We start from the raw sequence: 56663 nt of genomic DNA, 5'->3' as shown, positions 1-56663 counted from the left end.
GACCAGTAGTTCTCCTTGGGACCCAGACGGGCGATCCGGTCGTCGGGCAGGCCGGTGACCTTCTTCCACAGCGCCAGCGCCTCGTCGTCGCCGTCGAGGATCGAGGGGTAGAGCAGGCCCTCGTCGAAGCCCCACCCGCCGTCGGCGACCGGCTTGGTGACCAGCTCCCAGGCCAGCTCGATGGCCCGCTCCTTGAAGTAGTCGCCGAAGGAGAAGTTGCCGCACATCTCGAAGAACGTGCCGTGGCGCGAGGTCTTGCCGACGTCCTCGATGTCGGGGGTGCGCACGCACTTCTGCACGCTGGTGGCCCGGGTGTAGGGCGGGGTCTCCTGGCCCAGGAAGTAGGGCTTGAAGGGCACCATCCCGGCGGGCACGAAGAGCAGGTTGGGGTCGTCGGCGAGCAGCGAGGCCGACGGCACCACGGTGTGTCCGGCCGCCTCGAAGTGCGCGAGGAAGTTGCGGCGGATCGCGGCGGTGTCCATCAGGGGGTGCCTCTCTGCTGTCGGGGGGCGAGCTCGGGTGTGTCCGGGGGGCTGCTGATCTGCGGGGGCGAGGGTGCTCGGAGCCGGGCGCGCACCGCGTCCTCGGCCTCGGCGCGTCCCTGGGCGACCTCGTCGCGGAAGAGCCGCGCGCCCACGGCCAGGGCGCCGAGCCGGTCGTGGAGGCCGTCGTAGGTCAGCACCTCGGCCGCGCGCCGGCCACGCACCATCGCGTAGATCCCGGCGCCGGCCCCGGCTGCGAACCAGAGCCCGCGGCTCATGCGGCTGCTCGCTCGCGGTCGTGCAGGTCGCGGCGCGCCGCGCGCAGGTCGGCGCGGCGCTGCTTGCGCGCCCGCTTGACCTCGCGCCGCATCTCGAAGCGGATCCGGTGCCTGGTCTCCGGGCTCAGCGCCCGGCGCAGGCCGGCCGCGAGGGTGGCGGCCTGCACGACGCTCTCCCGCAGCACCAGGTCGGCGAAGACCGGAGCGGGCACGACGGGCGCCGCCGCTGCAGCCTCGGGCTCCTCGCCCAGGTGCGTGATGACGTACTCGCGGTCCGCGGCCACGGTCGCGGCGGGGACCCCCGGAGCGGCCGTCTCCTGCGCGGCGAGGCGCTCCTCGAGCTCGGCGACACGACCCACCAGCGCATCGGCCTCGTGCCGGACGCGCACCAGCGCGCGTCGGGTCGCGGCCACCAGGAGCACCAGGACCAGCACCGCGAGCAGGACGCCGGCGACCAGCGCGACGACGGCCCAGGCGGGGGCGGTCCACTGCTGGTTCATGGGGCCTGACCCTACCTGCCGCGGATCCGGCGGCGGACCCGCTCCCAGCGCTCCCGGATGGCGCTCTCGGCGCCGATGTCCTTGGGCTGGTAGTAGGTCGCGTCGGCGACGACGTCGGGGGCGTACTGCTGGGCGGCGATGCCGAAGGGCTCGTCGTGGCTGTAGGTGTAGCTCGCCCCGTGCCCGAGCTTCTTGGCCCCGCCGTAGTGGGCGTCGCGCAGGTGCGCGGGCACCGGTCCGATCTTGCCTGCGCGCACGTCGGCGGTCGCGGCCGCCAGCGCGGTGGTGACGGCGTTGGACTTCGGGGCCATGGCCAGGGCGATCGTCGCGTGCGCGAGGTTGAGGCCGGCCTCGGGCATCCCGATGAGCTGCACGGCCTGGGCGGCGGCCACCGCGAGCGGCAGCGCCGCGGGGTCGGCCAGCCCGACGTCCTCGCTGGCCAGGATGACCAGCCGTCGGGCGATGAAGCGCGGGTCCTCGCCGGCCTCGACCATCCGCGCCAGGTAGTGCAGCGCAGCATCGGCGTCCGAGCCGCGCACGGACTTGATGAAGGCGCTCGTGACGTCGTAGTGCTGGTCGCCCTGGCGGTCGTAGCGCACGGCGGCCTGGTCGACCGCCGTCTCCGCGGTCGCCAGGTCGATCACCTCGCTCCCCCGGCCCGTGGCCGCGCCCGCCGCGGCCTCGAGGTAGGTCAGGGAGCGACGCGCGTCGCCCCCGGACAGCCGCACCAGGTGGTCGGCCGCGTCCTCGGTCAGGGTGAAGCGACCGGCCAGGCCGCGCTCGTCGACCAGCGCCTGGTCCAGCACCCGGCGTACGTCGTCGTCGGTGAGCGACTCTAGGCGCAGCAGCAGGCTGCGCGAGAGCAGCGGGGAGATCACGGAGAAGAAGGGGTTCTCCGTGGTCGCGGCCACGAGCGTCACCCACCGGTTCTCGACCCCGGGCAGCAGGGCGTCCTGCTGGGCCTTGGAGAAGCGGTGCACCTCGTCGACGAAGAGCACCGTCTCGCGGCCGCCGCGCACCAGCTCGCTGCGGGCCGACTCGATGGCCGCCCGCACCTCCTTGACCCCGGCGGAGACCGCGGAGACCTCCACGAAGCGCCGGTCGGTCCGGCCGCTCACGATCGAGGCGATGGTGGTCTTGCCGGTGCCGGGCGGGCCCCACAGCAGCAGCGACAGCGAGCGCTGGTCCTCGATCAGCTGGCGCAGCGGGGAGCCCGGTTCACGCAGCTGCGGCTGCCCGACCAGCTCGTCCAGCGTCCGCGGTCGCATCCGCACGGCGAGCGGTGCCGAGGCGGTCGTGTTGGCCGCCAGGCTCCCGGACGCAGCGGAGCCGCCCCCGGCCGGGTGACCGGGGGCGGCGAAGAGCGCGTCGTCGTCGCTCAGGCCGAGACCATCTGCTGCGAGTCGAGGTCGAACCACTCCTTGTCGTAGCCGGGGTTGGTCCCGACCGGCTGCGGGGTGGTGCCCGGGTCGGGGCTGCCCTGCTTGTCCACGCCCAGCAGCCCGGCGGTCACCGGAGTGGCGGGGTGCCGACCGATCTCACCGGCGAAGTGGCAGGCGACCTTGTGCCGGGGGCCGATCTGCAGCAGCGGCGGCTCGACCTTGGCGCAGATCTCCTGGGCCAGCGGGCACCGGGTGCGGAACCGGCAGCCCGAGGGCGGGTTGATCGGGCTCGGGACGTCGCCCTCGAGCCGGATCCGCTCCCGGCGACCGTGACCTGCGGACTTGATGTCCGGCACGGCCGAGAGCAGCGCCTGGGTGTACGGGTGGTGCGCGTGGCCGTAGATGCTGTCGCGGTCGGCGATCTCCACGATCTTGCCGAGGTACATCACCGCCACCTCGGGGCAGAAGTGCCGCACGACGGCCAGGTCGTGGGCGATGAAGAGGAAGGCGATGTCGAACTCGGCCTGCAGCTCCTGGAGCAGGTTGATGACCTGCGCCTGGATCGACACGTCGAGGGCCGAGACCGGCTCGTCCGCGACCAGCAGCTTGGGGTTCAGGGTCAGGGCCCGGGCGATGCCGATGCGCTGGCGCTGCCCGCCCGAGAACTCGTTGGGGTAGCGGTTGTAGTGCTCGGGGTTGAGACCCACGATCTCCAGGAGCTCCTGGACACGCGGCAGCACCTTGTTCTTCGGGACGACCTTGTGCACCTCCAGCGGGGCGCCGATGATCGCGCCGACGGTGTGCCGCGGGTTCAGCGAGGTGTAGGGGTCCTGGAAGATCATCTGCACGTCGCGCCGGATCGGCTTGAGCTCGCGGTTGGACATCGTCGCGAGGTCGACCTGCTTCTCACCGAAGCGCATCGAGCCGGCCGTGGGGGTGTAGAGGCGGGTGATGAGGCGACCGGTGGTGGACTTGCCGCAGCCGGACTCCCCCACCAGGCCCAGCGAGCCGCCGCGCGGCACCTGGAAGGAGATGCCGTCGACGGCCTGGACGTGGCCGATCGTGCGGCGCACCAGGCCTGAGGACTTGACCGGGAACCACATCTTGAGGTCCTCGACCGTGAGCACCGGCTCGACGTCGGTGCGCAGCTGCGCGGCCGCGTGGCCGGAGTCGGCCAGGTCGGCGAAGGAGCGCCGCTGCTCCCGGTTGTCAGCCGAGAGCTCCTCGCCCTCGGCGACCGCCGGGTTCTCGGGGTGCTGGGGAGGGTGGTTGACGTCGGTCATCTTCTCAGCTCTCCTCGAGCAGGTCGGGCGCGATGACCGGCAGCACCTCGGTCTCGAAGACCGTCGCCGGGTCGCTCAGGTGGCAGCGCGTGAGGTGTCCGGGCCCGCCGGGGCCAGGCTCCAGCCGGGGCAGCGCCGTCGAGCACAGGTTGCCCTGCACCTTGTCGCTGTGGGCACACCGGGGGTGGAACGCGCAGCCCGAGGGCGGGTCCAGCAGGCTCGGCGGGTTCCCCGGGATCGGCACCAGCTTCGCGGCGGTGTCGCCCGCGACGTCGGGCACGCTGGAGAGCAGTCCCCACGTGTAGGGCATGAGCGGCCGCGTGAGCACCTCCTTGGCGGGGCCGTGCTCGACGCCGCGACCGCCGTACATCACGAGGATGTCGTCGGCCATCTCGGCGATCACCCCGAGGTCGTGGGTGATGATGATGACCGCGGAGTCGAACTCGCGCTGCAGGTCCTGGAGCAGGTCGAGGATCTGCGCCTGCACGGTCACGTCGAGGGCCGTGGTCGGCTCGTCGGCGATCAACAGCTTGGGGTCGTTGATCAGACCCATCGCGATCATGGCCCGCTGACGCATGCCGCCGGAGAACTGGTGCGGGAAGTCGTCCACGCGGCGGTCCGGCTGCGGGATCCCCACCCGGTCCAGCATCTCGACGGCCTTGCGCCGGGCGTCGCGCTTGCTGGCGGAGGGGTGGTGCACGAGGTAGGCCTCGGCGAGCTGGGAACCGACCTTGTAGAAGGGGTGCAGCGCAGCCAGGGCGTCCTGGAAGATCATCGCGACCTCGCGGCCGCGCAGCTTGCGCAGCTTGGACTCCCCGAGCCCGACGACCTCCTGGCCACCGACCTTGATCGATCCGGTGATCCGCGCCGTGCGGGTGTCGTGCAGTCCCAGGACCGCCATGGACGACACCGACTTGCCCGAGCCGGACTCCCCCACGATGCCCAGGGTGCGACCCTGCTCGACGGAGTAGCTGAGCTCGGTGACGGCGTTGACGAGGCCGTCCTCGGTGGGGAACTTGACCGTCAGGTCCTCGACGACGAGGAACGGCTCGGTCACGACAGCCTCACTCTCGGGTCGAGGACGCTGTACAGCAGGTCCACGACCAGGTTGGACACGATCAGGGCGATGGCAGCGAAGAGCGCGGTGGCCTGGACGATCGGCAGGTCCTTCTGACCCACCGCGTTGAGGGCCCACAGCCCGATGCCGTTGATGTCGAAGATCTTCTCGGTGAAGATCGTGCCGGCCAGCAGGGTGCCGAAGTCGATGCCGAAGATCGTCACGACCGGCACGAGGGCCGCGCGGAGCGCGTGCTTGTAGACCACGGTGCGCTGCGGCAGGCCCTTGGCCTTCGCGGTGCGGACGTAGTCCTCGCTCAGCGCCTCGACCATGGCGCCGCGGGAGTAGCGGGTGTAGGCGGTGCAGCCGAAGACACCCAGGCAGATCCAGGCGAGCGCGAGCCCACCGAACCACTCGGCTGGGTTCTCCGACAGTGGTGTGTAGCCGGGTTGGCCCACGAACGGCAGCTCGTAGAGCACCGCGAAGTAGAGGAAGACCAGCAGCGCGAACAGGTAGTACGGGATCGAGCTGATGACGAGGAACCCGGAGACCAGGGTCTTGTCGGCCACCGTGCCTCTGCGTTTGGAGGCGGCCACGCCGATCGGCACCCCCAGGAGGAGGTAGAGGCTGGCGCCGCCGACGGCGATCGAGACGGTGGCCGGGATGCGGCTCTGCATGTCCTCCCAGACCGGCTTGCCGGTGCTGTAGGACAGACCGAGGCAGGGGGCCTCGCAGCGGGTGGTCTGCCCGGCCACGGTGATGTCGCGACCGGTGACGATGCCGCCGACGTAGTTGCCGAACTCCGAGGCCCAGGGGTTGTTGTAGCCCAGCTCCTCGGTGAAGACCTCGAGCTTCGCCGGGCTGCAGCGGTTGCTGGTCTTGCTGTCGCACATCGCGCGGGCGGGCTCGGAGGGGCCGTACCAGAACAGCAGGAAGATCGACAGGGACACCAGGGTCAGGACGACGAGGCCGGCCAGCAGCCTCTTGACGATGTAGGCGAACATCTCTCTTCCCTCGGGTACGGGACGGGTGGGGCCCCGCGGGGAAGGACCCCCGGGGAACGAGTCCCCGGGGGTCCCCCCGCGTGGGGTGGACACTCACCGACCGGTCGGTCAGTCAGCATCCGGAACCTGCGTGGTGCGAGCGCTGGGCGCTCAGGGCATCACGAAGAGGTTCTTGTAGTTCGGCGCACCCAGGGCCTCGTCGCCCGAGGGGTTGCCGATCTTGGAGCCGAACGCGAACAGCTGGTTGTAGTACGCGGTCGGGACGGCCGGGAAGAACTCCGTCTGGATCTGCTCGTCGATCGCGCCCCACTCGGCGGCCTGGTCCTCGATCGGCAGCTCCGCGACACCGGCGATGCGCTCGTCGATGGTGTCCTCGGCGAACTCACCCACGTTGTAGGTGGCGCCACCGCGGAACAGCGCGGGGATGAAGGTCGAGCCCGAGGGCCAGTCGGAGCACCAGGCGACCGCACGGACGTTCAGGCTCTTGTTGAGCTTGTCGTCGGGGTTGAGGTAGGTCGAGTACGGCGACTCCTGGACCGGGGTCGACTTGACCGTGAAGCCGGCCTCCTCGTAGGCCTTGACGACGACCTCGTTGGCCGCGACCGCGAGCGGGTCGGGCTCGTAGTAGATCATGTCGATCGTCGGCGGGGTCTCCGACTCCGCGAGCAGCTCCTTGGCCTTCTCGATGTCGAAGGTGAACTGCTCACCGTCGACGAAGTAGTCCGGCTTGCCGGCCATGCCCGGGGGCATGATCGAGTTCGCCGGGACACGGGTCACGCCGGGCACCTGGCCGCCGGCCTGCCACGCGTCCTCGTAGGGGTAGGCGTAGGCGAGGGCCTTGCGGAAGGCGAGGTCGGTCTTGCCGTACACCGGGTAGATGAACGAGGTGCACTGCGTCGACTGCTGGACCAGGCGGTCACCCAGGGTCTCCAGGGCGTCCTGGTAGCTGGCGGCCGACAGGTCGGTCGACAGCGCGGTCTGCGACTCGGTGTTGTCCGACAGCATGATCTGGTCGGTCTGGTCCGGGTCGGCGTTGAACTTGAAGATGAACTTGTCGGCGTACTGGTGGCGCGCCGGGTCCGACTCGGGGTCCCACTGGTCGTTCTTCACCAGGACGAGCTCGTCCTGCGGGGTGAAGGACTCCACCTTGTAGGGGCCGTTGGACATGATGTTCTGGCCGTAGGCCGGCGGCTGGGAGGTCTTGCCCAGCGGGGCCGGGCCCATCGCCATGAAGGCGCCCCAGTAGTCCATGTCCGGGAAGGGCTTGGACATGTTGATGGTGACGGTGTTGGCGTCGTTGTCGAACTCCACACCCTCCCACTCGGTCCAGTCGGTGTCCTTGTCGGTGTAGGGACCCTCGAACTCGTCCGCACCGGCGAAGAACTGCGTGGAGTACTCGGTGCCCGGACCACCCGGGAACGCGGTGGAGTCCATGGAGCGCGCGATGCCGAAGGCGACCTCCTCGGCCGTGATCGGCGAGCCGTCCTCCCACGTGGCGTTATCGCGCAGCTGGAAGGTCCACTGCGTGAAGTCCTCGTTGGGGGTGCCCAGGTCGACCGCGAGGTCCGGCACGAGGGTGGCGTTGCCGTCCTCGTCGACGCGGTACTGGGTCAGCGAGCGGCTGGTCAGCGCCTGCTGGATCGAGTTGCCGGTGACGGACCACCCGTTGGTCGGGTCGAGGTCGTCCGGGCCGTAGTCACCGGGGAGGAACACCGTGATGGTGCCTCCGGCCTCGGCGCCCTCGAGCTCCGGGGCGGGGCCCTCGGCGTCGGGGTCCTTGTCGGCGCCCGCGTCGGTCTCCCGGAAGTCACCGGTCTCGGTGTCCGAGGGGCCGTCACCGGAACCACAGGCCGCGAGAGCCATGAGCGAGGCAACGGCGAGCGCTGCCAGCGGCTTGGTCCGTCTCATTGACGTTTCCTTTCTGGTGCGTACCCGGGAAGGGGCCCGGGTGACGTGTGGTGGCCGCTCAGCGGCGGGTCTTGGGGTCGAGCGCGTCACGCAGCGCGTCCCCCAGGAGGTTGAGCGCCAGCACGATCGCCACGATGGCGATCAGCGGCTGGTAGAGGTAGAGCGGGTAGTTGTCGAAGAACCCGATCCCCTGGTTGAGCGTCTGGCCCCAGGAGGGGCGCGTGGTCACGCCGATACCGAGGAACGCCAGCCCGGCCTCGGCTGCCACGAACGCGGGCAGCATCAGCGAGGAGGCGACCACGATCGGGGCGACCAGGTTGGGCAGCAGCTCCTTGAGCAGCAGGCGGCGCGTGGGCATGCCCATCACCCGGGCCGCCTGCACGAACTCGCGCTCGCGCAGCGAGAGCACCTCGCCGCGGATCAGTCGGGCCACCGACATCCAGCCGAACCCGGCCAGGACACCGATCAGCGCGATGACCTGGATCGTCGGGTAGTTGTCGCTGTCGCGGAAGCGCTCGTTGATGATCGGGGCGATCGTCAACGCGGCCAGGATGAAGGGGAGCGTGAGGAAGAAGTCGGTGACGAAGCCGATGACCCGGTCCACGACGCCTCCGAGGAAGCCGCCCAGCAGACCCAGGGTCACGCCCAGGAGCATGGCGACGATCGTGGCGGTCGTCGCGATCTGCAGCGAGTTCTGCGCCCCCTGCAGCCAGAAGGCGAGGTTGTCGGTCGCCGTGCGCGGCGCGATCCCGAAGGGGTGGTCCATCGTGAAGCCGCCGTAGGGCGGGCCGAACTCGGCACGCGGGGTGCCGTCGAGGTTGAGGAACTGCGAGGGGTAGGCGGTGTCGGTGGTGACCCCGAACGCCTTCTGCAGCGGGCCCGCGAAGATCGCGATCAGCACGAAGAAGAGGACGACCGCCAGGCAGACGATGGCGATCTTGTCGCGGAGCAGACGCCCCAGCGCGATCCGCATCGGGGACTTGCCCGTGATGGTCCTGGCCTTGCTGCTGCCAGGGTCCTCGCCCTTCGGCTCCTCGCTCAGGTGCCCCAGGGTCTCGGGGCCGGCGGTCTGTGCCGACATGCTCTCCCCATCGTTCCGAGCAGCCGAGGGTCTCCCGGCCGTGCGCTGTGCGCCGTCGTGGACTCTATGTGCTCCCCCACGGCAGGACGATCACTCAGCGGTAACGATCCGGACACGGGGACGGCGGCGCCGCAACCGGTTTCCACCGGTCGGGACGCCGCCGTCGATCAGCGCGTGCATCAGGCCTGCGGCGCGAGTTCCTCCGTCGGACGGGCGTCCACACCGGCTTCCTTGCGCTGCTCGGGGCTGATCGGCGCCGGCGCGGCCGTCAGCGGGTCGTACCCGCCACCGGACTTCGGGAAGGCGATGACGTCGCGGATCGACTCGGCCCGCCCGAGGATCGCGCAGATGCGGTCCATGCCCACCGCGATGCCGCCGTGCGGGGGCGCGCCGTGCTTGAAGGCGTCGAGCAGGAAGCCGAACTTCTCCTGCGCCTCCTCGGGTCCGATGCCCATGACCTCGAAGACCCGCTTCTGCACGTCCTCGCGGTGGATCCGGATCGAGCCGCCGCCGAGCTCGCTGCCGTTGCAGACGATGTCGTAGGCGTAGGCCAGCGCCGGACCGGGGTCGGTGTCGAAGGTGTCGAGGAACTCCTCCTTCGGGCTGGTGAACGCGTGGTGCACGGCCGTCCAGGCTCCTCCACCCACGGCGACGTCACCGCTGGCGACGGCCTCGGAGGCGGGCTCGAACAGCGGGGCGTCGACCACCCACGTGAAGGCGTACGCCGACTCGTCGATGAGCCCGCACCGGCGACCGATCTCCAGGCGGGCGGCACCGAGCAGCGCGCGGCTCGACCGGGTCGGACCGGCGGCGAAGAAGACGCAGTCGCCCGGTGCGGCCCCGACGTGGGCGGCCAGGCCGGCCTTCTCCTCCTCGGAGAGGTTCTTGGCGACCGGTCCCCCGAGCTCACCGTCCTCCTGCACCAGCACGTAGGCCAGGCCCTTGGCGCCACGCTGCTTGGCCCACTCCTGCCAGGCGTCCAGCTGCTTGCGCGGCTGCGAGGCGCCACCGGGCATGACCACGGCACCGACGTACTCGGCCTGGAAGACCCGGAACGGGGTGTCCTCGAAGTAGTCGGTGCACTCGACCAGCTCCTGGCCCATGCGCAGGTCGGGCTTGTCGGAACCGAAGCGGCGCATGGCCTCGGCGTAGGTGATGCGCGGGATCGGGCGCGGGACCTCGTGGCCCTCCAGGGCCCACATCTCCGCGATGACCTCCTCCATCAGGGCGATGACGTCGTCCTGGTCCACGAAGCTCATCTCGATGTCGAGCTGGGTGAACTCCGGCTGCCGGTCGGCGCGGAAGTCCTCGTCGCGGTAGCAGCGGGCGATCTGGTAGTACCGCTCCAGGCCTCCGACCATCAGCAGCTGCTTGAACAGCTGCGGGCTCTGGGGCAGGGCGTACCAGCTGCCGGGGTGCAGGCGCGCGGGCACGAGGAAGTCGCGGGCGCCCTCGGGGGTGGAACGGGTCAGGGTCGGGGTCTCGACCTCGACGAAGGCGTGCCGGTCGAGCACGTCGCGCGCGGCCTTGTTGATCCGGCTGCGCAGCCGGATGAGCCGGGCCGGCTCGCTGCGGCGCAGGTCGAGGTACCGGTGCTTGAGCCGCACCTCCTCGCCCACGTCGACGTGGTCGCTGATCGGGAACGGCAGCGGCGCGGAGGCGCTCAGCACCTCGACCTCGGTGGCCACGACCTCGACGGCACCGGTGGCCAGGTTGGGGTTCTCGTTGCCCTCCTTGCGGGCCACGACCTCGCCGACGACCTTGAGGCAGTACTCCGAGCGCAGCTGGTGGGCGACCTCCTCGTCGCGGACGACGACCTGGACGACCCCGGAGGCCTCGCGCAGGTCCAGGAACGCCACCCCGCCGTGATCGCGCCGGTTGGCCACCCACCCGGCGAGGGTCACGGTCTGGCCGACGTGCTCGGGGCGGAGGGCCCCGGCGTCATGGGTGCGGATCACTGCTTCTCCTTGACATGGTTGGTCGAGCCGACCGCGTCGGTCGGGCTCGTCGAGACCACCTGCGGTCGCAGGTCCTCGGTCGGGGGTGCCCAGGCGGCGGGGTCGGCCTCCACCTGCTCACCGGTGCGGATGTCCTTGACCTGGCCCGGGCCCTCGGCCTGTGGGAACCAGACGTACGGGATGCCCCGGCGCTCGGCGTAGCGGATCTGCTTGCCGAACTTGGCGGCGCTCGGCGCCACCTCGCAGGGGATGCCGCGGGCGCGCAGGGCCGCGGCCACGGCCTCGCTGTCCGGGCGCGACTCCTCGTCGGTGAGGGCGACCAGCACGGCGCTGGGCACCTTGCGATCGGCGGCCAGGCCCGTGCGGGCGACGAGGGGGACGAGCACGCGGCTCACGCCGAGGGAGATCCCGACCCCGGGGTAGGTCGTGCGCCCGTCGCTCGCGAGGGAGTCGTAGCGCCCCCCCGAGCAGATCGAGCCGAGCGACTCGTAGCCGTCGAGCCGGGTCTCGAAGACGGTGCCGGTGTAGTAGTCGAGCCCGCGGGCGATGGAGAGGTCGGCGAGGACGCGCACCTGCTCGGAGGTGAGGTCGGCGACCGAGCGGACCAGCGTGGCGAGCTCGTCGAGGCCCTCGTCGAGCAGCGGGTGCTCGACACCGAGCTCGCGGACCCGGGCGACGAAGCCGTCCTCACCGTCGGCGTGCTCGGCGCGGATCGTGGCCAGGGCGAGCACCCGGTCGGCGGTCGGCGCGTCGATCGCGGCCTCGGTGAGCAGCAGCGCGTGCACCTTCTCCACCGGGAGCTTGTCGAGCTTGTCGACCAGGCGCATGACCTCGTCGGTCTGGTGGCCCTCGGCGACGCCGAGCCCGGCGTAGAAGCCCTGGATCAGCTTGCGGTTGTTGACCTGGAGCCGGAAGCCGGGGAGACCGAGGGTGGCCGGGTCGCTGAGCCGGCGCAACGCGTCCACCATGACCCGCGTGACCTCCACGTCGTGGTGGAAGGGCAGGTCGTCACGGCCGACGACGTCGATGTCGGCCTGGGTGAACTCGCGGTAGCGGCCGTCCTGGGGGCGCTCGCCGCGCCAGACCTTCTGCACCTGGTAGCGCCGGAACGGGAACTCCAGCTTGCCGGCGTTCTCGAGGACGTAGCGGGCGAAGGGCACCGTGAGGTCGAAGTGCAGACCGATGCCGGAGTGGCCCTCGGCGGACTCCTCGTGCAGGCGACGCAGGAGGTAGACCTCCTTGGACGTGTCGCCCTTGCGCAGCAGCTGGTCGATGGGCTCGACGGCACGGGTCTCGATGCCGACGAAGCCGTGCAGCTCGAAGGTGGTGCGCAGCACGTCGATGACCTGCTGCTCGACCAGGCGCTGCTCGGGCAGCAGCTCGGGGAACCCGCTGAGCGGGGTGGGCCTGGCCATCACAGCCCTCGCGTCACGGGGCTGGTGCCACCGGCACCGTCGCCGTCGAGCAGGTCGAGCAGGTAGGGGTTCGTGGCGCGCTCGCGGCCGATCGACGTCTGCTCGCCGTGGCCGGGCAGCACGACGACGTCGTCGGCCAGAGGCAGCACCTTGGTCGCCAGGCTCCGCAGCATCGTCGGGTGGTCACCGCCGGGCAGGTCGGTGCGTCCGATCGAGCCCGCGAAGAGCAGGTCGCCGGAGAACATCACCTCCGACACCTCGCTCGAGGGCTGCCCACCCGGGAGGTAGGGGGTGCGGAAGGTGACCGACCCCTCCGTGTGGCCCGGGGCGTGATCGACGGTGAACCGCACGCCGGCCAGCTCGAGCTCCTGGAGGTCGGCCAGCTCGCGGACGTCGTCGGGCTCGGCCCACTCGTAGGAGCCGCCGAGCAGCATCTGGGTGGTCTCGCGCGACATGCCGGCCATCGGGTCGCTGAGCAGGTGCCGGTCCGCGGGGTGGATCCAGGCGGTGGCGTCGTACGAGCCGGCCACGGGGGCCACACACCACATGTGGTCCACGTGGCCGTGGGTCACCAGCACCGAGACCGGCTTGAGCCGGTGCTCGCGCACCACCTCGGCGACGCCGGAGGCGGCGTCCTTGCCCGGGTCGACGACGACGCACTCCTGGCCCGGTCCGGTGGCCACGACGTAGCAGTTGGTGCCCCAGGGGCCTGCGGGGAAGCCTGCGATCAGCACCGGCCCACCCTAGCGACGAGGGTGGGCCGGGCCGAACCGAGATCGATGGGTCGTCCCGGCCCGGCCAGGTGGGGACGGCTCGGTAGCATGACCGCGCTGCCGCACCCGACACCGAAGAGGAACTCCCAGTGACGAGCCATGAGTGGGGCCGAGTCGCCGATGACGGCACGGTCTTCGTGAGGACCGCCGACGGCGAGCGGTCCGTGGGGCAGTACCCCGAGGGCACCCCCGAGGAGGCCCTCGCCTTCTACACCGAGCGCTTCGCCGCCCTCGCCTTCGAGGTCGAGCTGCTCGACAAGCGCATCCGCTCCGGGGTGATGTCCCCGGAGGAAGCGGCCGAGTCCGTCAAGACCGTCTCCGCGCAGGTGGACGGCGCCAACGCGGTGGGCGACCTGGCCGGTCTGCTGGCCCGGCTGGAGGCACTGGCCCCCGTCATCGAGACCCAGCGCGAGGCCAAGCGCGCCGAGAAGGCCCAGAAGCAGGCCGAGGCCCGCGAGGCCAAGGAGAAGGTCGTCGCCGAGGCCGAGAAGATCGCCGAGGGCTCGGACTGGCGCGGTGGTGCCAACCGGCTGCGCGACCTGCTGGAGCAGTGGAAGAAGATCCCGCGCATCGACCGCGCCGGGGACGACGCGCTGTGGCGCCGCTTCTCCTCCGCCCGCACCACCTACACCCGCCGACGCAAGGCGCACTTCGCCGAGGTCAACGAGAAGCGCGAGGGAGCGCGGGCGGTCAAGGAGCGCCTGGTCAAGGAGGCCGAGGAGCTCGCCGGCTCGACCGAGTGGGGCCCGACCGCGGGTCGCTACCGCGACCTGATGCAGCAGTGGAAGGCCGCAGGCCCGGCGCCCAAGGACGTCGACGACGCCCTGTGGAAGCGCTTCCGGGGCGCGCAGGACGCCTTCTTCGGCGCCCGCGACGCCGAGAACGCCAAGCTCGACGAGGAGTTCGCGGCGAACGCCGAGGTCAAGGAGGCACTGCTGGTCGAGGCCGAGGCGCTGCTGCCCGCCCTGCAGTCCGGCGAGGCGGACCTGGACGCGGTGAAGAAGGCCTTCCGCGACATCTCCGAGCGCTGGGACGCCGCCGGCAAGGTCCCGCGGGCCCGGATCAAGGAGCTCGACGGTCGGATCCGGGTGGTCGAGAACGCCATCCGCGACCTGGAGCAGGAGCAGTGGCGGCGCTCGGACCCCGAGAAGTCCGCCCGCGCCGACGGCATGGTCGCCCAGCTGCGCTCGGCCATCGAGAAGGTCGAGGCCGACCTGGAGAAGGCCCGCGCCGCCGGCAACGACCGCAAGGTCGCCGAGCTGGAGGAGAACCTCGCCTCCCGCCGGGCCTTCCTCGAGACCGCCCAGCGGGCCAGCGCCGAGTACTCCTGACCTGCTCCTCGATCAGCCCGTCACCCGGTAGGCGTCGAAGACGCCCGGGACGTTGCGCACCGCACGCAGGACGTTGTCGAGGTGCTTGGTCTCGGCCATCTCGAAGGTGAAGCGGGTCTTCGCCACGCGGTCGCGCGTGGTCGAGAGGTTCGCCGACAGGATGTTCACGTGGGCGTCCGAGAGCGCCATCGTGATGTCGGAGAGCAGCCGGGCCCGGTCCAGCGCCTCGACCTGGATGTTGACCAGGAACGTGGAGGACTCGGTCGGCGCCCACTCGACCTCGAGCAGCTTCTCGGGTCGCGCCTCGAGGTCCGAGGCGTTGGTGCAGTCGCGTCGGTGCACCGAGACACCCCCGCCCTTGGTCACGAAGCCCAGGATCGGGTCGGGCGGCACCGGGGTGCAGCACTTGGCCAGCTTCACCCACAGGTCGGAGGCGCCCTTGACCACAACACCCGCGTCGCCGTGCGCCGTGCTGCGCCGCGAGCGGCGCCCGGTGATCGTGACGGCCTCGGCGAGGTCCTCCTCGGCTCCGCCGGTGCCGCCGTGCAGGTCGATGACGTGCTTGACGACCGCCTGCGCCGACAGGTTGCTCTCCCCCACCGCGGCGTAGAGCGCCGAGACGTCGCCGAGCTTGAAGTGCTCGGCGACCAGCGTGAGCGAGTCGTGGGTGAGCAGCCGCTTGAGCGGCAGTCCCTCCTTGCGCATGAGCTTGGCGATCTGCTCCTTGCCCTGCTCGATCGACTCCTCGCGCCGCTCCTTGGTGAACCACTGGCGGATCTTGGAGCGGGCGCGGTTGGACTTCACGAAACCGAGCCAGTCCCGCGAGGGGGCGGCGGTCGGGGACTTGGAGGTGAACACCTCCACCACGTCGCCGTTGTCGAGGGTCGACTCCAGCGGCACCAGGCGCCCGTTGACCCGGGCACCGATGGTGCGGTGGCCGACCTCGGTGTGCACGGCGTACGCGAAGTCGACCGGGGTGGAGCCCGAGGGCAGGGCGATGACGTCTCCACGCGGGGTGAAGACGTAGGTCTCGGCCCGGTTGATCTCGAAGCGCAGGGACTCCAGGAACTCCCCCGGGTCCTCGACCTCGTTCTGCCAGTCCAGCAGCTGCCGGACCCACGTCATGTCCTGGGTGTCCTCGGCGCGCTTCTCGGTGTCGACGCCGTTGCGGCCGTCCTCCTTGTACTTCCAGTGGGCCGCGACGCCGTACTCCGCGCGACGGTGCATCGCAAAGGTGCGGATCTGCATCTCCACGGCTTTGCCCTGAGGGCCGATCACCGTGGTGTGCAGCGACTGGTACATGTTGAACTTCGGCATCGCGACGTAGTCCTTGAACCGGCCGAGGACCGGGTTCCACCGCGAGTGCAGCACGCCGAGCACGGCGTAGCAGTCGCGGTCGTCGTCGACGAGGACCCGGATGCCGACCAGGTCGTAGATGTCGGAGAACTCGCGACCGCCCAGGATCATCTTCTGGTAGATCGAGTAGTAGTGCTTCGGTCGCCCGGTGACCTTGGCCTTGATCCGGGCCTCGCGCAGGTCGTTCTCGACCTGGCTGATCACCTCGGCCATGAACTGGTCGCGCGAGGGGGCGCGCTCGGCGACCATCCGCACGATCTCGTCGTAGATCTTGGGGTGCAGCGTGGCGAACGCGAGGTCCTCCAGCTCCCACTTGATGGTGTTCATGCCCAGCCGGTGCGCCAGCGGGGCGTAGATGTCGAGGGTCTCGCGGGCCGTGCGCTCCTGACTCTTCTGCGGCACGAACCGCAGCGTGCGCATGTTGTGCAGCCGGTCGGCCAGCTTGATGACGAGCACCCGGATGTCGCGCGACATCGCGACGATCATCTTGCGGATCGTCTCGGCCTGCGCGGAGTCGCCGTAGACGACCTTGTCGAGCTTGGTCACCCCGTCGACCAGGCGCGCGACCTCGTCACCGAAGTCCTCGGTGAGCTGCTCGAGGGTGTACGGCGTGTCCTCGACCGTGTCGTGCAGCAGCGCCGCGACCAGGACCGGCTCGGTCATGCCGATGCCCGCCAGGATCGTCGTGACCGCCAGCGGGTGCGTGATGTAGGGGTCGCCGCTCTTGCGCATCTGCGTGGCGTGCAGCTCCTCCGCCGTGGAGTAGGCGCGCTCGAGGAGGGCCAGGTCGGCCTTGGGGTGGTTGGCCCGGACGGCGCGGAAGAGCGGCTCGAGCACCGGGTTGTGGGTCTGGGTACGCGTGCCCATGCGGGCCAGCCGGGCCCGCACGCTGCGGGCGGAGGTGGTCGTCGACTCCCCGCTGCGCTCGGCCGAGGCAGCCCGGTCGGGGCGTCGGGGCGGGACCCTGGGACCCGACGTGGACGTGCGCTCCTCCGACATGGGAGCAGTCTAGGAGCAGGGGCGTCCGAGCCGTCGTCGCCCGGCCAGGAGAGGTCTCAGCCGACGGTGAGCAGGCTGGTGACCTCGACGTCCCCGAGCGCCTCGCGCCACGGGAGGAACGCGAGGTCCATCAGGACCGCGACCCCGACGACAGTCGCTCCGCACGCCTCGACCAGGTCGGCCGTGGCCCGGGCGGTGCCGCCGGTGGCGAGCACGTCGTCGACCAGCAGCACCCGGTCCCCCGGCGCCACGGCGTCGCGGTGCAGCTCGAGGGTGGCGGAGCCGTACTCCAGGTCGTAGGAGACCGCGTGCACCTCGCGCGGCAGCTTGCCGGCCTTGCGCACCGGGACGAAACCGGCACCGAGGGCCAGGGCGACGGGGGCGGCGAGGATGAAGCCCCGCGCCTCCATGCCGACCACGACGTCGACCCGGGGAGCGCCGTCGGGGTGCACGCCTGCCGAGGCCAGCCCGGCCACGACGGCCGACAGGCCGGCGGGGTCGGCCAGCACCGGGGTGATGTCCTTGAAGACCACACCCGGCTCGGGGTGGTCGGGCACGTCCACGACCAGGCGCGCGAGCGCCTCGCGCGCCCGGTCGAGGGCGTCGGTCACCGGGTGGTCCCTACTTCTTGCCGCGCTGCGAGCGGGGCTTGCGGCTGGGCTGCTGGCGCCCGGCGGCACCGCTCTGCCCCACCTCGCCCCGGGTCTTGGGCACGTTGCGTCCACGACCCATCGGCTCGTGGGTGGTCACGGGCGGCGGGGCCTGGCGGGCGGGCGCCGGGGCGGTGCCGTCCTCCGAGGGCGGGGCGCTGCCGGGGTCGTTGGCGATCGGCATGTCCTCGGCGAAGCTCGGCACCGTCGCGTAGCGGTCGGCCCGACGAAGCCGGGCGGCCGCGCGGTTCTCGTGCTCGGCGATGTCCTTCTCCCCCGACTTCAGGTGCACCAGGATGCGCGGCGCCAGCACCACGGAGGAGTAGACGCCCGCGGCCATGCCGACGAACTGCGAGAGCGCGAGGTCCTGCAGCGAGGAGGCACCCAGCTGGACGGCGCTGACGTAGAGGATCGCGCCGATCGGGATGAGGGCCACGATGCCGGTGTTGATCGAGCGCACCAGCGTCTGGTTGACCGCGAGGTTCGCCGCGTCGGAGTAGGTCTGGCCGGGACGGCGGAACTCACGGGTGTTCTCGCGGACCTTGTCGAAGACAACGACGGTGTCGTAGAGCGAGAAGCCGAGGATCGCCAGCAGACCGGTGACCGCCGAGGGCGTCACGGGGAAGCCGGAGAGGGCGTAGACCCCGACGGTGATGGCGATGTCGTGGGCCAGTGCGGCGAGCGCGGCCACCGACATCTTCCACTCACGGAAGTAGAGGGCGATGAAGATCATCACCAGGACGAGGAACACGCCCACGCCGAGCGCGGCCCGCTGGGCGACCTGGGTGCCCCAGCTGGCGCCGATCTCGTCCTGGGAGATCTGGTCGCTCACCGGGACGGTGCTGGTGATGACCTCGACGACGGAGTCGCTGGCCTCGGGGGTCAGGTCCTCGACCTGGATGAGGATCGACTGGCCGGAGGTGGTGACCACCGGGGTGTCGGCACCCTCGATGCCGGCGTCGGCGATCGCGGCGCGCAGCTCGTCGGCGTTGTCCTGGGTGACGTCGGAGGCGGCCAGCGGGACGCGGTACTGCGTGCCGCCGGTGAACTCGATGCCGAAGTTGAGGCCCTTGATGAGGACGACGGCGAGTGCCGCGCCGACCAGGACCAGCGAGATGGCGTACCAGAGCGGACGACGGTTGACGAAGTCGATCGACTTCCGCCCGTTGTAGAGCTCGTTGCCGAGCCGGGAGAACTTGCCCATCAGGCCTTACCTCCAGCCGGCACGCGGTCCATGCCGAGGGTCTCGGGACTCAGGCCGGACAGGCGCCCGCCCCCGTTGAAGAAGCGGTAGCGCGCGAGGTACGAGACGGCCGGCCGCGTGAAGAAGAAGAGCACCAGCAGGTCGATGATCGTCGAGAGGCCCAGGGCGAAGCCGAAGCCCTTCACCGCACCGGTCGCGAAGATGTAGAGCACCAGCGCGGAGAGCAGGGAGACCGTGTTGGCCGCGAGCCGGGTGACCCGGGCACGACGCCAGCCGCTCTCCACCGCGACCCGCATCGACTTCCCGTCACGCATCTCGTCACGGATGCGCTCGAAGAAGAGGATGAAGGAGTCGGCGGTGACACCCACGGCGATGATGAAGCCCGCGATGCCCGGCAGCGTCAGCGTGAAGCCGGCCGTCTCGCTGAGCAGCAGCACCGCGGCGTACGTCGCGGCGGCAGCCACGGCCAGGGAGCCCAGCACCACGAGGCCGAGCCCGCGGTAGTAGATCAGGCAGTAGATCATCACCAGCGCCAGGCCCAGCCCGCCGGCCCACAGACCCGCGGAGAGCTGGTCGCCGGCGAGCGAGGGGCCGATGGTCTCGACCGAGACGTCGTCCTCGAACTCGATGGGCAGCGAGCCGTAGCGCAGGCTGGTGGCCAGGCTGTTGGCGGTGGTCTCGGTGAAGTCGCCGCTGATCTGCGCGTTGCCGTCGAGGATCCGGCCCTCCATCGTGGGGGCGGAGAGCACCTGCCCGTCGAGCACGATCGCGAACTGCTTCTCGGTGCCGACCAGGGCGGTGGAGATCTCGCCGAAGGTGTCGGTGCCCGCGCCGTTGAAGGAGAGGGTGACGACGTAGTTGACCTGGTTCTGCGGGATGGCAGCGCCGGCGTCGTCGAGGTCGGTGCCCTCGATCATGGAGGCCGACAGGAGGTAGGCGATGCCGTCCTCGTCGCAGGTGATGAGCGGCGCGGCCGGGGTGTCCTCCATGACGGAGACCGCTCCCGGGTCCTGGCAGCCGCCGGAAGCGACGAAGGCGTTGAAGGCGTCCACGCAGGCGGTGGTCGGGTTGTCGATCCACTCCAGCGGGCGCTCGGTCAGCTCGTCCTCGGCCGCCGCGGCGACGCAGGCCTCGTAGGGGTCGCCCTGGTCGCCAGCCTGGCCGCCACCCTGGCCGTTGCCCTGGTCGCCACCCTGGCCGTTGCCCTGGTCGCCACCCTGGCCGTTGCCCTGGTCGCCCTCTTGGGGGGACGCGCTGGGGCTGGGGCTGGTCGACTCACCGGACATCCGCGCCCACGCACCGAGCGCCGCGCGGTTGTTGCCCTGGGTGCCGTCCTGCTGGCCGTCCTGCTGGCCGTCCTGCTGGCCGTCCTGCTGGCCGCCCTGCTCGCCTCCGGCGCCCGGGGTGAGGGACTCCACGTCCAGACCCTCCGGCAGCCCCTCGGGCAGGCCGGTGGTGGTGCTGCACCGCCCGTCGACGGTGGAGCAGGCGACCAGGCGGAAGCGCAGCTGGGCCGTGCGCTGCACGGTCTCGACGAGGTCGCGGCTGTTCTCACCGGGGATCTCGACGACGATGATGTCGCCACCCTCGGTGACGACGTCGGCCTCGGCCACACCGGAGCCGTTGACCCGGTCGTCGATGATCTGGCGGGCCTCCTCGAGGCTGTCGGACTCGACGTCCTCGTTGGCGGCGACCAGCGTGATGCGGGTGCCGCCCTGGAGGTCGAGCCCCAGCTGCGGCTTCCAGGACCCGGCGAGTGCCACCAGGCCGAAGGCGACCGCCAGGGCCAGGAAGAACACCACGAGGGTGCGACCCGGCCGGACCATGTTGCGTGCCATGTACGTCAGTTCTCCTCCGGGGTCGGCGTCGGCCGCTCCCCTGGCTCGTCGGTCCCGAGCTCGTCGGTCCGGGGCTCGTCGATCCGGCGACCGACCGCACCGCGCGCGACCCTGATGGTCACGCCGGGGGCGATCTCGAGCCCGATCGTCTCGTCGTCCACCGAGGTGAGCGTGCCCAGGACACCCGAGGTCAGCATCACCTCGTCGCCCACGTCCAGTGCCTGCTGCATCGACTGGAGCTGCTTGGCCCGCCGCTGCTGCGGCCGGATCAGGAGGAGCCAGAAGATGAGGGCGATGGCCAGGAACGGCAGGAGTGCCGCGAGGTCCTGCACGACGACGTACCTCTCAGGCGAGGGTGTGGGTGGACAACGGCCGCCCCGGGGGACGGCCGTCGGGAAGTGTAACCGCGGGCTACTCCGCGTCGAACAACGCGGGGTCGCCACCCTGCGCGGCGGACGGCGGCACCGCGAGACCGAGGTGCGTCCAGGCGGCAGGCGTCGCGACCCGTCCGCGCGGGGTGCGGGCGAGGAAGCCCAGGCGGACCAGGAACGGCTCGGCGACCTCCTCGACGGTCTCGCGCTCCTCCCCGACCGCCACGGCCAAGGTGGAGATGCCCACTGGTCCCCCGCCGAAACGACGGCACAGGGCGTCGAGGACCCCTCGGTCCAGGCGGTCCAGCCCGAGCGGGTCGACCTCGTAGAGGTCCAGCGCACGCTCTGCCACGTCGCGGGTGACCAGACCGTCGGCGCGCACCTGGGCGTAGTCGCGCACCCGGCGCAGCAACCGGTTGGCGATGCGCGGGGTCCCGCGCGAGCGGGAGGCGATCTCGGCGGCGCCGTCGGCGGTGAGCGCGACGTCCAGCAGCCGGGCCGAGCGGTGGACGATTAGGTCGAGGTCGGCAGGGTCGTAGAACTCCAGCTGGGCGGTGAAGCCGAAGCGGTCGCGCAGCGGGCCCGGGAGCAGCCCCGCCCGGGTGGTGGCCCCGACGAGGGTGAAGGGCGGGATGTCGAGCGGGATCGCGGTCGCGCCGGGCCCCTTGCCGATGACGACGTCGACCCGGAAGTCCTCCATCGCCATATAGAGCATCTCCTCGGCGGGGCGCGACATGCGGTGGATCTCGTCGATGAAGAGCACGTCGCCCTCGTTCATCCCCGACAAGATGGCCGCGAGGTCCCCGGCGTGGGTGATCGCGGGGCCGCTGGTGAGCCGCAGCGGGGCGCCCATCTCGTGGGCGATGATCATCGCCAGGGTGGTCTTGCCGAGGCCGGGCGGGCCCGAGAGCAGGACGTGGTCGGGGGCGCGGCCGCGCAGCCGCGCCGCCTCGAGCACCAGCCCGAGCTGGTCGCGCACGCGGTGCTGGCCCACGACCTCCTCCAGGCTGCGCGGGCGCAGCGCGGCCTCCACGGCACGCTCGTCACCGTCCGCCTCCGCGGCCACGAGCGAGCGGAGGTGGTCGTGCTCGCCCCGCACGAGCGGGTCGAGGGGGTCGAGGTCGTGCCGGCCGTCGTGACGGGTGTCCTCGTGCACGCGGCTCACGCCCTCGACAGCGTGCGCAGGGCGGCACGGAGCAGCGAGGCGACGTCGGGCGCCTCGCCCGCGGTGGGCGCGACCTCGTCGACCGCGCGGTCGGCGTCCTTGACCGACCAGCCCAGGCCCTGCAGGCCCTGGCGCACCTGGTCACGCCACGCCTCGGCGGGGACGGCGGCCGCCACCGGGCGCTGGCCGACCGGGGCGCCGATCCGGTCCTTGAGCTCGAGGATGATGCGCTGGGCGCCCTTCTGGCCGATGCCCGGCACCCGGGTGAGGGTCTTGACGTCCTCGGAGCCGACGGCCCGGCGCAGGTCGTCGGGGCCGAGCACGGCCAGCATCGCCTGGGCCAGCTTGGGCCCGACGCCGCTGGCGGTCTGCAGCAGCTCGAAGCAGGTGCGCTCGTCCTCGTCGAGGAACCCGAAGAGGGTCAGGGAGTCCTCGCGGACGACCAGGGAGGCGGGCAGCGTCGCGGTCTGGCCGGTGCCGACCTTCGGCGAGAGCGTCGCCAGCGTGCCCGGTGTGCACAGCAGCTCGAGCCCGAGGCCGCCGACCTCGACGACGGCGGTGGACAGGGTGACGGCGGCGACCGGGCCGCGGACGTAGGCGATCATCGGCGGGCTGCTCCTCTGCTCGTGGTGGCGGTGCGCGCACGGGCCAGCTGCTCGAGCCGGGCCTGCTCCAGGCGGGCCTGGGCGCCTCCGCGCCAGATGTGGGTGATGGCCAGCGCCAGCGCGTCGGCCGCGTCGGCCGGCTTCGGCGGGCTGTCCAGGCGCAGGATCCGGGTGACCATGAGGCCGACCTGGTCCTTGGTCGCCCGACCGCTGCCGGAGACCGCGGCCTTGACCTCGCTGGGGGTGTGGAGCGCGACGGGGAGCCCTCGGCGGGCCGCGCACACCAGGGCGATCCCGCTGGCCTGGGCGGTGCCCATGACCGTGCTGACGTCGGAGCGGGCGAAGACCCGCTCCACCGCCACGGCGTCGGGGCGGTGCTCCTCGATCCAGGCGTCGATGCCCTTCTCGATGCTCACCAGGCGCTGCGCGACCGGCAGGTCGGAGCTGGTGCGGATGACGTTGACGTCGACCAGGTCCAGCGGGCGCCCCACGGAGCCGGAGACGACGCCCATGCCGCAACGGGTCAGGCCCGGGTCGATCCCCAGCACGCGCACCCGGGGCACCTCCCTCGTCAGCGGTCGAACGTGTGTTCGCAACGCTAGACCGTGTCCGGGACACGACCGGGTCTCGACACGCGGGTCGCGGGTCCGTTCCTCACCCACGCCGCTCGCTCGACCACCGATGGTCTCCGACCCGGCTCCGCCGGGTCAGAGATCCGCTGCCTCCATGACCTCGTCGGGGATGTCGGCGTTGGTGAAGACGTTCTGCACGTCGTCGAGGTCGTCAACGGCGTCGACCAGCTTGAAGACCTTCGCCGCCACGTCGGGCTCGCCCACGGGGATGTCGAGCTGGGCGACGAACTGGACCTCGGCGGAGTCGTAATCGATGCCGGCGTCCTGCAGCGAGGTGCGGACCGCGACCACGTCGGAGGGACCGGACTGGACCTCGAAGCTGTCGCCGTGGTCCTTGACCTCCTCGGCGCCGGCGTCCAGCGTCGCCTCGAGCACGTCGTCCTCGGAGACCTCCTTGGCCTCCTGGGACTTCGGCACCACGACGACGCCCTTGCGCTCGAACAGGCGCGAGACCGAGCCCGGGTCGGCCATCGTGCCGCCGTTGCGGGTCACCGCGGTGCGGACCTCCATCGCGGCGCGGTTGCGGTTGTCGGTGAGGCACTCCACGAGCAGGGCGACGCCCTGGGGGCCGTAGACCTCGTACATGATCGTCTCGTAGTCGACCCCGCCGCCCTCGAGGCCGCCGCCGCGCTTGACCGCGGAGTCGATGTTCTTGTTGGGGACCGACTGCTTCTTGGCCTTCTGGATGGCGTCGTAGAGCGTCGGGTTGCCGGCCGGGTCGGGGCCGCCCATCTTCGCGGCGATCTCGATGTTCTTGATCAGCTTGGCGAACAGCTTGCCGCGCTTGGCGTCGATCGCGGCCTTCTTGTGCTTCGTGGTCGCCCACTTGGAGTGCCCGGACATGCCTCTTCCTTCTCCGCTCTCGGGAGGCCCTCAGGAGCCTCGGACCAGGTCCACGAACAGGCCGTGCACCCGGGAGTCCTCCCCCACCTCGGGGTGGAACGACGTCGCCACCAGGTTCCCCTGGCGGACCGCGACGATCCTACCGGCGGCCGCTCCCGCGGTGCTGTCGTGGTCGATGCGGGCCAGCACCTGCACGTGGGGGCCGACCTCCTCGACCCAGGGCGCCCGGATGAAGACGCCGTGGACGGGCTCGGCCAGCCCCTCGACCCGGACCGGCCCCTCGAAGGAGTCGACCTGACGACCGAAGGCGTTGCGCCGCACGGTCATGTCGATGCCGCCGAAGGTCTCCTGGCCCGGCGCCCCGTCGAGGACCCGGTCGGCGAGGAGGATCATCCCGGCACAGGTGCCCAGGACCGGCAGGCCGGCGCGGATGCGCGCCCGGAGCGGCTCGAGCAGCTCGAACGTGCGGGCCAGCCGCGCGATGGTCGTGGACTCCCCGCCGGGCAGCACCAGCGCGTCGACGGCGGCCAGCTCCTCGGGGCGGCGCACCCGGGTCGTGGCCACGCCGAGGCGCTCGAGCGCGGCGGCGTGCTCCCGGACGTCACCCTGCAGGGACAGCACGCCGACGAACGGGGACGAGGAGGACACCGGATGAGCCTAGGCTGGGCGGGTGCTCCCCCGACGGGTGGTCCCGGTGACCGCGCTGCTGCTCTCACTGGCGCCGCTCGGGGCCTGCAGCGACGACGGGACGGCCACGACCCCGAGACCGTTGGCGTCGGTGGCTCCGGGGACCGCGACGGCCGCGCCGACGGCGACCGAGGACCCGGCCGGGGCAGGGACGGTCCAGCCGGAGGACGAGGCGCAGGCGGCGTACCTCGCCTGGCTGGGCGCGCTCGCGGCCCGGGACGCGGAGCTCGCGTGCGCGATCCAGCACCCGGAGCTCACCATCGCGCTGCGGCAGGAGGCGATCTTGGTCGGCAGGGCCCGGCTCGGCGACCCGTGCACGGGCTTCGAGGCGCTGCTGTGGGAGGACCCGCAGCGCGAGACCGGCCCGGTCTCGGTGGAGACGACGACGCTGACCGGGGAGAAGGCGGTGCTGGCGGTCGGGTTCGGGGCGAGCGCGGTCACGGTGGAGCTGGAGTACCAGCGCGCGGCCTGGCGGGTGCTCTCGGAGGAGCCGCGCACCCTCAGCAGCCCGGCGACCCGGCGCTGGGTCGAGCGCTGGTGCGACCTTCGGACCGGGATGGACCGTGGGGAGCTGGAGGAGCTGATGGGTCCGGCGAGCGGGACCTACTCGCTCCTCGACGGGGGCGAGCCGCAGGTCTACTGGACCGACCGGCAGTACGACTTCCGCGCGTACCTCACCGAGGTCACGCCTGCCGGCACGGCATTGGACCTCGTGGGCGACTACGACGCCCTGTCGAGCACCGACCGGGAGCAGCTGGACTGCCCCGAGCTGCGCTGACTCCGGGGCCGGGCGCGCTGCTCGGGGCCGGTGCTCACCAGCCGCGCTCGGCCAGGCGGTGCGGCTGCGGGATGTCCTCGACGTTGATGCCGACCATGGCCTCGCCGAGGCCACGCGAGACCTTGGCGACCATCGCCGGGTCGTCGTGGAAGGTCGTGGCCTTGACGATGGCCTCGGCGCGCTGGGCCGGGTTGCCGGACTTGAAGATGCCCGAGCCCACGAAGACGCCGTCGGCGCCGAGCTGCATCATCATCGCGGCGTCGGCCGGGGTGGCGATACCGCCGGCCGTGAACAGGACGACGGGGAGCTTGCCGGTGGTGGCGACCTCGCGGACCAGCTCGTAGGGCGCCTGCAGCTCCTTGGCCGCGACGTAGAGCTCGTCCTCGGTCAGGGCGCCGAGGCGGCGGATCTCGCCGAGGATGGTGCGCATGTGGGTGACGGCGTTGGAGACGTCGCCGGTGCCGGCCTCGCCCTTGGAGCGGATCATCGCCGCGCCCTCGGTGATGCGGCGCAGAGCCTCGCCCAGGTTGGTGGCGCCGCAGACGAAGGGCACGGTGAACTGCCACTTGTCGATGTGGTTGGCGTAGTCGGCCGGGGTCAGCACCTCGGACTCGTCGATGTAGTCCACGCCGAGGCTCTGGATGACCCGGGCCTCCATGAAGTGCCCGATGCGCGCCTTGGCCATGACCGGGATCGAGACGGCCTCGATGATGCCGTCGATCATGTCGGGGTCGCTCATGCGCGAGACGCCGCCCTGGGCGCGGATGTCGGCCGGGACCCGCTCGAGCGCCATGACGGCCACGGCGCCGGCGTCCTCGGCGATCTTCGCCTGCTCGGCGTTGACCACGTCCATGATCACGCCGCCCTTGAGCATCTCGGCCATGCCCCGCTTGACGCGGGTGGTGCCGGTGCCGGCGCTCTGCTCGGGGGTGCTCGCGGCGGGGGTCTCGTGCGTGTCGGCCATGCCTCAGATCGTACGGCGCCGGGCCGCACGACCCCACGTCGGGAGCGTCACGCGGACGGGGGCGCCGCGGCGTCGAGGGCCAGCGCCTGGCGGCGGACCTTGAGGATCCGGAAGACGACGGTGTAGGTGTTCGCGAAGGCAAGGATCCACAGGGCGGCGTACATCAGGACCGGCAGGTCGAAGATCGCCCCGAGCCCGGTCGCGACGAGGATGAGCACGAGCCGGTCGGCACGCTCGGCCAGCCCGCCCTTGGCGTCCATCCCGAGGGACTCCGCGCGGGCGCGGGCGTAGGAGGTCACCGAGCCCATGACCAGGCAGTAGAGCGACAGCGACAGGTAGAGCCGGGAGTCGCCGTCGCCGGCGAAGTAGAGCACCAGGCCGCCGAAGACCGCGCCGTCGCCGATCCGGTCGAGCGTGGAGTCCCAGAAGGCGCCGAACTTGGAGGAGCGGCCCAGCTGGCGGGCCATCGCCCCGTCGACGAGGTCGCTGAAGACGAAGGCGGTGATGACCAGCACGCCGGTCAGCAGCATCCCCTGGGGGAAGAAGACCAGCGCGCCGGCGGCCACACCCAGGGTGCCGACGAGCGTCACGGCGTCCGGGCTGACGCCCAGCCGGATGAAGAGCCGCACGAACGGCATCAGCACGACGCCCTGCCAGAACCCCTTGAACCTGTCCAACACGGCGCTGACCCTACGGCCCCTGGAGGCCGAGCAGCGCGTCGGCGGCCTCGGCCACCGCCGTGGGCACCCCGGCGAGGTACCACGTGCGGCCGGCGGCCTCGACGTGGCGCACCGACCCGCCGAGGGTGGTGAGGATCGCCGCGCCCGGCTGCCAGTCCCACGCCGGCACGCTGTGCTGGCAGACCAGGTGCAGCCGGCCCTCGGCCACGGCCATGGCGTCGAGGGTGCCCGAGCCGAGCATCCGCAGCGTCGCCGCCCGCCCCACGACGCGGGCGAACGCCTCGCCGACGAGGGTGCCGAGGTACGGCGGGTGGAGGTACGTCGCCACGCAGGAGCCGGCCAGGGCCCGGTCCTCCAGCGGCGCCATCGCCACGCCGTTGCGGGTCGGCGGGACGTCGCGGCCCCCGACGTACGTCGTGGCGGTGGCCTCGTGGCGCACCGCCCCGAGCACCGGGACGTCCCCGTCGGACCCGTTCTCGCAGAGGGCCAGCGCGGTGCACCACCAGTCCAGGCCCTGGGCGAAGTTGTAGGTGCCGTCGACCGGGTCGACCACCCAGGTGCGGCCCGACGACGAGGGGCGCGCGGTCCCCTCCTCCCCCACGAGCCCGTCCTGGGGCCGCTGCGCCAGCAGCAGGGCGGCGACGAGCTCCTCGGCGGCGTGGTCGGCGTTGGTCACGACGTCCGACAGCGAGGTCTTGCTGCGGGTCTGCAGGCCGCGCGTGCGCTGCTCGGCGGCCACGGCCGCCGCGCGCTCCACGATCTCGACGGCCAGGGCACGGTCATCGGCTGCTGCGGACCTGCGATCGCTCACCCGGGAAGGCTAGCCATCCTCCCCGTCCGGCACGTGACACGCAGGTGACGGCGGCATGTGCGCGTAGGGTCGTGGGACGGGGCCATCCAGGCCCCCCAGCAGAGGGTCCGCACATGAGCGACAAGTCGCCCGGGCACGGCAAGTCCCCCAAGGGGAAGTCCATCAAGGAGAAGCGCGCCGACAAGCGCGCCAAGGCGGCGGGGTCCGACGCGGTCGACCCCGTGGCACAGCTGGGCAAGAAGCGCTGAGCGAGCAGCACTGAGCAGCCGTCGCCTCGCGGGTCACCGCCAGGCGTCGGCCAGCAGCGCCCGGGTGTCGCCGAGCAGCTCGGGCAGGGTCTTGGTGCGCCCGATGATCGGCATGAAGTTCTGGTCGCCGGGCCAGCGTGGCACGACGTGCTGGTGCAGGTGGGCGGCGATACCGGCGCCGGCGACCTCGCCCTGGTTCATGCCGAGGTTGAACCCGCCCGCCCTGGAGACGTGCCGCACCGTGCGCATGGCCGCGCGCGTGAGGTCGGCGATCTCGGCGGCCTCCTCGTCGGTGGTCTCGGTGTAGTCGGCGACGTGCCGGTAGGGGCAGACCATGAGGTGCCCCGGCGAGTAGGGGTAGAGGTTGAGGAGCACGAAGGCCAGCCGGCCCCGGCGCACGACCAGCCCCTCGTCGTCGGAGAGGCTCGGGACGCGGCAGAAGGGGCACTGGTCCGAGGTGGCGTCGGCGGGCTTGTTCTCGCCGCGGATGTAGGCCATGCGGTGCGGGGTCCAGAGCCGGTCGAGGTGGTCGGACTCCCCCACGCCGTCCTGGTGCAGGCTCACACGCGGTCCTGGGCCGACTGGTCCTGGGCCGACTGGTCCTGGGCCGCCGAGGCGAGCAGCTCGTCGACCGGCTGGTCGCGGTGCAGCTCGAGGCCGAGCGAGCGGGCGTGGCCGTCGAGGATGTACCAGACCGAGTCGGTCACGAGCGAGACCAGCACCGGCGCCGAGGGTGCCCGCTCGGGGCGCGCCATCCAGCGGCGTACAGCGCTGAAGACCGCGCCGACGAGCCCGAAGACCAGGGGGTCGACCGCGTCGGCCTCGTCCTGGGACATCTCGACGCCCAGCAGCTCGACGGCGGTCGAGATCAGCTCGACGACCTGGTGCGCGATCTTCTCGATGCCCTGCTGGAGCGGGCCGGTGCCGTCGACGGAGGAGTCCTGCTCGGCCAGCCGGTGCAGCGCGGGGTGGGCCACGGCCCAGGAGACGTAGGTGGAGACGATCCGCTCGATGATCTGCGGGATCGTGCCCTCGAGGGTGACCGCCGGCAGCAGCTCGCCCGACAGGTCGTCGACGATCGCCGTCTGCACGGCCCGGTCGAGGTCGGAGCGGTCGGCGAAGTGCCGGTAGACCACCGTGCGGCTCAGGCCGGCCTGCTCGGCGATCTGCTGGACGTGCACCTCGGCGCCCGGCTCACCGCTCTCGACGACGGCGATGGCGGCGTCGAGGATGCGCTGGCGACGCTCCTGGTTGTGCCGGTCCCAGCGGGCCTGACGTCCGTCCGGCCGTGGCGGGCTGGTCGGCATCGGGCTCCCCTCGGGACGGTGGCGCGTGGCGGGCGCCTCAGCGTGGGCTGCGCACCCTCGGTCCCGAAGAGTACCGGGCGCGCCCCCGCTCGGGCTTCGCCGGGCCGCGCCGGGCGGCCACCGCGACCCGGAGCATCTCCTCGCGGTCGACGATCTTGGCCCGGACCCGTCCGCTGGCCGCGCCGCGACGGCGCTCCTCGGCGTCGATGGCGCGCCAGTCGGCGAGGTCGAGGACCGTGACGCCGCGGCTGGCGAGCAGCGCGGGCAGGTCGTCGGCATCGCGCGTCGGCGGGCTGGTGGTGCCGGCGTCGAGGTCGTCGAGCAGACGGTCCACCGTCTCCTGCGCGCAGGACTTGTTGGTGCCGATGAAGCCCGACGGACCGCGCTTGACCCAGCCGGCGACGTAGGTGCCGGGCTCGACCCGACCGTGGTCGCTCGGGACGGTGCCGGTGGCCGGGTCGTATGGCAGGTCGGTGACCTCGCGTCCGTGGTAGCCGACCGCGCGCAGCACCAGTCCGCACTCCAGCAGCTCGGTCTCCCCTGTCCCCTCGGCGCGCACCGCACCGTCGGCACCCGCGACCAGCCGGGTGCGCTCGACCTCGACCGCCTCGACCCGGGTCTCGCCCAGGACGGCGACCGGCTGGGCGAGGAAGCGCAGCACGATCCGGCGCCGCGCGGGGTCGACCGGCACGCCGGCGTCGTACGACGGCAGCAGGGCGAGCACCCGACCGACCGGCGTGTCCGCGGGCAGCGGCTCGCCGCCGAGGTCGACGACGACGTCGAGCAGGCCCTGGTCGACCAGGCCGACCAGGCCCACGAGCTCGGGCAGGGTGAAGGCGGCCTGGGCCGGCCCGCGACGGCCGAGCACGACCACCTCGCGCACGGCGCTCTGCGCGAGGACGGTCCAGGGCAGGCCGGCGACGTCGGTGCCGCGCAGCAGCTCGGGGTCCAGCGTCATCACGCGGGCCACGTCCAGGGCGACGTTGCCGTTGCCGACGACCACGACCCGGCCCGTGGGCGAGGACAGGTCGACGGCGAGGTCCTGGTGGTCGGGGTGACCGTTGTACCAACCGACGACCTCGGTGGCCGAGAGCGAGCCCGGGAGGTCCTCGCCGGGCACGCGCAGCGGCTTGTCGGCCGAGGCGCCGACGGTCCACACGACCGCGTCGTAGCGCTCGTCGAGCTCGGCGCGGGTCACGTCCCGGCCCACCTCGACACCGAGCAGGTAGCGGAAGCCGGGCAGCTCCTCGACCTGGGCGAAGAGCCGCTGGGTCTGCTTCGTGTGCTGGTGGTCGGGTGCGACCCCGGCCCGGACCAGCCCGTGCGGCGTGGGCAGCCGGTCGAGCACGTCCACGGAGAGCTCGGGGTGCTTGAGCAGCTCGTCGGCGGCGTACAGACCGGCGGGCCCGGCGCCCACGACCGCCACCCGGACGGGCCGGTCCGAGCGCAGGCGACGCTGCGGCGGGACGACCGCGACCGGGGTGCGGTCGGCGTGCGGGAAGACCTGGTAGTACTCCGCGTTCAGCCCGAGGAACGGCTGCTCGGCGGCGGTCAGCAGCGTGTGCGGCTTGATCGCGTCGACCGGGCAGGCCGTGGCGCAGGCGCCGCAGTCCACGCAGCCGGCCGGGTCGATGTAGAGCATCTCTGCGGTCGCGAAGTCCGGCTCACCGGGCGCGGGGTGGATGCAGTTGACCGGGCAGGCCACGACGCACGAGGCGTCGGAGCAGCAGGACTGGGTGACGACGTACGGCACGGCGCTCCCCCGGAGGCTCTCGGGCGGGGCCTGGTCAGGCGGCCGCGGACGCGGGCTCGCTGCGGAACCGCGAGGGCCGGCCGTCGATGCCCATCGCGCGCCACACGCGCTTGGAGGCGGGGTTCATCATCCCGGTGCTCTCGGCCAGCATCCGCACGTCGCCGAACAGGTCGCGCAGGAACTTCTGCGACTCCGGGGAGTCCCAGTAGACCTCCTTCATCACGTGCTTCGGGATGCCCATGTCCTTGCGCGCCTTCTTGCTCGGCACGAGGATCTCGTTGCACAGCCACTTCATGATGACCGGCACGAGCAGGCTCAGCACGATCCGCTCGCCGCGCTTGAGCCGCGGGGCCTTGTGCTCGAGGTACTGGTGCGCGAAGCCGATGTGGCGGGCCTCCTCGGCGACGTGGATCTGCATGATCCGCTGCAGCAGCGGGTGCATGTCGTTGCCCGCGCGCAGGATCGACTTCTGCACGTGGTCGATCGGCTCCTCGCCCGCGAGCACGCCGTAGAAGAAGCCGAACGGCACCCACTTGGCGGCCAGGGGGAGGAACGGCGCGACGGCGCGGAAGAGCAGCGAGCCACCCTGGACCGGCTGGCCCGAGCGGTTCACGAACTCCTGGAACATCTGGGTGTGGTGGCACTCCTCGGTCGCCTCGTGCGTGGAGTAGCGGAACTCCGCGGAGCCGTTGGGCAGCGAGAAGGCGTAGTTCATCAGCCCGGCGATGAGGATCTGCTCGAACTGCAGGCCGACCTTGGTCACGTTGGCCTGGCGGTAGAGCCCGATCCGGACCTGCTCGGCCTGCGGCAGCGACTGGTACCACTCGGTGCGGCCCAGCACGTCGGCCTTCGGCAGGATCCAGCGCGGGTCCGTCGGGTCGATGGCGTAGGCCGGGTCGTCCCAGGCGATGTCCTTGAAGGCGTCGAAGTGTTGGTGCACGGAGGCCTCGGACAGGGTCTGCAGGCGCTGCTCGTAGGTCGGCGCGGCGGTGGGCAGCTGGATGGGGATCTGCATCGCGGTCATCGTCGGGTCACCTCGTGGCTCGGGACGTCGTCGTCTGGGCTGGGGTGGAGCGTTGACAGCACGTTACTGCGACACGACGTCCGGAAACAAGGGTATGCGCGACATCGTGTCGCATTTAGTGTTACCCGTCAGTAACCCCGAACCACCGCCCGAGGTCCCGCGAGATGCCCGGACAGGTCAGGTTGAGGTCGCGGTCGTCCTCCAGCCACTGGCCCATCACGGGCTCGCCGCCCTGGATCGACCACTCGGGGCCGCAGCGGGAGAGCGCCTCCTCGCGTCCGCTCTCCCCCGCCGCCCGCCACTCGGGCACGCCGAGCGAGAGGTCGCCCACGATCTGCTCCCAGAGGTACGGCGTGGAGTAGACGCCCACGCGGTAGCCGGCGTCCTCGTAGCCGCGCCGGCTCCCCTCGACCACCGCCGCGTTCGCCACCGGGTCGTCGGACCACTCGAAGAGCGCCACGGGCTCGACGTCCAGCCACACGAAGGGGGTCTCGAGGCCGGCCGCCCGCATCGAGCGGATGTTGTAGAGCGCCTGCTGGTAGCCGATGTTGCGCAGGGCTCCCAGCGGGGTGGCCCCGTCGAAGGGGCCGTCGTCGCCGAAGCGCTCCAGTGCCGCGCGGTCGGGGTAGCTCAGGACGGCGTACGCCGAGATCAGCAGGCCCCGCTCGCGCACCCACGCGACCTGGTCGGCCAGGCAGGGGTTGGGGTAGAAGCCGGGACCGTTGGTGAGCCCGACGACGACGTACTCCGCCGAGGGCAGGGGCATGGGCAGGCCCAGCGTGCGCCGCTGCGGGATGCCGAGGCCGGGCGGGCACTGCGGCCACGACACGTCCCCGCCGAGCACGGGGCTGCCGTCGCGTGCGGGCACGGCGGGCTGCTCGCCCGCCAGCCCCTCGGCCAGCGCGGCGAGGTCGCGCATCGCCTCGACGTCGGCCAGCGCGAGCCCGTCGGCGCCGACCCGGCCCTCGTCGGAGTCCTCCCCGATGGCGGGGAACGGCGCGGGCGCGCCCGAGGGGCGCTCGGTCGCGACCACCTCGGGGAGGGCCGCGTCCTCACTCCCGCCCCCGCACGCCGAGAGCGCCAGGACGAGCACCACCAGCAGGCTCGCTCGCCCGCCGGTCGAGGTGCGAGCAGAGCGAGCCACGAGACCCGCCGCGTCAGACCTGCTCGCGCGAGGCCACCGCCGCGGCGACCCGGGCGATCGCCTCCTCGACCGGGACGCCGTTGTCCTGGCGGCCGTCGCGGTAGCGGAAGGACACCGCGCCCGCCTCGACGTCGTCGTCGCCGGCGATCATCATGAACGGCACCTTCTGCAGCTGCGCGTTGCGGATCTTCTTCTGCATCCGGTCGTCGGAGTCGTCGACCTCGACCCGCAGGCCCTGCACCTTCATGCGGCGCGCGATGTCGTGGAGGTAGTCGTGGTGCCGCTCGGCGATCGGGATCGCCTCCACCTGCACCGGGGCCAGCCACGGGGGGAAGGCCCCGGCGTAGTGCTCGACGAGCACGCCGAAGAACCGCTCCAGGGAGCCGAACTTGGCCGAGTGGATCATCACCGGCTGGTGCTTGGCGCCATCGGCCCCGTTGTACTCCAGCTCGAAGCGGGCCGGCTGGTTGAAGTCGTACTGGATGGTCGACATCTGCCAGGTGCGCCCGATGGCGTCGCGTGCCTGGACGGAGATCTTGGGTCCGTAGAAGGCCGCGCCTCCGGGGTCGGGCACGAGCTCCAGGCCCGAGGCGACCGCCACGTCCTCGAGCACCTTCGTGGCGACCGCCCAGTCCTCCTCGGAGCCGACGAACTTGTCGGGCTTGGAGTCGTCGCGGGTCGAGAGCTCGAGGTAGAAGTCGTCGATCCCGAAGTCGCGCAGCAGGCCGAGCACGAAGTCGAGCAGGTGCTTGATCTCGCCCGGCGCCTGCTCGGCGGTGACGTAGGAGTGCGAGTCGTCCTGGGTCAGGCCACGCACGCGGGTCAGGCCGTGCACGACGCCGGACTTCTCGTAGCGGTAGACCGAGCCGAACTCGAAGAGCCGCAGCGGCAGCTCGCGGTAGGACCGGCCGCGCGAGCGGTAGATGAGGTTGTGCATGGGGCAGTTCATCGGCTTGACCATGTAGTTGCTGCCCTCGAACTCCATGGGCGGGAACATGGTGTCCGCGTAGTACGGCAGGTGGCCCGAGGTGTAGAAGAGCTGGTCCTTGGTCAGGTGCGGGGTGCCGACGTACTCGAAGCCCTCCTCGATGTGGCGCTGGCGGACGTAGTCCTCCATGACCCGCTTGATCACCCCGCCCTTGGGGTGGAAGACCGCGAGGCCGGAGCCGATCTCGTCGGGGAAGGAGAAGAGGTCCAGGTCGCGCCCGAGCTTGCGGTGGTCGCGCCGCTCGGCCTCCTCGATCCGGTGCAGGTGCGCCTCGAGCGCCTCCTTGGACTCCCACGCGGTGCCGTAGATGCGCTGGAGCTGCTTGTTCTTCTCGTTGCCGCGCCAGTACGCCGCCGCGGACCGCATCAGCTTGAAGGCGGGGATCCGCTTGGTGGTCGGCAGGTGCGGACCGCGGCACAGGTCGGACCAGGCCACCTCGCCGTTGCGGCGCACGTTGTCGTAGATCGTCAGCTCTCCGGCGCCCACCTCGGCGCTCGCCCCCTCGGCGGCGTCCTCGGCGTTGCCGGAGCCCTTGAGCCCGATCAGCTCGATCTTGTACGGCTCGTCCTGCAGCTCGTCGATCGCGTCGGCATCGGTGGTGACCCGGCGCTCGAAGCGCTGGCCCTCCTTGATGATCTTGCGCATCGCGGTCTCGATCTTGGCGAGGTCCTCCGGCACGAAGGGGGTCTCGACGTCGAAGTCGTAGTAGAAGCCGTCGGTGATCGGCGGGCCGATGCCGAGCTTGGCCTCGGGGTAGAGCTGCTGGACGGCCTGGGCCATCACGTGCGCGCAGGAGTGGCGCAGGATGTCGTGGCCGTCCTTGCTGTCGATCGGGACCGACTCGACCTCGTCGCCGTCCACGAGCACGTAGGAGAGGTCCTTCAGGCTCTTCTCCTGACCGGGGGCGCCCACCCGCGCGGCGACGACCTCGGTGTCGTCGGCGAACAGCTCCCACGCCTTCGTGCCCGTGGTGACCGTCCGGTCCTGACGCTCCCCGGCGTGGACGCGGACGATGCTCATCTCGGACACGGTGGTGCTCCTCTGCTGCGGGGGTCCCCGTGGTCGGGGCGTCCGAGCAGGGTATCGAGCGGCCGCAGCGCCACCCCACCCGATATCGGGTCGCTCTCGCCGCGCCTCGGGAGCGGTGCGGGTCAGCCGCGCTCGACAGCCTCGGTGACGGCGTACGCCGACTGCTCCGTCGCGTAGCGGTCCTTCGGACCCAGCCCGGTCGCCGACACCTCGGCCCGGTCGCCGTTGAGTCGCTCGCGCAGGGTGATCGTCACGGTGCCGCCCGCGAGGTCCCAGTCGGCCTCGACGTCCTGGACCTTGCCGCTCATCTCGGCGCTGCCGTCGCTCCACACCCCGCGCACGACCGGCTCGTCCCCGACGAGGGTGGTCTCGACCGCCACCCGCACGTCGCGGGTCTGCCAGCGGTAGAGCACCAGCAGCCGGTCGCTGGCGACCAGCTCCGGCACCTCCAGCGTCATCGTGAGCGCATCGGCGTCGAAGGCCAGGTCCAGCCCCTCGACCACCGCGGGGTCCGGGTCCACGGACGGCTCGGCGCTGGGCTCGCTGCTGGGCTCGGGCTGCTCCGAGGGCTCCTCTGACGCCGTGGGCGAGGCGCCGGCGGAGTCGGTCGCGACCTCGGTGCCGGGGTCCGCACTCTCGGAGCCGCACGCGGTCAGGGTCACGGCGAGGGCGAACGGGAGGACGGCGGACGCGAGGAGTCGGCGGCGCATGTCCTCACCATGGCAGCAAAGGAACAGAGCCGCACGCGTCTGCGTACGGCTCCGTGTCGGTGGGGGATACCGGATTCGAACCAGTGACCTCTTCGATGCGATCGGCAGAGCCGCGCTACCACTCAGGTGCCAAGCAAGGGTGGGCGATACTGGGTTCGAACCAGTGACCTCTTCGGTGTGAACGAAGCGCGCTACCACTGCGCCAATCGCCCGTGCGGTGGCCGACTGTAGCGCATGGCGCACCCCTGCTCCGCATCGGCGTCGAGCACCTGGAGAAACTCCGCAGGATTCCGCGTCATGGGCCGATCGGAAGCACGTCTCCCCGCCAGAGACGACAGCCAGGAGGACCGATGCACAACCACCCCGACCCCACCCACGGCCACGTGACCGGCCCGGTGACGGTGCTGGTCAGCGAGGTGCGCATGGTGTCCCTGGAGGTCCCCGGCGAGCGCGGCGGCGAGGTGCCGGTCTCGCTGACCTACGACCCCCAGGACCCGTACGCCGTCGCGCTGGTCTTCCACACCGCCGAGGGCGACGTGACCTGGATGGTCGCCCGCGAGCTGCTGGTCGTGGGGGCCGGCAGCCCGACCGGCGACGGCGACGTCATGGTCTGGCCGGCCCTGACCCCTGACCTGGACGACGCGGTGGTCATCCGACTCCAGGCGCCGGGCGGGCGGCTGGTGCTGCGGCTGGACATGGCCGAGCTCGACGACTTCCTGGCCCGCACGCTCGCGCTGGTGCCGCTCGGCACCGAGTCCGACCACCTGGACCTCGACGCGCTGGTGGCCGACCTGCTCCAGGGCGCCTGAGCCCCGGCAGCCCTCACCCTCAGAAGTCCTCAGAAGCCCTCGGGCTTCCTCAGCGCCCACGTGCGCGCGACCTCGAGGGTGAGCGGCCCCGGGTGGTCCCACGTCCGACCGTCCCAGCGCAGCACGGGCTGCACGTCACGGGTGGTCGAGACCAGGAAGACCTCCGAAGCACCCGCCGCCACCTCGGCCAGGGGCGCGTCGACCTCGACTCCCCCGCACCACTCGAGCACGAGCGCACGGGTCACCCCGGCCAGGCAGCCGCTGGCCAGCGTGGGGGTCCGCAGCTCGCCGTCGGTCACGTAGAAGACGTTGGAGCCGGTGCCCTCGCACAGGTCGCCGACGGTGTTGGCCAGCAACGCCTCGTCGGCTCCCTGTCGCTGGGCGTGGGCGAGGGCGATGACGTTCTCGGCGTACGACGTCGTCTTGAGCCCGGCGGTCGCGCCGCGCTCGTTGCGGGGCCAGGGCACGGTGACGACTGCCGCCGAGGCGGCGGCGGGCGCCATGGGGACGGCCACCACCACCACGGTCTGGCCCTCGTCCCCCCGGCCGGAGCCCAGGGGCGCGGGCCCTCCGGTGACGGTGATGCGCAACCGCCCGAGCGGCAGGTGCTCGGCGTCCAGCACGGCCCGCACGCCCTCCTCCACCAGCGGGCGGTCCGGTGCCTCGAGACCGAGGCCGAGGGCGCTGCGCTCGAGCCGGTCCAGGTGCGGGCCGAGGGCGAACGGCCGGCCGTCGACGACCTTGACCGACTCGAAGACCCCGTCGCCGACGGTGAGGCCGTGGTCGGTGACGCGGACCGCTGCGGCGGTCGGGTCGAGGAGCAGGGAACCGTCCACCCAGGCGTGCATGGCGGTCACTGTAAGCCGCTGGTCAGCGGGCTGTTCACGGTCCTGTCAGGGGGCCGAAACGCCGTGGTGACCCGGATTTGGCGCGGTCTGGGCCATGGGCTACTGTTTCCGTCGTTCGCCAGGGGCAACCCTGGGGAAGCAAGCGGACGTAGCTCAGTTGGTAGAGCGCAACCTTGCCAAGGTTGAGGTCGCGAGTTCGAGCCTCGTCGTCCGCTCGGAGAGGTCTCTCCATTGTTTGGCCTCCGCGGTGGGTTGGCCGAGAGGCGAGGCAACGGACTGCAAATCCGTGTACACGGGTTCAAATCCCGTACCCACCTCCAGCCCCACCACAACTCAAGACCCGGGCGATTGGCGCAGCGGTAGCGCGCTTCCTTGACACGGAAGAGGTCACTGGTTCAAACCCAGTATCGCCCACCAGCACGAGAGCCCCCGACCTCCTGGTCGGGGGCTCTCGCCGTGCACGGCCCTCGTGGGCCGCTGCTCAGAACGTGTCGTTGATGGTGATCCTGTCGTAGCTGGCCGGCAGGTCGTCGAAGGACGAGCAGTCCACGGTGACCTTGGTGCCGACGGCGACCTCGTCGGTGTAGCAGTCGACGGTGGCCAGCATCTCGTTGCCGGACCAGAGCTTGATCTCGACGAAGGCGCTGTCGGGGGGTGTCCCGGTTGTTGGTGAGCTTGAGCCCCTCGATGTCGGCGTCGTCGACGAAGTCACCGACCACCGACCACCCGGGGTCGTAGTCGAAGCCGGAGACCTCGAAGGCCTCTCCCTCGGTGATCTCCAGCGGGTTGTCGGGGCCCCCGGGCTGGTCGTCCTCGCGCTCGATCGTCTCCACGGCCTCGTTGACGGCACCACCGACGAGGGCGACCACGGCCAGGCAGCCGCCACCGAGGACCAGGATCAGCACGCCGATGACGATGAGCACGATCTTCGTGGTGTTGGAGGACCCCGACGAGGGCGTGCCCTGGTAGCCGGGCGCGTAGCCCTGCTGGGGGTACGCCGGGCCGTAGCCCTGCTGCGGGTAGCCCTGCTGGTAGCCGGCGTACCCCTGCGGGTAGCCCTGCTGGGCCGGGTCGGCCTGGGCGGCCTGCGCGGCTTGGGCGGTGGGGTCGGGGTAGTACGTCGGCTGGCCCTCGGGGGCCTGCTGGGCGGGGCCGGGGCGGAAGTGGGCGGTCCACTGCGTGCCGTCCCAGTAGCGCTCGCGACCGTCCGGCTGCAGGTGCCACCCTGCGGGTGCTTGACTCATGGGGCCAACCTAGGGCCGACGCGGCACCGTCGTCCGCACTTCCCGTTCCGCAGCCGCGGGCAGCCGCGGTGCCGCACGGTGCCGCGGTGCGCCGCGGTGTCGGCGGGACGTGGGAGGCTCCGCCCGTGCCCTGCTCCCCCGCCCTCCGCCGCGCGGCTGCCCGGGCGTCCCTGGGGGCGGCGGTCGCCGTGCTGGCGTCGGGCTGCACCCTCCCGGCGACCGACCGTACGCCGTCGGCGGACCCGGCCCCCGTGCGCGAGCTGTCCCCTGCCGACGCGCTCGACGCCCTGGGCCGGCTGCCGCGGACCGACCGGGACCCGGGCGGACCGGCGTACGACCGCGACGCCTTCGGGCCGCCGTGGTCCGACGTGGACGGCAACGGCTGCAACCAGCGCGACGACGTGCTCGTGCGCGACGCCGAGCCCGGCAGCACCACGACGACCCGCCAGGACGGCTGCGACCACGACGTGCTAGCCGGCACGTGGGTCGACCCCTACACCGGGGCGCGGCTGGTCATGACCGACATGAAGGACCCCGCCCAGGCGCAGGCCGTGCAGATCGACCACGTCGTCCCGCTCGCCGAGGCCTGGCGCTCGGGCGCGAGCGGCTGGAGCGCAGCGCGGCGCGAGGCCTTCGCCAACGACCTCGGCGTGCTGGTGGCCTCCGACGGGCCGACCAACGCCGCCAAGGGTGACGACGACCCGGCCGCCTGGCTCCCCCGGGCCCGCTTCCAGTGCGCCTACGTGCTGCGCTGGGTGGCGGTCAAGGACGCCTGGGACCTCGCCGTCGACGACTCCGAGGACGCCGCGCTCAGGCGGGTGCTGGCGCAGTGCCCCTGACCGCGGGCGACGCGTCCGGAGCAGCAGCGGGCGCCGCCGTCGGCTGACCCACCCGCAGGAACGACCCGGTGCGCTGCCGGCCGACGATGTCGGTCGGCTCGCCGTCGCGGACCACCACCTGACCACCGACCATCACCAGCGGCACCGCGGCGTCGTTGCGGTTGACCATCCGGCGCAGCCCGCCGTAGATCTCCACCGGCGCCTCGTGGTACTCCTCCAGCGAGGCGTCCAGGTGGGCCGGGTCGACCACGAGCACGTCGGCACGGTCGCCGACGCGCAGGTGCCCGGCGTCGATGCCGTAGAAGTCCGCGAGCTCGCCGGTGAGCCGGTGCACGGCCTGGGCGACCGTGAGGAACGGCCGACCGGCGACCTCGGCGTCGCGCACGTGCTTGAGCAGCCGCAGCCCGAAGTTGTAGAAGGCCATGTTGCGCAGGTGCGCACCGGCGTCGGAGAAGCCCATCTGCACGTGCGGGCTCTGCGCCATCCGCTGCAGGACCTTCGGGCGGTGGTTGGAGATGGTGGTGCGCCAGCGCACGGCGGTGCCGTGCTCGAGGACGAGGTCGAGGAAGGCGTCGACCGGGTGGAGTCCGCCGCGCTCGAGGCCGACCTGGCCGAAGGACTTGCCGATGACCGAGGCGTCGGGACAGGCCACGATCTCGGCGTCGAAGAAGTCGCGGTGCCACACCCGCGGGCCGTACTTCGACTCGTAGTCCTTGCGGAAGGCCCGGCGGTACTCCTCGGAGCGGAAGAGCTCCTCGCGCGCGGCCTGCTCCTGCAGGTGCAGCGCGGTCGCCCCCGAGCCGAACTCCTCGAAGATCACCAGGTCGATGCCGTCGGCGTACACCTCGAACGGCACGGGCAGGTGCTGCCAGCGGAAGTCGGCGCCGAGGCGGTTGACCACGCCGCCGAGCAGGTTCATCAGGTGGATGACGAAGGGGATGGCCTTGATGTCGGCGGCCGAGAGCAGGCTGGTGCGCAGCGCCGGCTGCTTGCCCCAGCCGATCGAGCCGAGCGCCTGGGTGACGATCGTGTGCGGGTGGCTGGCGTCGGGGCCGGCCTGCAGCACCCGGCCGCGGCGACGCAGCAGCGAGCGCAGGGGGCGCATCTCGCGGCGCTTGGCGTAGGTCGAGGGCAGCGTGCGCGAGCGGCACAGGTCGCCGTCGAGCTTGTCGAAGAGCAGCTGCTGGGCCGACATGCCCACGAAGCCGGCGTCGAGGGCGTCGCCGAGCATCCGCTCCATGCGCGCGACCTCCGAGCGGCTGGGTCGCACCTCCTTGCGGGTCGCGCGGTCCAGGCCCATGACCGCGGCGCGCAGGTCGGAGTGGCCGACGAAGGCCGCGAGGTTGGGGCCGAGCGCACGGCGCTCGAGCGCCTCGACGTACTCCGCCGGGCCGTCCCAGCCCTCGCCGGCGTCGCGCAGCCGCTGCAGCGCCCCGATGACGTGCTCGCGCGGGATCGCCTCGACCCGGCCGAAGAGGTCACCGGCGTCGACCGGGTCGACGTGGACGGTGGAGAGCGAGCAGGAGCCGAGCAGCAGCGTCGTGATGCCGTGCCGCAGGGACTCCGAGAGCCCCGGGCCCTCGAGCACCTCCACGTCGTAGTGCGTGTGGATGTCGACCATCCCCGGCATCACCCAGCGGCCCGTCGCGTCGACGACCTCGGTGCCGGGGCCTGCCTCGAGCGGGTCCACGGACACCTCGACGACGCGGCCGTCGCGGATGCCGAGGTCGCGGATCGAGGGTGCGGCGCCGGTCCCGTCGAACCAGAGGCCGCGGCGGATGACGGTGTCGTAGCTCACAGGAGGATTCAAGAGGGGTCCTAGGGGTCGGTCAAGAGCTCTGGCACAGATTCTGACAGGAGGGCCTGCCCGACTGGACCGGTCAGTTCCCGGCCTGGTCCCGGGCGCGCTCGGCCTTGCCGATGGCGTCCTCGACGACGGCGTTGAGCTTCGCGCCATCGGGCCAGCCGGCGTAGTGGCAGACCATGATCACGACCTCCCGGAGGGCCGCGTCGTCGAGCTCGCCGTTGGCGAGGGCGGCCGGCACCTGGATGCCGAGCACGTCGGCGTACCCCTTGCCGGCGAGCAGGCCGATGAGCAGCAGTCGGCGGTCCCGGTCGGAGAGCCCGGGGCGCTGCCAGACGTCACCGAAGAGGTGGTCGGCGGTGTAGCGGAAGAAGTCGCCCTCGCCGTCGGACATCTCGAAGCCGTAGACCTGCTCCATCTTCTCCAGACCGCGGCGGCGGGTCTCGGGCAGGTGATCGAACTTGCCGGGACGGTCGGTCACGGGTGCTCCTCGGTCGCGGTGTCGTCGGCGGCGGGGTCGGCCAGGAGGGGAGAGTGCGGCATGCCCAGCCCGGGGGCGAGGCGCTCGAGCGCGAGGCGGGCCAGCGGCACGTCGACACCGAGCTCGTCGGCCAGCGCCGTGGCGAAGGTGAGGTCCTTCTCCCCCAGCGCGACGACGTGCTCGAAGACCCCGAACCAGAAGTCGTCCTCGGCGATGGGGGCGGTCGTCTCGCGGTGCATGATCGCGCCCGGGCCGCCGGTGACGGCGTCGGTGTGGCGCACCACGTCGCCGAGCGCGCGCAGGTCCAGGCCGGCGGCCTCCGCCAGCCGCTGGGCTTCGGTCGCGGCGGTGAACGCCACGAAGTGCATGAGGTTGCGGGCGAGCTTGAAGCGCGTGCCGGCCCCGATCGGCCCGGCGTGCACGACCTTGCTGCTCATCGCCGCGAGCACCGGGTGGGCGGCGGCGAAGGCGTCGTCGCTGCCCCCGACCAGGATCGCCAGGGTGCCGGCCGCCGCGCCCATGCCGCCGCCGGAGACGGGGGCGTCGAGCACGCGCACCCCGTGCCGGGCGGCGGTCACCTCGAGGGCGCGCGGGGTGTCCGGCGCGACCGTGGAGTGCACCACGACGGTCAGCCGGTCCCCCGCGACACCGAGGACCTGGCCCATGACGTCGCGCACCTGCTCGTCGTCGCGCACCATCACGCACAGCACGTCGCAGTCGGCAGCCAGCTCGGGCACCGACGAGGCGACGGTGGCGCCGGCGGCGGCCAGCTCCTCGAGGGGGCCGGGCGCGACGTCGTGCACCCCGAGGGAGATCCCGTCGGCCGCCGCGAGCCGCAGCGCCATCGGCTTGCCGATGTTGCCGAGGCCGACGAAGCCGACCTGGAGACCCGCGCTCACAGGCGGAAGGTCTGGCCGCCGTCGACGGCCAGGATCTGCCCGGTCACCCACGAGGCCTCGTCGGAGAGCAGGTAGAGGCAGGCGCCGACCATGTCCTCGACCCGGCCCATCCGCTTGAGCGCGAGGCTGGTGCGGACGATGTCCTTGGCGGCGTCGCCGGCCTGGACCCGCGTGGCCTCGGTGTCGGTGGGCCCGGGAGCGATGGCGTTGACCCGGATGCGCATGCCGCCGAGCTCGTGGGCCAGCTGCTGGGTCAGGCCGTTCACGCCGACCTTGGCCAGGCCGTAGAACCCGGAGTAGAGGTAGGCCGCGGTCGAGGACTGGTTGACGATCGCGCCCCCGCCCCGCTTCTGCATCTCCGGGTAGACCGCCCGTGTCATCACCAGCGCGCCGTCCATGTTCACCGACATGAACTTCTTGTAGTAGTCCCAGTCGACGCTGATGAGCAGGTCGAAGGCCATCTCGCCGTAGATCGCGGCGTTGTTGACCAGCAGGTCGATCCCGCCGTACGCCGCGGTGACGGCCTCGACCATGGCCGCGGCGGACTCGTGGCTGCTGACGTCGGTGCGCACGAACATCGCCGTGCCGCCGTCGGCCTCGACCTGCTTGGCCACCTGCTCGCCGGCCTCGGCGTTGAGGTCGGCGACGACCACCTTCGCGCCCTCGGCGGCGAGCGCCCTGGCGTAGGCCTCGCCGATGCCCTGGGCCGCGCCGGTGACGACGGCGACCTTGTCGTGGAATCTCATGCTCGTCTTCTCTCTCATCTGCCTGTTGTCGCCGTTCCTAGGTACGTCACGCGGTCTCGACACGCCGTCGCGACCTCGTGCCTCGGTCGCGGGCTTGCTCGACCCGCTCGCCTGTTTCCCGCTTGAGCAAGCTCAAGCGGGAAACGCGAGCGTCTTCGTCTCGAGGTACTCCTCGAAGCCGGCCACGCCCATCTCGCGGCCCAGGCCGGACTGCTTGTAGCCGCCGAACGGGGCATCCGGGCTGAACCAGACCCCGCCGTTGACGGAGACGGTGCCGGTGCGGATGCGGCGGGCCACGGCGGCGGCCCGCTCGGGGTCGCCGGCGGTGACCGAGCCGGAGAGGCCGAAGTCGGACTCGTTGGCGATCCGCACCGCGTCGTCGTCGCCGTCGTGCGGGATCACGACCAGGACCGGCCCGAAGATCTCCTCCTGGGCCAGCCGGCTGCTGTTGTCCAGGCCCGCGACCACGGTCGGCTCGACCCACCAGCCGCCGGCGAGCTCGCCGTCCTTCTCCTGCACGTGGCCACCGGTGGCGAACCTGCCGCCCTCCTCCTCGGCGAGACGCAGGTAGGCCTCGACCCGGTCGCGCTGCACGCGGGAGATCACCGGGCCGCAGATCGCTCCCTCGTCGGCCGGGTCGGCGGTGCCGATCGCCGCCATCGTGTCCGCGGCCGCCTGCACGGCGACGTCGTACTGCTCGCGGGGCACCACGAGCCGGGTCGTGAGCGCGCAGCCCTGGCCGGCGTGGATGCAGACGGTGAAGGCGGTGCCGGCTGCGGCGGAGGCCACGTCGGCGTCGTCCAGGACGACCGCGGCCGACTTGCCGCCGAGCTCGAGGAAGACCTTCTTCAGCGTGGGTGCGGCCGCGGCCATGATCGCGCGCCCGGTCGCGGTGGACCCGGTGAAGGAGACCATGTCGACGCGGGGGTCGGAGGTCAGACGGGCGGCCACCTCGTTGGACCGCGGCGTGACGACGTTGAGCACCCCGGCGGGCATGTCGGTGCGCTCGGCCACCAGGCGCCCGAGCTCCGCGGCCACCCACGGGGTGTCCGGCGCGGGCTTGAGGACGACGGTGCAGCCCGCAGCCAGGGCCGGGCCGATCTTGGCCAGGTTGATCTGGGTCGGCACGTTCCACGGCGAGATCGCCGCGACCACCCCGACCGGCTCGCGCCGCACGGTGCGCCGCGTGGGGATCCCCATCGGGGCGGCCTCGCCCAGGTCGGTCTCGAACGCGTAGCCCTCGAGCAGGTCGGTGACCCACCTCAGCCCCTCGACCGGCACGTCGAAGCCGGCCGCCATCATCATGAAGCCGGGCATGCCGACCTCGGCGGTGGTGAGGGTCTTGAGCTCCTCCGCCTCCTCCAGCAGCGCCGCGTGCAGCTGGCGCAGGCAGCGCACGCGCAGGTCGCGGTCGGTGGCCCAGTCGGACTCGTCGAAGGCCCGCCGTGCGGCCGCGATCGCCGCGTCGACGTCGTCGGCGGTGCTGTCGGGGGCGACGCCGATCTGCTGGCCGGTGGCCGGGTCGAGGATCGGGTACGTCGCGCCGTCGGACGCGCCGGTCAGCTTGCCGTCCACGAGCTGCTGGGCAGGCGGCAGCGTGATGGTCAAGCGGCTCATGCCCCGGCCCCCTCGTCGAGCACACCCACGGGGGCGGGTGCCTGCGTGACGTACTTCCCCGCCTCGACCGGCGGCGGCCAGACCGTCGAGGGCAGGTCGGCCAGGTGGTAGTGGCCGGGCACGTCGTGGCCGAAGACCTTGACCCGCTCCTGGAGAGTCGCCGGCGCCTTGCCCGAGGAGAGGATCTCCATCATGGTGTGCGCCATCGACCCGAAGTCGAACCAGTCGCGCTGCCAGTCGATCTTCACCTGGCCGGCGTCCGCGCCCTCGGCGACCCGCTTCAGGCCGAACCACGAGCCGCCGAGACCGGTGACCTCGAACTCCTTGCCGGTGCGGTCGTCGATGATCCCCGACATCTGCTTCCACAAGCCGATGACCATGGCCTTCTGCTCGTCCACGACGGTGCACATGTAGTCGTAGTGCCAGCCGTCGAAGCCGTCCATCTCGATGCCGATGGCCCAGTCGCGGACCTGGTCGCGGCCCACCGCCATGAAGTGCTCGTCGGGGGTGAGCATCCAGCCGTAGGTGCAGTCCTCGGCGTACCACTCGGCCATCGGCCGCCAGTCGCCGGAGCGCTCGCAGTCGCGGTTGACCTGCAGCCAGGTCTCCCAGAACTCGTCGATCTCGGCGCGGGTCAGGTCACTCATGGGTCTCCTCCTGGTCAGCGATGCCCAGCGCGAAGGCGGGGCAGTACCTCACGGCCGCCTCGACCTGCGGTCGCAGCGACTCGTCGGGGTGGGCGTCGAGGACCTCGACGACGTCGGCGGCCTCGTCGAAGCCGAAGACGGTCGGCGCCTCGGCCTGGCACATCTGGTGGCCCTGGCAGATGTCCAGGTCGGCCAGGACGTGGAGGCTCATCGCTGCTGCCCCTTCTGCCGCCTCCGGTAGCGGGCGCGGCAGGGGCGCTGGAGCTGGATGACCATCTTGGAGTAGTCGTCGCGGTAGGTCTCGCTCGGCTGCACCAGCTCGAACTCGAAGTCGCGCAGCAGCACCGAGAAGATCGCCTTGATCTGCATCATCGCGAACGCGTTGCCCACGCAGCGGTGCTTGCCGGCTCCGAAGGGGATCCAGGTCCAGCGGTTCTGGAGGTCCTCCTGGCGGCCGTCGAGGTAGCGGCTCGGGTCGAACCTCTCGGGGTCGGGGAAGTCCTCGGCCAACCGGTTCGAGACCCGCGGCGAGGAGGCGACGATCGTCCCGGGCGGGATGGCGTGTCCGGCCAGCTCGATCTCCTCCTGCACCAGGCGCATGAGGATGATCAGCGGCGGGTGCAGGCGCAGCGTCTCCTTGATGACCGACTCCAGCCGCGGGATCGAGCGCAGCGCCTGGAAGGAGACCTCCACCGTCGTGCCGTCGCCCGGGTCGGCGTACAGCTCGTCGAGCTCGGCGACGACCTCGGCCATCCGGTCCGGGTGCCGCATCAGCTCGATCAGGGTCCACGCGGAGGTGCCGGACGAGGTGTGGTGGCCGGCGAAGAGCATCGAGATGAAGACGCCGGTGATGTAGTCGGCGCTCATGTCCAGCGAGATCAGGACGTCGAGCAGGTCACGCTCCTCGCGCGGGACCGTGCCGCGAGCGCGGCGTCGGTCGATGATCCCCTGCACGAGGTCGACGAGGACGGCCCGCGAGCGGTCGCGGATCTCGAAGGACTCCACGCCCTCCATGTAGGCGTCGACGTAGGCCAGCGCGTCGGTGCCCCGCTCCAGTCCGTGGTAGGCCTCGGCGAACCGGGCGTCGATCTCGTCGCGGAACGGCAGCCCGACCAGGCAGGCAGCCGTGTTGTAGATCGTGAGCTCGGCGAAGAAGTCGAGCAGGTCGACCTCGCCCTCGTCACCCCACTGCGCGACCATCCGGTTGATCTCGTTCTCGATGGTGCGGGCGTGCCCGCGCATCTGGTCACCGCGCAGCGCCTGGTTCTTCAGCGCCTGCTGGCGCTCCTCGGGCGAGGCGTCGAAGACCACGCCCTCCCCGAAGATCGGCGTCATGAAGGGGTACGCCGCCGCCTGGTCCAGCGTGGTGTCCGGCGCCTTGAAGAACTGCTCGTTGACCTCGGCGCCGGTGACCAGGACGACGTCCTTGTCGACCAGCCGGAATCGGCCGATCTCGCCGCACTCGGCGTGCACGCGCTCCAGCAGCGCGACCGGGTCGGTGCGCAGCTCGGCCAGGTGCCCCCAGCCGTCCTCGTCGGGGATCGCGAAGGAGACCTCCGGGATCGCCTCGATGGCGGCCGGCCGCTGGTGCGGCGGACGCTCGTGGGTGGTCGTCACATGTCCTCCACTGGGGCTTCGGGCGAGACCTCGACGAGGTTGAGGTGGACCCCGCGAGGGGCGTCGAGGATGGCGCGGATGGCATCGGCGTGCGGCTGGGGCTGCAGGAAGTGCGGGTGCCGGGCGTGGCCGAAGCGGCCCCAGGCGTCGAGGACCTTGGCGGCCTCGGCGGGGTCCCAGTCCATGCCCATCTCGCTCCACGTGGGGCCTGGCCGCACGATCGAGACGCGGACGCCGGTGCCCTCGAGCTCCATCTGCATGGCGTGGGCCAGGCCCTCCAGGCCCCACTTGCCGGCGGTGTAGGCACCCATGAAGGGGCGGGCGCGCACGGCGACGTCGCTGGAGAGGACCACGAGGTCCCCGCGGCGGCGCTCGACCATGCCGGGCACGAAGGCCCGCACCAGCCGGTGGGTGCCGACGACGTTGACCTCGAGCTCACGGGAGATCCGGTCGCTGTCGACCTCGTGGATCGTGCCCGGGGCCAGCTGGGCAGCGCCGGAGACGACCGCCTCGACCTCGCCGAGGTCGGCCACGACCTTGGCCGCGAACTCCTCCACCGACTCCGTGGAGGCGACGTCGAGCCGGTGCCCGACCGCCTCACCACCGGCGTCGCGGACCTCCTGGACCAGCTCGACCAGCCGCTCCTCGCGCCGTGCGCCCAGCGCCACGGGGTAGCCCGCGGCCGCCAGGGTGCGGGCCGTGGCGGCACCGATGCCCGAGGAGGCACCGGTCACGACGACCGGCCGCCGCTCGGGGCGGGCGTACTTCTCGCGACCCACCTCAGCGCGCCCCGGCCCGAGGGGTGACGGTGATCGGCAGCCGCGCGAAGCCGCGCACGTTGGCGGAGTAGAAGCGCACCGACCGGTCGTGGTGGACCTCGAGGTCGCACACGCGGTCGACCAGGGCCCGCAGGACCAGGCGCGCCTCGAGCCGGGCGAGGTTGGCGCCGAGGCAGAAGTGCCGGCCGCCGCCGAAGCTGACGTGCTCGGCGAGCTCGGCCGGGCTGCGGTGGACGTCGAAGCGGTCGGGGTCGGTGAAGACCCGGTCGTCGTGGTTGGCCGCGCCCAGGGCCAGCAGGAGCTTGCTGCCGGCCGGTGCGGTCACCCCGTGCAGGGACAGGTCGCGGGTCACCAGCCGGGCGACGTACTGGGTCGAGGCGTCGTAGCGCAGCGTCTCCTCCACCCACGGGTCGACGAGCGGACCGGTCGGGTCGGCGAGCACCTCGCGCAGCTGCGCGGGCTCCCCCGAGAGGTGGTGGAGCGCGTTGCCCAGCAGCTTGGTGGTGGTCTCGTTGCCGGCCACGACCATGAGGAAGAGGAAGGCGGTGATCTCGGCGTCGGTCATGCGGCCCGACTCGTCCTCGGCGTTGAGCAGCGCGCTGGTGAGGTCGTCGGAGGGGCGGCGGCGCCGCTCGGCGAGCATGTCGGCGTAGTAGGCGAAGAGCGTCATGCTGGCCTCGATGCCGGCGGGAGGCACGTCGCGCAGGCCGTCCTCGCGGTGCACCAGCAGGTCGGAGAGACGCCGCACCTCGGCGCGGTCGGACTCCGGCACACCCATCATGTCGCTGATGACGTCCATCGGGATCCGCCCGGCCACGTCGGTGATCCAGTCCAGGGAGGGGCCGCGCTCCAGCGCCGCGTCGAGGTACGCCGCCGTCAGCCGCTCCACGGTCGGCGCGAGCTCGCGCACCCGTCGGGGGGTGAAGGCGCGCGAGACCAACCGACGCAGCCGGGTCGCCTCGGGGGCGTCCATCGCCAGGAACGACATCACCAGGTGCGCGTGCTCGTTCCACGCGCTCGCGTCGAGGGTGACCCCCATCCGGTTGGAGAAGCCCTCGTCGTCACGGGTCGCGCGGTGCACGTCGGCGTGCCTGCTGAGCACCCAGTAGTCGTGCTCGACGTTGTGGAAGAGCGGCGCCTCGTCGCGCAGCAGGCGGTACCACGGCAGCGGGTCGTCCTGCACGGCGTGCTCGTAGATGTCGAAGCCGGCGACGTCGCGCGTGGCCGGCTCGTGGGTCAGCGTCACAGGTGGCCCTCCATGATGGCGGCGACGACGGGGTCGAGGCGGTCGGCGAGGTCGGTGTAGGCGATCAGGCCCATGCCGCTCTGGAGCAGCGCGCCCGAGAAGGCCATGACCAGCGCCTCCAGGACCGCGTCGACGCGGTCCCGCGGCACGTCGTCGCCGATGGCTACGGCGAAGCGGGCCAGGAACTCCCCGCCGATGCGCAGCCGCAGCCGCTCCACGTCGGGGTCCGAGCTCAGCAGCGCCGGGGTGACGGCGGCGGCGAGCTCGGGTGCCGCGGCCATGTGCTCGCACAGCGCGCGCGTGGTCGAGCGCAGGCGGGCCAGCGCGTCCGTGCCGGTCGGCTCGGGCCGCTCGGCGTCGAGGTAGCGCCAGAAGAGCTCGGCGAAGAGGTGGTTCTTGCTCGCGACGTAGGTGTAGGCCGTGGCGGGCGACACGCCCGCCCGCGCGGCCACCGTCCGCACGGTGAGGGCCTCGTGACCGACCGCCCGCAGCTCCTCGGCCCCGGCCTCGAGCAGCCGCTCGAGGGTCTCGGCGCGGCGACCGTCGACGACCTGCCGCGCGACGATGGACACTTGACTGGACACGTGTCCAAGTTAGAACCTGTTCCAGCAGGAACGCAAGCACCCCGGGACCACGCCCCAGATGTGACCCAGGTCTCAACGTCTCGTTGACCCCGTGAACCCGCCCCCCTCGGAGGCCCCATGCACCGCCCCTCCCGTCGGCCCAAGGCACCACGTCTGGTGCTGGCCTGCTCGGCCGCGCTCGTCCTCGCCCTCACCGCCTGCGGGTCCCGGATCGACGCGGGGACGATGGCCCGGATGAACGGCCAGGGCGTGCTCATCGGGGCCGACGGCCAACCCGTCGTGGCCGAGGACGGCGCCGTCCCCGGGGCCGCGCCCGGCGACCAAGGCTCCGGGGCGGTCGGCTCCGGCGCCAGCGGCGGGGGCACGACCACCGGCGGCACCAGTGGCGGCTCCGGAGGTGGGCCCGCTGCCGGCGGCGACGCTCCGACGGGCAAGGGCGCCACCGCCGCCGACGGCGGTGTCGAGGCGGGGTCGTGCGAGGGCTTCGAGAACTCGACCGGCATCACCGACTCCGAGATCACGATCGCGAACGTCGCCGACATCTCCGGTCCGGTGCCGGGGCTGTTCCAGGCCGCCCAGGACGCCACCAAGGCCTTCGTGACCTACTACAACGCGACCAACAGCAAGGGCATCTGCGGCCGCTCGCTGCGTCTGTCGGCCCTCGACACCCGCTCGGACTCCGCCGGGGACCAGCAGGCCTACACCCGGGCGTGCGCGGAGACCTTCGCCGCGGTCGGCTCGGTCTCGAGCCAGGACCAGGGTGGCGCAGCCACCGCCGAGTCGTGCGGGCTGCCGGACCTCCGCGCGTTCACCGTCACGCCGCAGCGCGCCGAGTGCCCCAGCTGCTTCTCGGCGTACTCCCTCTCCCCCAACCTGCACGCCCGCTCGATCAGCGACTACCTCAAGCAGGCCGAGCGCGAGGGGACACAGGCCCTGTCGATCTACTACGTCGACGTGCCGGCAGCGAAGGTCAACGCCGAGAGCTTCGCCGCGGCCTTCGAGAAGCAGGGGATCACGGTCGTGCGCGTGCAGGGCATCGCCACCTCGGAGTTCAACTACGCGCCCTACGCCCAGCAGATGAAGGACGACGGGGCGAGGATGGTGCAGTACTTCGGGCCCTTCCAGTTCACGATCCGGCTGCAGGAGGCGATGCAGCAGCAGGGCGTGGACGCGCAGTTCGTCACCGACCCCACGGTCTACGACGAGAGGTACGTCGAGCAGGGCGGCGAGGCCGTGGACGGCACGCTGGTCTACTCCGTCACCCAGCTCTTCGACGACACCCGGATCCCCGAGATGGTGCTCTACCGCCAGTGGCTCGAGCGGACCGCGCCCGGCTCCATCCCCAACTACTACGGCCTCTTCGCCTGGTCCGCGGCCCGGCTCTTCGTGCAGAAGGCGACCGAGCTCGGCGGCAAGCTGACCGGGCCTGCCCTCGTCGAGGCCGTGCGCGGCGTCCGCGGGTGGGACTCCAACGGCATCCACGCCCCCATGCAGATCGGGGCCAAGGAGACCCCCGGGTGCATCAAGTTCATCCAGCTCGACGGGGGCACCTGGAAGCAGGTCTCCTCGGGCGACTTCCTCTGCGGACCCGTCTTCGACTCGGGGGTGGGTGGCTGATGGCCGCCGCCCGGTCTCGCTACGCCGACCTCGACCGTGACGAGCTGGCCCGGCTGGTCCCGGAGCTGCTGCTCGTCGGCCAGCTCATCGACCGCTCGGGCATGGCCTGGTGCATCCAGGCCTTCGGCCGCGAGGCCATGGCCGAGATCGCCATCGAGGAGTGGTCCGGCGCCTCGCCGATCTACACCCGGCGCATGCAGGACGCGCTCGGCTACGCACCGCCCGTGGCGGGCGAGGGCGACGTCGTGACGATCTTCAAGGGCCTCCAGCTCGACATCGGCGCTCCTCCCCAGTTCATGGACTTCCGCTACACCGTCCACGACCCGTGGCACGGCGAGTTCCGGCTCGACCACTGCGGGGCGCTCATGGACGTGGAGCCGATGGGTCCCGACTACGTGAGGGCGATGTGCCACGACATCGAGGACCCGACCTTCGACGCCACCGCGGTCGCCACCAACCCGCGCGCCCAGGTGCGCCCGGTCCACCGCCCCCCGCGGGTGCCGGCGGACCGCACCCCGCACTGCGCCTGGACCGTGATCATCGACGCCGCGCACCCGCCGGTCGAGCCGCTGCCGGCGTACTTCGACATCGCGCGGACGCGGGCGGCCTCGCTGGAGCTGGAGCCGATCGACACCAGCACCTCGGCGGACGAGGGTGCTGCCGACTACGCCGGCCCGCTGCTCTCCGACCTCGACTTCTCCGCCTTCTCGCACTCGGCGCTGGTGCGGATCGCCGACGAGGTCTGCCTGCAGATGCACCTGCTCAACCTGTCCTTCGTGCGCGCGGTCCAGGCCCGCGCCGCGAGCGAGGAGCAGGCGCGCGAGATCTGCCGCAAGCAGCTGGTCGGGCTGGCCGGCATCGCCGCGGAACGGTTGCACCGGGTGCTCGACCTCCCCCACGACCGCGCGGGTGCGTTGCGCCTGCTGGCGCTGCACCCGCTGCTCAACCCGGCGGCGTACGTCGACGCGACGGTGGACGGCGGGGGCCTGCACGTGCGCCTCTCACCGGCCCACGAGGACGGCTCCTGGATCGACCTGGTCGGCCCCGGGGAGACCTCGGCGCTGCAGGCGGTGGTGCGCGCGGTCGACCCCCGGTACGACGTCGACCTGGTCGGGTCCGCGCAGGACTGGACCGCGGCGTTGGTCGAGGGCGACCCGGCGTCGGAGGCCGACGAGGTGGCGGTGACCCGGTTCAGCACCGGCTCCTCGTTCGTCTTCGAGCCGCGCCGCTCGCTGCCGATCACCCCGGTCTGAGCCCGGCCCCCGGTCCCCCTCCCGCTCCCCGTCTAGGCTCCCGACGTGCTCACCGACGCTCCCGTCCTCGTCACCGGCGCCTGCGGCCTGGTCGGCCGCGCGACGGTCGCGGCCCTGCGGTCACGCGGCTACCCGGTGGTCGCCACCGACCTCGGGACCCGCGCCAACCGCGACCACGCCGCCTCGCTCCCCCGCGAGCGCGACCTCTACTGGCGCTGGGCCGACCTGACCTCCCCGGAGCAGGCGCGCGGCCTGGTGAAGGCGAGCGCCCCGCGGGCCGTCGTGCACCTCGCCGCGATCATCCCGCCGGCCTGCTACGACGCCCCCGACCTGGCCGAGCGGGTCAACGTCGGCGGCACCCGCAACGTCGTCGAGGCCGTCGCCGCGCACGCCCCGTCGGCGCGGATCCTGCACGCCTCGAGCGTGGCGGTGCACGGCTCGCGCAACCCGCACCGCGGCCTCGGGCTGCTGGGTGCCGACACGCCCCTGGCCCCCAGCGACCTGTACGGCCGGCACAAGGCCGCGGCCGAGGAGATCGTGCGCGCGGCCGCCACGCCCTGGGTCGTCCTGCGGCTGGGCGGGGTGATGACCACCGAGGTGTCCAGCGCCGGCAACGACCCGGCGACGGCGTACTTCTCCGCGGCGCTGCCGGACGACGGACGGATCCAGACCGTCGACGTGCGTGACGTCGCGCGGGCCTTCACGGCCGCGGTCGAGGCCGACGTCCTGGGCGAGGTGCTGATGATCGGCGGCGACGAGAGCCACCGGTTGCTCCAGCGGGAGATCGCCGTCGGCTACACCTCGGCGCTCGGCATGGAGGGTGCGGTGCCGCCCGGGCTGCCCGGCGACCCCGACGACGACACGACGTGGTTCGCCACGGACTGGATGGACACCGCGCGCGCCCAGGAGGCGCTGGACTTCCAGCGGGTCAGCTGGCCGCAGCTGCTCGAGGAGATCCGCCGGCAGGTCGGCTGGAAGCGCTACCTGCTGCGGTTGGCCGGACCGCCGCTGGCGGCGCTGGCGCAGCGGCGCTCGCCGTACGCCGGCACGGGGCAGGAGTACGCCGACCCGTGGGGTGCCGTGGAACGGCGCTGGCCCGCCGCCGCCTCCTGAGGGAGGCGCCGACGGGCCAGCGTGCGGTCCTGGCTGCGGCTCAGCGCAGGTCGAACCGGTCGTTGTCCATGACCTTGACCCAGGCGGCGACGAAGTCGCGGACGAACTTCTCCCGGGCGTCGTCGCTGGCGTAGACCTCGGCCAGCGCGCGCAGGCGCGAGTTGGAGCCGAAGATCAGGTCGACCTCGGTGGCGGTGAACTTCACCTCGTCCGTGGAGGCGTCGCGGATCTCGTAGACGTGCTCCTGGTCCTGCGAGGCCTTCCACACCGTGCCCGGCGAGAGCAGGTTGGTGAAGAAGTCGGTGCTCAGCACGCCGGGGCGCTCGGTGAGCACGCCGTGGTCGGTGCCGCCGACGTTGTTGCCCAGCGCCCGCAGGCCGCCGACCAGGACGGTCATCTCCGGCGCGGTCAGGCCGAGCATGTACGCGCGGTCGACCATGAGCACCTCGGGCTGCTGCTTCTCGCCGGACCGCAGGTAGTTGCGGAACGCGTCGGCGCGCGGCTCGAGGACCCGGAAGGAGTCCGTGTCGGTCATCTCCTGGGTCGCGTCCGTGCGGCCGGGGTGGAAGGGCACGGTGACCTCGACGCCGGCGTCCTTGGCGGCCTTCTCGACCGCGGCCGAGCCAGCCAGGACGATCAGGTCGGCCAGGGAGATGCGGGTGCCGGCGGACTCGAGCTCGGCCTTGATCTCCTCGAGCTTCTCGACCACGGGCACGACCGAGGCGTTGACCTCCCAGCTGCGCTGGGGCTCCAAGCGGATCCGGGCGCCGTTGGCACCGCCGCGCTTGTCGGTCTTGCGGAAGCTCGCGGCCGAGGCCCAGGCGGCCTGGACGAGCTCGGAGACGCTGAGCCCGGAGTCGAGGACCTTGGCCTTGATCGCGGCGACGTCGGACTCCGAGACCAGCTCGTGGTCGACGTCCGGCACCGGGTCCTGCCAGAGCTGGACCGGCGCGACGTCGGGGCCCAGGAAGCGGCTGACCGGACCCATGTCACGGTGCAGCAGCTTGTACCAGGCCTTCGCGAACTCGAGGCGGAACTCCTCGGGGTTGTCGCGGAAGCGGCGGCTGATCTTGTCGTACTCCGGGTCCATCCGCAGCGCGAGGTCGGTGGTGAGCATCGTGGGCTTGCGCTTCGGCGAGTCCGGCGTGGGACCGGGGATGACCGCCTCGGCGTCCTTGGCCACCCACTGCCAGGCGCCGGCGGGGCTCTTCTCGAGCTCCCACTCGTACTGGTACATCAGCTCGAAGTAGTCGTTGCTCCACTGCACCGGGGTGCGGGTCCAGGTGACCTCGAGGCCGGAGGTGATGGTGTCCTCGCCCTTGCCGGAGCCGTGGGCGCTGAACCAGCCCAGGCCCTGCGCCTCGAGCTCGGCGCCCTCGGGCTCGGGGCCGACCAGGTCGGCGTTGCCGGCACCGTGGGTCTTGCCCACCGTGTGGCCACCGGCGATGAGGGCGACGGTCTCGACGTCGTTCATCGCCATCCGGGCGAAGGTCTCGCGGATGTCGTGGGCAGCCTTGAGCGGGTCGGGCTCGCCGTTGGGGCCCTCGGGGTTGACGTAGATCAGGCCCATCTGGACCGCGCCGAGACCCTCGGCCAGCTCCCGCTCGCCGCTGTAGCGCTCGTCGCCGAGCCAGGTGTCCTCGGGACCCCAGAAGATCTCCTCGGGCTCCCAGACGTCCTCGCGGCCGAAGCCGAAGCCGAAGGTCTCCAGGCCCATCGACTCGTAGGCCACGGTGCCGGCGAGGACCAGCAGGTCGGCCCAGGAGATCTTCTGGCCGTACTTCTGCTTGACCGGCCACAGCAGGCGGCGGGCCTTGTCGAGGTTCGCGTTGTCGGGCCAGGAGTTGAGCGGCGCGAAGCGCTGGTCGCCGTCGCCGGCGCCACCGCGGCCGTCGTGGATGCGGTAGGTGCCCGCGGCGTGCCAGCTCAGGCGCACCATGAGGCCGCCGTAGTGACCGAAGTCGGCGGGCCACCAGTCCTGCGAGGTGGTCAGCACCTGCTCCACGTCGCGCTTGAGCGCCGCGACGTCCAGCTTCTTGAACTCCTCGCGGTAGTCGAACGACGGGCCGAGGGGGTCGATCTTGTTGTTGTGGACCGCCAGCGGCGAGAGGTCCAGGGAGTTGGGCCACCAGTCCTTCAGGGTGCGGGGGCGCCCGCCGGTCTTCGGCGTGGGCGAGTCGATGGCCGGGTTCTCGCTCTCCGAACCCTCGGCGGTCACACCGCCCGCGCCGTGGTCGACCGGGCACCGCAGCTCGTTGTCGCTCAATTCTCTGCCTTTCGAA

Annotated in this window: 54 protein-coding genes and 4 tRNA genes (1 of these 58 running past the window's edge); 11 read left to right on the top strand and 47 right to left on the bottom strand. The window is 71.9% G+C overall.

Annotation, left to right across the window (positions count from 1 at the left end; translation table 11 throughout):
- From alaS to ACYVID_RS05890, 12 genes are all read right to left on the bottom strand, one after another.
- Positions 1-482 carry the 5' end (the start) of an alanine--tRNA ligase gene (gene alaS / locus ACYVID_RS05945; protein WP_460735362.1) on the bottom strand. Its footprint begins 2191 nt before the window's first position, so 482 of the gene's 2673 nt are visible here — the first part of the coding sequence; its start codon is at positions 480-482; its stop codon lies off the left edge, out of view.
- Positions 482-760, bottom strand: a complete 279-nt coding sequence (locus ACYVID_RS05940) for a DUF6167 family protein (RefSeq protein WP_460735360.1) — start codon at positions 758-760, stop codon at positions 482-484. The genes alaS and ACYVID_RS05940 overlap by 1 nt, the downstream gene beginning before the upstream one ends.
- Positions 757-1260 (bottom strand): hypothetical protein, encoded by a 504-nt coding sequence (locus tag ACYVID_RS05935; RefSeq protein WP_460735358.1) that lies wholly within the window; start codon positions 1258-1260, stop codon positions 757-759. The genes ACYVID_RS05940 and ACYVID_RS05935 overlap by 4 nt, the downstream gene beginning before the upstream one ends.
- An 11-nt stretch (positions 1261-1271) precedes the next feature.
- Complete coding sequence (locus ACYVID_RS05930; protein ID WP_460735498.1) at positions 1272-2642, bottom strand: replication-associated recombination protein A; 1371 nt, start codon at positions 2640-2642, stop codon at positions 1272-1274.
- Positions 2639-3745, bottom strand: a complete 1107-nt coding sequence (locus ACYVID_RS05925) for an ABC transporter ATP-binding protein (protein ID WP_460735496.1) — start codon at positions 3743-3745, stop codon at positions 2639-2641. The genes ACYVID_RS05930 and ACYVID_RS05925 overlap by 4 nt, the downstream gene beginning before the upstream one ends.
- Before the next feature lie 184 nt (positions 3746-3929).
- Positions 3930-4982 (bottom strand): ABC transporter ATP-binding protein, encoded by a 1053-nt coding sequence (locus tag ACYVID_RS05920; protein ID WP_460735356.1) that lies wholly within the window; start codon positions 4980-4982, stop codon positions 3930-3932.
- Positions 4979-5986, bottom strand: a complete 1008-nt coding sequence (locus tag ACYVID_RS05915; RefSeq protein ID WP_460735354.1) for an ABC transporter permease — start codon at positions 5984-5986, stop codon at positions 4979-4981. The genes ACYVID_RS05920 and ACYVID_RS05915 overlap by 4 nt, the downstream gene beginning before the upstream one ends.
- A 150-nt stretch (positions 5987-6136) precedes the next feature.
- Positions 6137-7894, bottom strand: coding sequence for an ABC transporter substrate-binding protein (locus tag ACYVID_RS05910; RefSeq protein ID WP_460735352.1), 1758 nt, complete (start codon positions 7892-7894; stop codon positions 6137-6139).
- 58 nt (positions 7895-7952) lie between these two features.
- Positions 7953-8975 (bottom strand): ABC transporter permease, encoded by a 1023-nt coding sequence (locus ACYVID_RS05905; protein WP_460735350.1) that lies wholly within the window; start codon positions 8973-8975, stop codon positions 7953-7955.
- Positions 8976-9154: 179 nt separating this feature from the next.
- Positions 9155-10933, bottom strand: a complete 1779-nt coding sequence (aspS, locus tag ACYVID_RS05900; RefSeq protein ID WP_460735348.1) for an aspartate--tRNA ligase — start codon at positions 10931-10933, stop codon at positions 9155-9157.
- A complete protein-coding gene (gene hisS, locus ACYVID_RS05895) occupies positions 10930-12348 on the bottom strand; it encodes a histidine--tRNA ligase (protein ID WP_460735346.1) in 1419 nt (472 codons plus the stop codon). Before hisS ends, aspS begins: the two co-directional genes overlap by 4 nt.
- Positions 12348-13082 carry an MBL fold metallo-hydrolase gene (locus tag ACYVID_RS05890; RefSeq protein WP_460735344.1) on the bottom strand — a complete coding sequence of 245 codons (735 nt, stop codon included), beginning with the start codon at positions 13080-13082 and terminating at the stop codon, positions 12348-12350. Before ACYVID_RS05890 ends, hisS begins: the two co-directional genes overlap by 1 nt.
- 128 nt (positions 13083-13210) lie before the next feature.
- Between ACYVID_RS05890 and ACYVID_RS05885 the strand changes: the two genes are divergently transcribed.
- Positions 13211-14452 carry a DUF349 domain-containing protein gene (locus tag ACYVID_RS05885; protein ID WP_460735342.1) on the top strand — a complete coding sequence of 414 codons (1242 nt, stop codon included), beginning with the start codon at positions 13211-13213 and terminating at the stop codon, positions 14450-14452.
- A 12-nt stretch (positions 14453-14464) separates the two neighbouring features.
- On the opposite strand, the gene ACYVID_RS05880 is transcribed toward ACYVID_RS05885, so the two are convergent.
- The 10 genes from ACYVID_RS05880 to pdxT all read right to left on the bottom strand — a co-directional run bounded on the left by ACYVID_RS05880 (position 14465) and on the right by pdxT (position 24763).
- Positions 14465-16807 (bottom strand): RelA/SpoT family protein, encoded by a 2343-nt coding sequence (locus tag ACYVID_RS05880; protein WP_460735340.1) that lies wholly within the window; start codon positions 16805-16807, stop codon positions 14465-14467.
- Positions 16808-16863: 56 nt separating this feature from the next.
- On the bottom strand, positions 16864-17418 hold the full coding sequence (locus tag ACYVID_RS05875) for an adenine phosphoribosyltransferase (protein WP_460735338.1): 555 nt from the start codon (positions 17416-17418) through the stop codon (positions 16864-16866).
- A 10-nt stretch (positions 17419-17428) separates the two neighbouring features.
- Positions 17429-18661 carry a protein translocase subunit SecF gene (secF, locus tag ACYVID_RS05870; protein ID WP_460735337.1) on the bottom strand — a complete coding sequence of 411 codons (1233 nt, stop codon included), beginning with the start codon at positions 18659-18661 and terminating at the stop codon, positions 17429-17431.
- A complete protein-coding gene (secD, locus tag ACYVID_RS05865; protein WP_460735335.1) occupies positions 18661-20499 on the bottom strand; it encodes a protein translocase subunit SecD in 1839 nt (612 codons plus the stop codon). The genes secF and secD overlap by 1 nt, the downstream gene beginning before the upstream one ends.
- A gap of 5 nt (positions 20500-20504) precedes the next feature.
- Positions 20505-20831 (bottom strand): preprotein translocase subunit YajC, encoded by a 327-nt coding sequence (gene yajC, locus ACYVID_RS05860; protein ID WP_460735334.1) that lies wholly within the window; start codon positions 20829-20831, stop codon positions 20505-20507.
- 79 nt (positions 20832-20910) lie between these two features.
- Complete coding sequence (gene ruvB, locus ACYVID_RS05855; protein ID WP_460735494.1) at positions 20911-21969, bottom strand: Holliday junction branch migration DNA helicase RuvB; 1059 nt, start codon at positions 21967-21969, stop codon at positions 20911-20913.
- Between the two features lie 62 nt (positions 21970-22031).
- On the bottom strand, positions 22032-22640 hold the full coding sequence (ruvA, locus tag ACYVID_RS05850; protein WP_460735331.1) for a Holliday junction branch migration protein RuvA: 609 nt from the start codon (positions 22638-22640) through the stop codon (positions 22032-22034).
- Positions 22637-23194 carry a crossover junction endodeoxyribonuclease RuvC gene (gene ruvC, locus ACYVID_RS05845; RefSeq protein ID WP_460735329.1) on the bottom strand — a complete coding sequence of 186 codons (558 nt, stop codon included), beginning with the start codon at positions 23192-23194 and terminating at the stop codon, positions 22637-22639. The genes ruvA and ruvC overlap by 4 nt, the downstream gene beginning before the upstream one ends.
- Positions 23195-23347: 153 nt before the next feature.
- Positions 23348-24115 (bottom strand): YebC/PmpR family DNA-binding transcriptional regulator, encoded by a 768-nt coding sequence (locus ACYVID_RS05840; RefSeq protein ID WP_460735327.1) that lies wholly within the window; start codon positions 24113-24115, stop codon positions 23348-23350.
- A 30-nt stretch (positions 24116-24145) separates the two neighbouring features.
- A complete protein-coding gene (gene pdxT / locus ACYVID_RS05835; RefSeq protein WP_460735325.1) occupies positions 24146-24763 on the bottom strand; it encodes a pyridoxal 5'-phosphate synthase glutaminase subunit PdxT in 618 nt (205 codons plus the stop codon).
- A gap of 22 nt (positions 24764-24785) precedes the next feature.
- Here pdxT and ACYVID_RS05830 point away from each other — a divergent pair, with 22 nt between their 5' ends.
- On the top strand, positions 24786-25580 hold the full coding sequence (locus ACYVID_RS05830) for a hypothetical protein (RefSeq protein WP_460735323.1): 795 nt from the start codon (positions 24786-24788) through the stop codon (positions 25578-25580).
- A gap of 34 nt (positions 25581-25614) precedes the next feature.
- Here the strand turns inward: ACYVID_RS05830 and pdxS are convergent, their stop codons facing one another.
- The 3 genes from pdxS to ACYVID_RS05815 are packed head-to-tail and all read right to left on the bottom strand — an operon-like array spanning position 25615 to position 28035.
- Positions 25615-26544, bottom strand: a complete 930-nt coding sequence (gene pdxS, locus ACYVID_RS05825) for a pyridoxal 5'-phosphate synthase lyase subunit PdxS (protein WP_300643241.1) — start codon at positions 26542-26544, stop codon at positions 25615-25617.
- A gap of 47 nt (positions 26545-26591) precedes the next feature.
- Positions 26592-27182 carry a phosphatidylinositol phosphate synthase gene (pgsA, locus tag ACYVID_RS05820; RefSeq protein ID WP_460735492.1) on the bottom strand — a complete coding sequence of 197 codons (591 nt, stop codon included), beginning with the start codon at positions 27180-27182 and terminating at the stop codon, positions 26592-26594.
- A 52-nt stretch (positions 27183-27234) separates the two neighbouring features.
- Positions 27235-28035, bottom strand: a complete 801-nt coding sequence (locus tag ACYVID_RS05815; RefSeq protein WP_460735321.1) for an inositol monophosphatase family protein — start codon at positions 28033-28035, stop codon at positions 27235-27237.
- Between the two features lie 113 nt (positions 28036-28148).
- Here ACYVID_RS05815 and ACYVID_RS05810 point away from each other — a divergent pair, with 113 nt between their 5' ends.
- A complete protein-coding gene (locus ACYVID_RS05810) occupies positions 28149-28283 on the top strand; it encodes a hypothetical protein (RefSeq protein WP_460735319.1) in 135 nt (44 codons plus the stop codon).
- A 33-nt stretch (positions 28284-28316) separates the two neighbouring features.
- Here ACYVID_RS05810 and ACYVID_RS05805 read toward each other — a convergent pair whose 3' ends face one another.
- The 8 genes from ACYVID_RS05805 to ACYVID_RS05770 form a co-directional block, all read right to left on the bottom strand.
- Positions 28317-28847 (bottom strand): HIT family protein, encoded by a 531-nt coding sequence (locus tag ACYVID_RS05805; RefSeq protein ID WP_460735317.1) that lies wholly within the window; start codon positions 28845-28847, stop codon positions 28317-28319.
- Positions 28844-29590 (bottom strand): TetR/AcrR family transcriptional regulator, encoded by a 747-nt coding sequence (locus ACYVID_RS05800; RefSeq protein WP_460735315.1) that lies wholly within the window; start codon positions 29588-29590, stop codon positions 28844-28846. Before ACYVID_RS05800 ends, ACYVID_RS05805 begins: the two co-directional genes overlap by 4 nt.
- 37 nt (positions 29591-29627) lie before the next feature.
- Positions 29628-31343, bottom strand: coding sequence for an FAD-dependent oxidoreductase (locus ACYVID_RS05795; protein ID WP_460735313.1), 1716 nt, complete (start codon positions 31341-31343; stop codon positions 29628-29630).
- A 34-nt stretch (positions 31344-31377) separates the two neighbouring features.
- Complete coding sequence (locus ACYVID_RS05790) at positions 31378-32358, bottom strand: AurF N-oxygenase family protein (protein WP_460735311.1); 981 nt, start codon at positions 32356-32358, stop codon at positions 31378-31380.
- Between the two features lie 130 nt (positions 32359-32488).
- Entirely contained in the window at positions 32489-33511 is a 1023-nt protein-coding gene (locus ACYVID_RS05785; RefSeq protein ID WP_460735309.1) for a glycoside hydrolase family 25 domain-containing protein, read from the bottom strand.
- 13 nt (positions 33512-33524) lie between these two features.
- Positions 33525-35519 carry a threonine--tRNA ligase gene (gene thrS, locus ACYVID_RS05780; protein WP_460735490.1) on the bottom strand — a complete coding sequence of 665 codons (1995 nt, stop codon included), beginning with the start codon at positions 35517-35519 and terminating at the stop codon, positions 33525-33527.
- Between the two features lie 131 nt (positions 35520-35650).
- The gene (locus ACYVID_RS05775; protein WP_460735307.1) at positions 35651-36238 is read right to left on the bottom strand and encodes a hypothetical protein; all 588 of its coding nucleotides are present in this window, start codon (positions 36236-36238) and stop codon (positions 35651-35653) included.
- 140 nt (positions 36239-36378) lie between these two features.
- Positions 36379-36450: transfer RNA gene (locus ACYVID_RS05770), tRNA-Val, on the bottom strand.
- A gap of 138 nt (positions 36451-36588) precedes the next feature.
- Here ACYVID_RS05770 and ACYVID_RS05765 point away from each other — a divergent pair.
- Positions 36589-37047: an SsgA family sporulation/cell division regulator gene (locus ACYVID_RS05765; RefSeq protein ID WP_460735305.1), complete on the top strand. Its 459-nt coding sequence runs from the start codon at positions 36589-36591 to the stop codon at positions 37045-37047.
- 29 nt (positions 37048-37076) lie between these two features.
- Here ACYVID_RS05765 and ACYVID_RS05760 read toward each other — a convergent pair whose 3' ends face one another.
- Complete coding sequence (locus ACYVID_RS05760; RefSeq protein ID WP_460735303.1) at positions 37077-37895, bottom strand: aminotransferase class IV; 819 nt, start codon at positions 37893-37895, stop codon at positions 37077-37079.
- A gap of 142 nt (positions 37896-38037) precedes the next feature.
- On the opposite strand from ACYVID_RS05760, the gene ACYVID_RS05755 reads away from it, so the two are divergent.
- From ACYVID_RS05755 to ACYVID_RS05745, 3 genes are all read left to right on the top strand, one after another.
- Positions 38038-38110, top strand: a tRNA-Gly gene (locus ACYVID_RS05755).
- 31 nt (positions 38111-38141) lie between these two features.
- Positions 38142-38215 (top strand) — tRNA-Cys (locus tag ACYVID_RS05750).
- Positions 38216-38237: 22 nt separating this feature from the next.
- A tRNA-Val gene (locus ACYVID_RS05745) sits at positions 38238-38312 on the top strand.
- Here ACYVID_RS05745 and ACYVID_RS05740 read toward each other — a convergent pair.
- Positions 38291-39139 carry a DUF2510 domain-containing protein gene (locus tag ACYVID_RS05740; RefSeq protein WP_460735301.1) on the bottom strand — a complete coding sequence of 283 codons (849 nt, stop codon included), beginning with the start codon at positions 39137-39139 and terminating at the stop codon, positions 38291-38293. The two genes, ACYVID_RS05745 and ACYVID_RS05740, sit on opposite strands and share 22 nt — an antisense overlap.
- Before the next feature lie 125 nt (positions 39140-39264).
- Between ACYVID_RS05740 and ACYVID_RS05735 the strand changes: the two genes are divergently transcribed.
- On the top strand, positions 39265-39978 hold the full coding sequence (locus tag ACYVID_RS05735; RefSeq protein WP_460735299.1) for an HNH endonuclease family protein: 714 nt from the start codon (positions 39265-39267) through the stop codon (positions 39976-39978).
- On the opposite strand, the gene ACYVID_RS05730 is transcribed toward ACYVID_RS05735, so the two are convergent.
- From ACYVID_RS05730 to ACYVID_RS05680, 11 genes are all read right to left on the bottom strand, one after another.
- Entirely contained in the window at positions 39950-41776 is a 1827-nt protein-coding gene (locus ACYVID_RS05730; RefSeq protein WP_460735297.1) for an N-acyl-D-amino-acid deacylase family protein, read from the bottom strand. The two genes, ACYVID_RS05735 and ACYVID_RS05730, sit on opposite strands and share 29 nt — an antisense overlap.
- Before the next feature lie 82 nt (positions 41777-41858).
- Positions 41859-42263 carry a carboxymuconolactone decarboxylase family protein gene (locus tag ACYVID_RS05725; RefSeq protein WP_460735295.1) on the bottom strand — a complete coding sequence of 135 codons (405 nt, stop codon included), beginning with the start codon at positions 42261-42263 and terminating at the stop codon, positions 41859-41861.
- Positions 42260-43162: an NAD(P)-dependent oxidoreductase gene (locus ACYVID_RS05720; RefSeq protein WP_460735293.1), complete on the bottom strand. Its 903-nt coding sequence runs from the start codon at positions 43160-43162 to the stop codon at positions 42260-42262. Before ACYVID_RS05720 ends, ACYVID_RS05725 begins: the two co-directional genes overlap by 4 nt.
- Positions 43159-43908 carry an SDR family oxidoreductase gene (locus ACYVID_RS05715; protein ID WP_460735291.1) on the bottom strand — a complete coding sequence of 250 codons (750 nt, stop codon included), beginning with the start codon at positions 43906-43908 and terminating at the stop codon, positions 43159-43161. Before ACYVID_RS05715 ends, ACYVID_RS05720 begins: the two co-directional genes overlap by 4 nt.
- A gap of 132 nt (positions 43909-44040) precedes the next feature.
- Positions 44041-45525, bottom strand: coding sequence for an aldehyde dehydrogenase (locus ACYVID_RS05710; RefSeq protein ID WP_460735289.1), 1485 nt, complete (start codon positions 45523-45525; stop codon positions 44041-44043).
- Complete coding sequence (locus ACYVID_RS05705; protein WP_460735287.1) at positions 45522-46172, bottom strand: nuclear transport factor 2-like protein; 651 nt, start codon at positions 46170-46172, stop codon at positions 45522-45524. The genes ACYVID_RS05710 and ACYVID_RS05705 overlap by 4 nt, the downstream gene beginning before the upstream one ends.
- Positions 46165-46383: a ferredoxin gene (locus ACYVID_RS05700; RefSeq protein ID WP_460735285.1), complete on the bottom strand. Its 219-nt coding sequence runs from the start codon at positions 46381-46383 to the stop codon at positions 46165-46167. Before ACYVID_RS05700 ends, ACYVID_RS05705 begins: the two co-directional genes overlap by 8 nt.
- A complete protein-coding gene (locus ACYVID_RS05695; protein ID WP_460735283.1) occupies positions 46380-47789 on the bottom strand; it encodes a cytochrome P450 in 1410 nt (469 codons plus the stop codon). Before ACYVID_RS05695 ends, ACYVID_RS05700 begins: the two co-directional genes overlap by 4 nt.
- Positions 47786-48568 carry an SDR family oxidoreductase gene (locus ACYVID_RS05690; protein WP_460735281.1) on the bottom strand — a complete coding sequence of 261 codons (783 nt, stop codon included), beginning with the start codon at positions 48566-48568 and terminating at the stop codon, positions 47786-47788. The genes ACYVID_RS05695 and ACYVID_RS05690 overlap by 4 nt, the downstream gene beginning before the upstream one ends.
- A gap of 1 nt (position 48569) precedes the next feature.
- Positions 48570-49814 (bottom strand): cytochrome P450, encoded by a 1245-nt coding sequence (locus tag ACYVID_RS05685; protein ID WP_460735279.1) that lies wholly within the window; start codon positions 49812-49814, stop codon positions 48570-48572.
- Positions 49811-50398, bottom strand: coding sequence for a TetR/AcrR family transcriptional regulator (locus ACYVID_RS05680; protein WP_460735277.1), 588 nt, complete (start codon positions 50396-50398; stop codon positions 49811-49813). Before ACYVID_RS05680 ends, ACYVID_RS05685 begins: the two co-directional genes overlap by 4 nt.
- 117 nt (positions 50399-50515) lie before the next feature.
- Here ACYVID_RS05680 and ACYVID_RS05675 point away from each other — a divergent pair, with 117 nt between their 5' ends.
- From ACYVID_RS05675 to ACYVID_RS05665, 3 genes are read left to right on the top strand one after another with little or no spacing between them, the layout of a single operon-like run.
- Positions 50516-52015 (top strand): ABC transporter substrate-binding protein, encoded by a 1500-nt coding sequence (locus ACYVID_RS05675; RefSeq protein ID WP_460735275.1) that lies wholly within the window; start codon positions 50516-50518, stop codon positions 52013-52015.
- The gene (locus tag ACYVID_RS05670; protein WP_460735273.1) at positions 52015-53268 is read left to right on the top strand and encodes a hypothetical protein; all 1254 of its coding nucleotides are present in this window, start codon (positions 52015-52017) and stop codon (positions 53266-53268) included. The genes ACYVID_RS05675 and ACYVID_RS05670 overlap by 1 nt, the downstream gene beginning before the upstream one ends.
- Before the next feature lie 45 nt (positions 53269-53313).
- Positions 53314-54381, top strand: a complete 1068-nt coding sequence (locus tag ACYVID_RS05665; protein WP_460735271.1) for an NAD-dependent epimerase/dehydratase family protein — start codon at positions 53314-53316, stop codon at positions 54379-54381.
- Between the two features lie 40 nt (positions 54382-54421).
- On the opposite strand, the gene katG is transcribed toward ACYVID_RS05665, so the two are convergent.
- A complete protein-coding gene (gene katG, locus ACYVID_RS05660; RefSeq protein ID WP_460735269.1) occupies positions 54422-56647 on the bottom strand; it encodes a catalase/peroxidase HPI in 2226 nt (741 codons plus the stop codon).
- Between the last annotated feature and the right edge of the window lie 16 nt (positions 56648-56663).

It is taken from the genome of Nocardioides ginkgobilobae (assembly GCF_054781275.1).
This window is presented reverse-complemented; position numbering and strand designations above follow the sequence as displayed.

Coding starts and splice junctions, on each gene's coding strand:
- ACYVID_RS05715 (WP_460735291.1), bottom strand. CDS start 43,908: ATGAGATTCCACGACAAGGTCGCCGTCGTCACCGGCGCGGCCCAGGGC.
- secF (WP_460735337.1), bottom strand. CDS start 18,661: ATGGGCAAGTTCTCCCGGCTCGGCAACGAGCTCTACAACGGGCGGAAG.
- ACYVID_RS05675 (WP_460735275.1), top strand. CDS start 50,516: ATGCACCGCCCCTCCCGTCGGCCCAAGGCACCACGTCTGGTGCTGGCC.
- ACYVID_RS05775 (WP_460735307.1), bottom strand. CDS start 36,238: ATGCGCCGCCGACTCCTCGCGTCCGCCGTCCTCCCGTTCGCCCTCGCC.
- thrS (WP_460735490.1), bottom strand. CDS start 35,519: ATGAGCATCGTCCGCGTCCACGCCGGGGAGCGTCAGGACCGGACGGTC.
- ACYVID_RS05760 (WP_460735303.1), bottom strand. CDS start 37,895: ATGCACGCCTGGGTGGACGGTTCCCTGCTCCTCGACCCGACCGCCGCA.
- pgsA (WP_460735492.1), bottom strand. CDS start 27,182: ATGCCGTTCGTGCGGCTCTTCATCCGGCTGGGCGTCAGCCCGGACGCC.
- ACYVID_RS05935 (WP_460735358.1), bottom strand. CDS start 1,260: ATGAACCAGCAGTGGACCGCCCCCGCCTGGGCCGTCGTCGCGCTGGTC.
- ACYVID_RS05905 (WP_460735350.1), bottom strand. CDS start 8,975: ATGTCGGCACAGACCGCCGGCCCCGAGACCCTGGGGCACCTGAGCGAG.
- ACYVID_RS05670 (WP_460735273.1), top strand. CDS start 52,015: ATGGCCGCCGCCCGGTCTCGCTACGCCGACCTCGACCGTGACGAGCTG.
- ACYVID_RS05810 (WP_460735319.1), top strand. CDS start 28,149: ATGAGCGACAAGTCGCCCGGGCACGGCAAGTCCCCCAAGGGGAAGTCC.
- ACYVID_RS05740 (WP_460735301.1), bottom strand. CDS start 39,139: ATGAGTCAAGCACCCGCAGGGTGGCACCTGCAGCCGGACGGTCGCGAG.
- ACYVID_RS05940 (WP_460735360.1), bottom strand. CDS start 760: ATGAGCCGCGGGCTCTGGTTCGCAGCCGGGGCCGGCGCCGGGATCTAC.
- ACYVID_RS05800 (WP_460735315.1), bottom strand. CDS start 29,590: ATGCCGACCAGCCCGCCACGGCCGGACGGACGTCAGGCCCGCTGGGAC.
- ACYVID_RS05700 (WP_460735285.1), bottom strand. CDS start 46,383: ATGAGCCTCCACGTCCTGGCCGACCTGGACATCTGCCAGGGCCACCAG.
- ACYVID_RS05915 (WP_460735354.1), bottom strand. CDS start 5,986: ATGTTCGCCTACATCGTCAAGAGGCTGCTGGCCGGCCTCGTCGTCCTG.
- ACYVID_RS05710 (WP_460735289.1), bottom strand. CDS start 45,525: ATGAGCCGCTTGACCATCACGCTGCCGCCTGCCCAGCAGCTCGTGGAC.
- ACYVID_RS05910 (WP_460735352.1), bottom strand. CDS start 7,894: ATGAGACGGACCAAGCCGCTGGCAGCGCTCGCCGTTGCCTCGCTCATG.
- ruvA (WP_460735331.1), bottom strand. CDS start 22,640: ATGATCGCCTACGTCCGCGGCCCGGTCGCCGCCGTCACCCTGTCCACC.
- ACYVID_RS05840 (WP_460735327.1), bottom strand. CDS start 24,115: ATGTCCGGGCACTCCAAGTGGGCGACCACGAAGCACAAGAAGGCCGCG.
- pdxS (WP_300643241.1), bottom strand. CDS start 26,544: ATGGCCGACACGCACGAGACCCCCGCCGCGAGCACCCCCGAGCAGAGC.
- ACYVID_RS05790 (WP_460735311.1), bottom strand. CDS start 32,358: ATGCAGATCCCCATCCAGCTGCCCACCGCCGCGCCGACCTACGAGCAG.
- secD (WP_460735335.1), bottom strand. CDS start 20,499: ATGGCACGCAACATGGTCCGGCCGGGTCGCACCCTCGTGGTGTTCTTC.
- ACYVID_RS05925 (WP_460735496.1), bottom strand. CDS start 3,745: ATGTGGTTCCCGGTCAAGTCCTCAGGCCTGGTGCGCCGCACGATCGGC.
- ACYVID_RS05880 (WP_460735340.1), bottom strand. CDS start 16,807: ATGTCGGAGGAGCGCACGTCCACGTCGGGTCCCAGGGTCCCGCCCCGA.
- ACYVID_RS05705 (WP_460735287.1), bottom strand. CDS start 46,172: ATGAGTGACCTGACCCGCGCCGAGATCGACGAGTTCTGGGAGACCTGG.
- hisS (WP_460735346.1), bottom strand. CDS start 12,348: ATGGCCAGGCCCACCCCGCTCAGCGGGTTCCCCGAGCTGCTGCCCGAG.
- ACYVID_RS05765 (WP_460735305.1), top strand. CDS start 36,589: ATGCACAACCACCCCGACCCCACCCACGGCCACGTGACCGGCCCGGTG.